This is a genomic window from Verrucomicrobiia bacterium (assembly GCA_036405135.1).
Classification (GTDB): domain Bacteria; phylum Verrucomicrobiota; class Verrucomicrobiia; order Limisphaerales; family JAEYXS01; genus JAEYXS01.
In genome coordinates this window covers 1-45,661 of the sequence record DASWYF010000051.1, presented here as the reverse complement: position 1 = coordinate 45,661, position 45,661 = coordinate 1, and the positions used below count along the sequence as shown (strand labels likewise).

Below are 45,661 nucleotides of genomic sequence, written 5' to 3'. Positions count from 1 at the left end.
CACCTTCAACGCAAAGTAGCTGGCGGGCAGCAGCAGCTTGGTCTCCTGCATGAACACCATGCCCACATCCACATCTTCCAAGATGATGCCATAGGCTCCATCCGACTCAGGAGTATCATTGGCGTCGATGTCCCCATCATTATCACTGTCCACCCAATACGGTCCGCCGATACCCGCAAACACGTGCACGTTCGATGCGCCGATCGTCATCGTCTCCACTTCCGTCGTGTCCCCGTCATCCAACGTCACGTCGTAAGTCTCACCCTTCGTGAAGGCAAAACTGCCACGCACGAAGATAAAGCTGCCCACTTGCAACAAGGCGTCACCCACGAACACCTGCAGGATCGGCGCGCTGAAATCCAATGTAACTGGGTCACCACCCGTCGGAACATTTAATCCACCACCAGCCATTGCACTGAAGTCGACGCCATCAGCCGGGGTTAAAGGAGTGTCAAACGGGTCATCAACTAAGTTAACACCCACTTCAATGTCATGCAGCTCCAGATCCAAGATGCCATCCATCCCCACGATCTGTGCACTATCCGCCGTCACCTTCAAAGCGAGGTAGTCCGCGAAGTCGATCAAAGACACTGGCTTGAACATCGCAAAACCGACGTCCACATTTTCCAAGGCGATACCTACCGCACCATCAGCCTCCGGAGTGTCATTGGCATCAATGTCCCCGTCATTGTCACTGTCCACCCAGTAAGGCCCACCGATACCAACGAATACATACACATCAGCCGCGCCACCCATGAAGGCGAATGTATTCTTCGTGGCACCATCCTCCATCGTGACCGTCTTCGTACCGACACTCAAAGCGAAGCTACCACTCACAAAAACGAACTGGGAAATCTGGAGCGTTCCATCGAACTCGATGGTCGCCACATCAAAGTATTCGTGATTGAGGATTTGACCTACTGCATCCGCCGCAGTTCCACTCGCCGGAGTAATAGCCGCCAAGGCACCAGAAACCTCCTTTACCACTAACTGTATTTTGCCATTCGCCTGAACGACCTCGAAGTAGAGATTCCCATCACCGAAACCAAACAACCCTGTACCCGCCGCGAACTCACCACTGACCGAGCCGTAGGTCATGATATCGAAGGTGTCGCCAACCTGCGGAGTGAAGCCGTTGATAAGGTCAATGTCCAACTTACCGTCCAACTGAGCCAATCCCGAAACACGCACCTGGTCATAACCAGTGCCCGGCATCTTTCCACCAATCTCGATCTGCAAAGTCCCGCCAGCACCTTGATTGAAAGCAGCAACATCCAAGAAGCCAGGAGAGTGACCCGGGCTAACCGTTCCGTTATTCTCAACCGCATAGTTACCAACCCAGTTTCCACCCAACGTTTCACCTTCAGAAACCGCAATAACCTCCTGGCCATCAGCATTTTGCGTCGATTCCGTGGACGCAAAAACCTCCCCTGCATCAGATTCATCATCCTGTTGCATTTGGGAGGTATTTTCGCTAACTGATTGCAAACCAAAGCGTTGCGAAGGCGGTCCCTGAGCACTTACCAGCGTTTCAACTAGCTGATCAGCGAAATTTTCTCCTTCATTCGTTCCCACTGCCGATATTACCGCCTCAACAGCAGGAGTAGGAGCAGCGACTTCTACGCTTTCAGTTTCTTGGACTGTTTGCACCTCAGAAACCGCCTCAGCAGAATCATCAGCCACCAGTTCTTCCACTTTACCCAACACCACTTCGTTTTGGGATTCCATTCCAGCAAACAGATCAGAGCCGGAAGTTATGGAAGAAGTTTCCAAGGAACCATCGAAGTTCTCCTGGATACCAGTGAACAGAGAATCATCGATTTGAGGAGCCAAGGCCGCAGCAGGCAGCAACCCGTCACCAGAAAGCAGCACGCGCTGCTCGAGGCTTTCGAGCTGATAAGAAGCTATGTTCTCTTGTTTTGCCACTGGGGTCTTAACACCAACTTGCGTCGGTGAGACAATGATTTATCACTTCTGCAAGACCTGAGACTAGGATATTTGATGAACATTTTTTGCTATTTTCAGTGAGACTAAAAATTATCCGAGAGCGACATGTTATCAGGCAAACGCCCGCAAATCCGATGGATTATGATTCCTTCCCGTGAACGAATTTTGCGACCATCCAAGCCCGACGCAAAAATGTAACAAGTAAATCTTCCGAAAAGATCGGACTTTTTAGTTTCCTGAACCCGGACGACTCCTTTCCTTAAATGCTCTCTTTTTTATGATCGAAACAGCAGGGTTATTTGCCGCACCAAACCGAGTATTTCTTTCACCCGTAGTTGCACCATTTTCCCGATACCACCCCCTCTTCCGATTGATCAAACAGCACACCTCATGCGAGCCCGATTTCCGACCGTTACCCCACGCCTGAATAGGTAGCCCTCCGCACCTAGTTTCATCTTCAAGCACGCCTTCCCATGTTCAGCCGAATCCCCCTCATTTGATCTTCCATAACACCCCCCTCACGCCCTCTATTCTGGCACCATCAAGATCCGATAATAAGCCGTAACTTTATCCCTTGAAATCTGCATCTACTAAAACAAATATTTTTAACTTAGTTAAAAATTACACATTTAACGTTACTACGTGAAAACACCATTCTTCATCCTCAGAACTCCACCTATACCAGGAGCAAAATCGCACTTCCTCAGGCAATGTGAATTCCAACTCAACCTGCTCCGTTAAGTTCTGAAATCTGAATCAATTTCCCCTCCTTTCGTTCTCCCAAAAAGTCGCTTCAAAAGCTCCAGTCCGTTACTAGCTTTCCTCACCCAAACACACCCTAAGAAAACCATCACACCACCGCCCAATATCAGGACACTATCGAAGCTACCCATTTAAATCATCCTCTAGCTTCAACCCTCTCACCATCACATTTTCACCCTCCCAAGAGCATTCGTTATTGGCATCTGGATCACATGCATTAGACTCTCCTCGTGGCGCAATCTGATCTGTTTTCGGCAGTGCAAAATACGGATGCCAAGGAAGGCTCGGCACCCCTTTCCGGCCCTGCTTCTAACCCTCACCGTTCGGCCCCTTTGGCCGCCCGGATGCGCCCTCGGACCTTGGATGAATACATCGGTCAACGGCACATCCTTGCCCCCGGAATGCTCCTCCGCCGGGCCATCAAAGCGGACCGGATTCAGTCCCTGATTTTTTACGGCCCACCGGGCACCGGAAAGACCTCTTTGGCCCAACTTATAGCTCTCCATACCAAGAACCGTTTCGAACGCTTGAGCGGTGTGGAATCCAACGTCGCGGACATGCGCCGGGTCCTTTCCGGAGCTACTAACCGTCTCCATAATACCGGTCAATCGACCATCCTGTTCATCGACGAGATCCATCGCTTCAACAAGTCCCAGCAAGACGTCCTTTTGCCTGATGTCGAGAGCGGGGTGATCCGCCTCATTGGAGCCACCACTCACAACCCCTTTTTTTTTGTCAATTCACCCCTCGTTTCCAGATCCCAAATCTTCGAATTACGCTCCCTGACGGACGAGGATATCTTAGGACTTTACCAGCGTGCTTTAAAGGATACTGATCGTGGCCTTGGCCATCTCAAGATCCGCGCCGACGAAGACGCCCTAAAACACCTTGCCAAGACCTCCGATGGTGATGCCCGCAAGGCCCTGAACTCCCTCGAGATCGCTGTCCTGACCACCGAACCGGGCAGCGATGGCTTCATCCATGTCACCCTCGCCGTCGCGGAGCAAAGCATCCAGAAGAAGGCCATCGTCTATGATGGCGATGGTGACGCCCATTACGACACCATCTCAGCCTTCATCAAATCCATGCGTGGGAGCGATCCCGATGCCACTCTTTACTGGCTGGCCAAGATGATCCATGCCGGGGAAGACCCTCGCTTCATCGCCCGTCGCATCGTCATCCACGCTGCCGAAGACGTCGGTTTGGCTGATCCCATGGCTCTTGTTCTGGCCGTTTCCGCCCACCACGCCGCCGAGTTCATCGGTTGGCCCGAGGCTAGGATACCTATTGCCGAAGCTGCTCTCTATATAGCTACCGCGAATAAGAGTAATACTGTCGTGACTTCCATTGATGCGGCTTTGGAAGATGTTCGCAATGGCCGCACTTTGCCCGTTCCAGAACACCTACGGGATGGCCATTACAAGGGCGCCAAACAACTCGGCCACGGCGTCGGCTACAAATACGCCCACGATCACCCGGAGAATTTTGTGGCCCAAGACTACCTTGGTGAAACCCGCCACTACTATAAGCCCACGGAGCAAGGCGTGGAAAAGAAGATCAAAGAACGCGTCGAACGCTGGCGTGCTGAACTGGACGCCACGCGGAGGAAATCCTCATGATCCCCTCCATCGCCGAGCAAAAAATCTCACTGCGCCAGCAATACAAAGTGCTGATCCGCTCCATCCTGCCAGAACAGATTGCCGCCGCCTCGGAAGACCTCCGGAAACACCTTGTCGGCTCTCCTTACTGGCAGCAGGCGCGCAGTATCCTCATGTTTTATCCCTTGGCCGATGAGCCAGACATCGCGCCGTTGCTGGATTACGCTTTGAAGGAAGGCAAGACGCTTGCCTTGCCCCGATATAATTCCAGCACTGGTATTTACGAAGCCGCTCTCATCAAAAATCTCACTGAAGATCTGATGCCTGGTCGCTTCGGTATCCGTGAGCCTTCCTTAAATTGTTCCGCTTTTCCATTAAACCAACTGGACTTGACCTTAGTACCTGGCATAGCTTTTGACTCAAGCGGACGGCGGCTGGGGAGAGGCAAGGGCTTCTATGACCGGTTGCTGCCAGGGACGACAGGGGTGACGTTAGGACTGGCCTTCGACTGGCAGGAGAGCGACGCGCTCCCCGTAGAGCCGCACGATGTCGGATTAAGTGCTATCCTGACACCGACACGCTGGCTAAAAGTCGCTTAGCCACGTAGGTGCTGAAATGTTTTTGTTGGGCAACATCATCGTATTTTTGGAGGGACTCGCGCTGTTTGGCGCGGGAGCCGGAGTTTTCTATTTCCTGCAACGCAAAAGGGAAAAAGCCCAGCAGCAGGCATTGAAGGAACAGCAGGACATCACCCTTGCTAACGCCAAAAAGGAAGCCGAAACCCTCCTTCGCGAAGCCAAGCTCTCTGCCAACGAAGAAGCCCTCAAGATCCGCGAACAAACCGACAAATCCTTCTCCCAACGCCGCCAAGAACTCGCTGATCTGGAGAATCGTCAGGCCGAGCGCGAACGCCTTCTGAACAACCAACTGGAGAAGATTGTTACTCAGGAGAAAACCCTGAAGCAGACCGATGCCCAGCTCCAAAAGCAGCTCGAAGACCTCGAAACCCAACGCGTGGAACTCCATCGCCTAGTCGAGTTGGAGAAGGAAAAGCTGCAAAGCATCGCCGGCATCACCGAACTGGATGCCCGCGCTCAGTTACTCAAGCAAGTAGAGACGGACGCTCTCAAGGACGCCAACAGCCTCACCCGTCATATACTAGATAACGCCAAGGCCCAAGCCGAGGACAAGGCCCGTTACATCCTCAGCGTTGCCATCCAGCGTTACGCTGGCGACCATACTTTCGAGACCACTACGGCTACCATCGCCCTACCCGGAGACGAGATCAAAGGCCGCATCATCGGTCGTGAAGGCCGTAACATCCGCGCCTTCGAAGCAGCCACTGGTGTCACCGTTTTGATCGACGATACACCAAACGCCGTCGTCCTTTCCGGCTTCGATCCCGTCCGCCGCGAGATCGCTCGTGAGGCCATGCAACGCCTCATCTTGGATGGCCGTATCCACCCAACGCGCATTGAAGAAGTCGTCCAAAAGGTGAATGAGGAGATGGACGAAACCATCGTGAAAAACGGTGAAGAAGCCGTCTTCAAAGTCGGCCTGCCGCAGTTGCATCCGGAGATCGTAAAACTCCTTGGCCGCCTCCGTTTCCGTCACAGCTTTTCCCAGAATGTCTTGGATCACTCCATCGAGGTCGCCCACCTCATGAGCCTTATGGCTTCCGAGATGGGAATTGACATTCAAGACGCCAAACGTGCCGGTCTTTTGCACGACATCGGCAAGGCCATCGACCACGAAGTGGAAGGCTCCCACGCCATCATCGGTGCTGACTTCATCAAGCGCCATGGCGAAGCAGAGAATATCGTGAACGGTGTCGCTTCCCACCACGGCGAAGTCCCGCATACGAACCCCTTGGGTGTCCTCGTCAGCGCTGCCGATGCCATCAGCGCCTCCCGTCCCGGAGCCCGTTCCGAGACGATGACCACTTACATCAAGCGTCTCGAAGACTTGGAACGCATCGGTGCTTCCTTCCCCGGCGTGGAGAAGTGCTACGCCGTACAAGCCGGTCGCGAACTCCGCGTCCTCGTCCAGCCCGAGAAAGTCACCGACGAAGAAGCCTACGCCCTCGCCAAATCCGTCACGCGCAAGATCGAGGAAGAACTCCAATACCCCGGCCAGATTCGAGTGACCGTCGTCCGCGAAACTCGCGTGGTTGAATTCGCGAAGTAACCTATCCTCCTTCCCAGAACACCGAAGGTGTTCCATCTATCAGCCCAGCGTTGCCATGCGACGCAGGAGCATGGCTACGCTGGGTAAGTCGCTAAAGCACGCACAACCCTGAAAGGGTTGCATCACTCTGACCAACTGCTTTCCCACAACCAAAACCTCTCAATTTCACCACCGCAGACTTGAATCTTCCGTTTCTTGGAGTAACCATTGGCCCACAACCTGTTGATACCAACTACCTTCTAATTTCATGCCTACCATCAAATTCGGCACCTCCGGCTGGCGCGGTCTGATCGCACGCGATTTCACCTTTGATGCAGTCCGCCTCGCCACTCAGGCTATCGCGGAATATTGGAAAGGCGAACTCGCCAATCCCAAGTCTGCCATCTACGGCCGCAAGCCCATCGTCATCCTCGGTCACGACACCCGTTTCCTCGGCCACGAGTTCACCCTCGCCGCTGCGGAAGTCCTCGACGCCAATGGCCTCTCGCCCGTCATGTGCGATCGCGATGCACCAACACCCGTCATCGCACATACAATTCGCAACCTGAAAGCCATCGGCGGCATCAACATGACCGCTAGCCATAACCCGGCTGAGTATCAGGGCCTGAAATTCTCCCCGAGCAATGGTGCTGCCGCTCCGCCGGAAGTCACCAAGCAGGTCGAGGCCATCATCGCGAAGTTGCAGGCTGAAAACTGGACCTTCAAGGCAGCCGTCGTCGGCACCTTCAAGTGCAAGACCATCAATCCCCTGCCCGCCTACTTCAAACAGATCAAGAAGCTCATCGATTTCAAGGCCATCGAGAAGGCGAAGATGAAGATCGCCGTGGAGTTGATGTATGGCACAGGTCGCGGTTACCTCGATACCTTGCTTGAAGAAGCCGGTGTCAAAGTCACCCGTTTCCATGATGAACTGAACCCGCTCTTCGGCGGGCATCATCCGGAACCGAATGCCGAAGGCATGCACGCTGTCAGCGATTTCATCCGCAGCGGCAAAGCCAGCATCGGCCTCGGCTTGGACGGCGATGCCGACCGCTTCGGCATCGTGGATAAGGACGGCACTTGGATCACCCCGAACCAAGTCCTCGCCCTCGCCCTCTATCATTTGAAGAAGAATCGTGGCTGGACCGGCGCGGTTGTGCGCACTGTGCCGACGAGCCACCAAGTTGATGGGATTGCCGAAGTCCTCGGCGTGAAAGTTCACGAGACACCCGTCGGTTTTAAATACATCGGCGCCCTCATGGAGAGCGAACCGATCATCGTCGGCGGTGAAGAATCTGGCGGCCTCAGCGTGAAAGGTCACGTGCCGGAGAAGGACGGCATCCTCGCCTGCTTGCTCATGGCGGAACTCGTCGCCTACGAGAAGAAGTCACTCGGTCAGATCATGAAATCGCTGGAGAAACAAACCGGCGAATTTCATACGGACCGCATCAACGTCGCCATCCCGCCGGACAAGAAGGAAGCCCTCCTAAAGATGCTCGCCGGTGGCTTGGAAAAGGTCGGCAACCTGAAGGTCGAGAAGTTCATCACCACGGATGGCTACAAGTTCCTCCTGCCGAACCGCGAATGGGTCGCCTTCCGCGCCAGCGGCACGGAACCCCTCATCCGCTGCTACATCGAAGCCAAGTCCACCGCGCAGTTGGAAAAACTCCGCAAAGCCTGCAAGAAACTCCTGCAAGGCTAAGAGTTTTAGCCACGGATCAACACAGATTCACACAGACAAAAACCCGGCTGATCTCAGCCGGGTTTTCTTTTGAAACTGATCGAAACATGTCCGCTTAGGACCCGAAACTCAAAACCAGAAACTAGAAACCTTTTGGCCCTCTGAAAACTGAACACTGAAAACTTGAAACTTATTTTTTTACCACATCCACAATCCCCACCTCCGCCCTCTGACTCCATCGAAACTCCAGCCCCTTGCTCTTCAACACCTCCTGCAACGCCGCCAGCGGCGTGATCCCTTTCTGCGAGATGGAGATGCTGCTTTGCAACAAAGGCTGTTTGTCCGCTCCTGTCGCCTGTCGCACTGATGTGGAGATAACCAAGTTCACCCCCAATTGCGTCCCGATCAACTGCACGAAATCCTCCAACGCCAGATCTGCCAGCGTGAAATCAGTCTTCTCACCCTGCACCGGTGGCTGGGCGATCGTCTTGTTACCCGATTGCGCAAAACGGCTGGCCGGATAGATCACCCCCACCTGTCCCAACCCGCTCCAATCCACCACCAATCCGCTCGCATCCAATACCGCTTCGAGGGCTTGCTGCGGACTAACATTCCGGATCTTCAATGTAAGTAACGCTTCCTGCCACGCCGCCCCTTGAGCATTCGTCCCTGTCATCAGTTCATGACTCGGAACAAGATTCAACCGGCTTTGTAAAGCCAGCGTCTGCACCACTTGCATCACGGGAATTTCATCGAAGAGCAGCAACGGAATCTTCCGCAAATCCTTGAGCGGATCAGGTAATGTTTTCGGGGCCCGTTTGAACACCAGTTCATCCGCCCTGGCAAAACGCAGTTTGGCCAACTCCGCTCCCCGGCTCTTATCCACCACCAAACCATACGCCCCTGCCATGCTCTCCAACACCTGATCTGCCGCTACCTGCTTGAGTTGAATTTTCAGGGTAGGCGGACCCCATGGCAATTTGTCCGGACGCACCTTGGCCGTCTCCAGAGTCTCATCGATCTGCACTGACAATCCCGCTTGGCGAGCCACCAGATTCAGCGCATCCGTCACCGGCAACTCTGCCAGTTCCACGTCCACCAGAGCCGCCTGCGAGGACACCGGAGCCAAAGCTGCCCCAAGCAGTCCTATCGCCAGAACACATACCTGTCCAAAGTTAGACACCCTCATACGCGTCGCCAAAAGAAGCTGGATTCATGCCTTTCATCCAGTTGTTAAAACGAAAACGCCTCGAAGCTATGCTCCGAGGCGTTTTCAGGGAAGTCCAAATAGCTCTATTCCTTCTTCTTGTCCTTCTCGGCAGCTTTCTTGGCATCATCCGCCTTCTTCTTTGCCTCATCAGCGGCTTTTTTCTCGGCAGCCTTCTTATCGGCCTCTTTCTTTTCCGCCTCAGCCTTGGCCTTTTGCTCCTCAGCCACCTTGGCCAAGACCTGCAGTTCTGCGCCCGTATTGATATCCACACCCGGCAAAGCCGCCTTCAGCGACTTCACACCTGCATCCGTCACCTTGGTCTGGAACACATACACGTTCTTCAGGTTCTTTAGGCCCTTCAACTGTTCCAATCCCTTATCCGTAATGGCCGTGTTGTAGAGATTCAGATAACGCAGATTGCTCATCCCTTTAAGACTCTCCAATCCCTTATCAGTGATCGCCGTGTTCTCCAGATGCAGCTTGCGCAATCCGTTCAACCCTTTGAGATTCGCCAACCCCGCATCCGTTACTTTCGTGCCCGCCAAGTTCAGATCCAAGATCACCGTCGCATCCTTGAGCTGCGCCAGCGTCTGGTCATTCACCTTGTCCTTGCTCAAATGCCAACTCGCGGAACGCCATTGGCTGTTCATCGCGATTTGCCGCACCGCCAAGCCTTGCTCCTCCAGTTTCGCGTAAGCTTTCAATTCATTCGCGTTCGGCTTGATATCCGGCAGCACATCCTCTGCCTTGGCGGAAGCATCGCCGCCACCTTTGAGCGTCAACCCATCCGGCCACGCAGCTCCTTCATCGATCCACGCCTTCAACAAATCTGTCTGCGCCTTGCTGAGCGGCTCGCCCTTAGGCGGCATGATGTCATCATGATCCTTCGGCAAAATAACACGCTTATACAATTCGCTATCTGCACTCTTGCCCACCTTCACCGAGTGCAGCGCACCTTCCTTGTTATCCAGGCGCAGGTCACCCTTGGTTTTCTCCGCGCTGTGACACTCCACGCACGTCTTCACCAAGATGGGCTGGATGTCCTTGACGAAATCCACCTTCGCACTGGCTTCGGGCACACCCGCCAGCAACAAGGCACCGGCTGCTAATCCAAATCCGATTCGCTTCATAGATTTAAAACAGGCTCATCTACTTGGAGCCATTCCCCAGCAGATTATTCAAACTCGATTGGCTGATGAGGGAAATTTAGGGAAGCGACTGAAGGAGTTCAAACACTGAATTCAAAAGCAGCACGATCAAAACAAAGAATCTGGCCCTTGATAAACCGCAGACTTATGGGTCATGAAAGTCACTTGAGCATGCCTTGAAAACCCAGCCTCATCATAGGTTACACCAAGTTGAACATAACCTTGATCAAAGTCCTTTCGCGTTAGCTCATATCCGAGATAAACATGGAAGACTGGGGCAGAAGTCACGGCCAACACCTCAGCACGAGTCATCCCTGGACGAAGTCTTGTCCACTCTTTGGGAACTTCAGGAGGACTCTCTTTTAGCGCAAAGTGCGCGCATGTCAGGCCAAATACCCCGACCAAAACCAGCAAAGCCAGACGAGCTTTCAACTCCTTGCCCGACTTTGCCTTGATGCCATCCGTTTTCAGCATAAGTTTTCTTTGCGTCTTATGCGCTTCTTTGCGGCCATTCCTACACAGTCTCCTTCACATGCACCCACGTATGCACATGTGGATCACCGCGGAAATACCATACCATGGACGGCCCCTCGATCTGCCACACATCCCATAACCCATCTTTGCCCACATCCTCATCCTTGTAGAAAGCCATATGCAGGTTCTCCACCCCCTGCTTCTTCATATACTTCATCGCCTCTTCGCTGTCAGATTTACGGAACGGCATCAGCAAGTCAGACATCACCTTCTGCACCAGCTCCCGTTGATCCTTGCTCATGTCCCCCACGCGGATGCCTGGCAACCCTGACTTCTTGCCCGTGAGTGCTACAGTCCTAGTCCCTCTTTCAGCCCGACTTTCACCGAGCAACGCCACTTCGCGCTGTTTTCCATCTAGAGCCTTGAACACCTCATTCGCCCGCTTCGCCTGATACCAATACACGTTCCCTTCGTGGTTCGGGTCTTCATTGAAACTCTTCGCCGCATGTCCGTAAAAGATCGGCCCACCGAACGCGACACCCGGAACCGAATCATTATCACACCGCCGCGTGCAATGCCGACCCGTCAGTACGAACTGGAATTTACCTTTGCCCGGTTCGCCGAAGATGGCGAGTGAACTCGCGCCAAAACCTGCCGCACCACTGTCATGCGCCACTTGCCCGATCACAGTCTGCGCATACTCCTCACTGTGCAGCCCCAAGAATATTTGTTTCACCATCTCCTGCTGGTCCTTCGTGTAGAAATCCGTTAGCGTCGGCTTCGTGATATGCCAGTTGTTATCCACCTTGGATTGCAGCTCATGCCCGAACGGAAAGCACACCGTCTTCTTTTGCTCCTCGCTTAACGTCCCATAAAGATCCACCACCAACGCCTCCGACTTCGGCAACGCCTTATCCTTCGCCAGCAACTCCGGTGCGGCCGCCAAAGCAGCCACACCTAATGCAGAAGTCTTGATGAAATCACGGCGGCTCAAGGATGAGTCGCAGTCCGGACAGGCAACGGTCTTTTGGGGCATGAGAGAATAGTATCAGAGAATCCATTCCCGGCAAGCCACCCCGTTTGGAATGACGCCCCCTCGTAATCGTTCTCGTCCTCGTCGTCGTCCTCGCACTTTCCCCCTTCTCTCGATGTTCGATGTTTCCCATCTTCCCCCATCTGGACATTCCCATCTCTTTCCTGTTTCCTATCACCCGAATGTCGAAACCGGCCGATTACCACATGCACACGCCGTTGTGCCGCCATGCCGTTGGCGAACCCGTTGACTACGCCGCCCGTGCCCTGGCCGTCGGGCTGGATGAGATCGGCTTCTCCGATCACTCGCCCATGGCACGCGATGACTTCGATGACTGGCGCATGCGCATCGATCAGTTGGATGAGTATGTGGAAAAAGTCCGCAAGGCCCAGCGCGACTACCCGCAACTCACCATTCGCCTCTCCCTCGAGGTAGACTACCTGCCCGGCCACGAAGACTGGATCCGCGACCTCACCGCCCGTCATCCGTGGGACTACCTCATCGGCTCGGTCCACTACGTCTCGGACAGTTGGGACGTGGACAACCCCTACAAGCTTTCTCAGTGGAAGAATCGCGATCCCTTTGAAGTCTGGAGCGTTTACTTCGACCGCCTGACCATGGCCGCCGAATCCAGCCTCTTCGAGATCATCGGCCATCCCGATCTGCCGAAGAAGTTCGGCCATCGTCCACAACAAGACTGCACCCCGCTCTTTAAACGCTTTCTTGCCGCCGCCAAGAAAACCGGCACCGCCTTTGAACTGAACACCGCCGGTCTCCGCAAAGACTGCCGCGAGATCTACCCCAGCCGTTCTTTCCTCGAACTCGCCATCGCTGAAGGTGTCCCTATCACCTTCGGTGCCGACGCGCACAAGCCCGAGGAAGTCGGTGCTGATTTCGAAGCCGCCATCTCCCTCGCTCGTTCCGTCGGCTACACCCAGACCCTGCGTTTTGAAAAGCGCCAGAAACGTTCAGTTAATTTCTAAGCACGGCCTCGTTTAGATTTCATCCTCGCCGCCCCCTTGCCCAACACTTTACCGAGCCAGCCCAAGAACGTCAGTTTCTCCGGCGCGACATACCGTGACATCGCGATTGCTCGGAACTCTGCGTGCAGACGCTTCCTGGCCGTTTTGTAAGCATAAATGTCGAAGCCAAGGCTGATGAGCAACCAGGAGAACACAATGAACAAATCAGGAACAACCCGGACCATGAAAAGATAATAAGTGATCGCCGAAACGATTCCTCTCCAGAAGTGCGTCGCGATCCATGGCCCGTACATTATGAACAGCGCCGCTTGCACCCCGGCGTTCTTCGGTATTTTTGAATCCATCGCCATCCACATCGCCCACCATGGCATCACATAGTAGTCAGCCCAAAACACGACATAACCGACGGCGATCAGCACGACCGTTTCCCACTGCATGCTGCCCGGACGCTGTATCCCAACCATCACAAACAACAGCATGCCCAGCCCGAATATCACTATGAAAGGCAGAGTGAACCGTCTGCGCACGGAAAGCAGTTGTCCGCGGATGATATCCTCCACGGATATTTCCGTGCACAACAGCAGCTCCAGTGCTCCGCTTTCCCGATCAGCCGCAAACCGCTTGGTTGACTCAACTGCCATCATGAATTTCGCGATCGTGTTGGTTGCGATCACAAAGAAAAATGCCATCCCCATATTCCACCAGTCTGCCCCGCCTAAAACCATGTAGAACAGAAACCAGGCCCCGGTGATCGCGGCCAGCGCGATCCATAATTGCAACCCCCTGAATCTCTCCCGGCTAGTCAGCCAATGCACGGCATTGATATCCAGCAACCGTGCCCGGTATAGCGCCATCGCTTCACCCGTTCCATAGAGAAACTTGCGCGTCCACTCCCGCCAGCTTGCCTCTCGTTTTGATGCCGCCTTATCCTGCCACGTCCTTGGAGCCAGCCAGCAACTGGAAAGCATAAAAGCCCACCCAAACGCATGAACGATTCCATTTGAGACCCAAAACAATGCCTGCGACCGTCCGTAAAGATAATCCAGTGAAGCGGCGAACGTCATCACCGGACTGCTAATCAAGAATGGGGCCCAATGTGCGATGTTCGCATGGGCACGGGGAAAATCCTGCATGTAACTGTTGAGCAATCCGATGGCCGGTCCAGATGCGATCAACGCCAATATCGTCAACATCGCAGATCCTCTGGCTTTGTCCGCCTCCCTCGACAAGCAAGAGCAGGTGATCCCTACGGCCAGTGAAAGAAACAACACGTTTAAAGAAGAGAACACCAGCCGCAACATCGCTCCACCCGATACTCCGCCGAAAAGAAATATGACCGAGATCAGGGGCAGTATCGAGAATGCAGCATAAACGGCCCCGAAGGAGGAGGATACCATCTTGCCCAAGACGATATCGTATCCCTTCAGATCCGTGAGGAAGAGAAAACCTAACGTACCCTCCCTTTTCTCGCTGCTGAGGGTGTCCGCCGTCAATTGGCTTCCCGCCAGCAGACAGGCTCCAAATAAAGCTCCAAAGCAAAGGTAAAACAGTTGCTGGCCCATCATCTGCACTGCGGGAGCCCCGCGACTCATCAGCACGAACATCAGGAACATGATTCCCCCGATCAGGGGCAACATCAACCGGGACCGGTAGGTTACCGGGTTTCTGGCCGCCACCCGCAGTTCTCTCTCGACTATCGGCAGCAAGGTCATGACTTTGTCTTCCCTCCCGGCGTTACGATGGCATCCAACGTGTCTCCGATCATCTGGAAGAAGGGTGTCTTCTTCACCGGGCTGTACCGTTCCATGGCCCGCGTCCTAAACTCCTCATACAACCTCCTTTTGGAATGCTGTATCCACCACCCCGCAGTGCCCAGCATCGCAGCCGGCCAAAGCAGGAAAAAGGCAAAGCCGCCCAGCACGCACGCCGTCGGAATCAGGGCGAGATAGAAAAAGAGCCAGGGTAACGCGAGCACTGCACTAACTGTCTGCTGTCGCGACTTCTCCACCGGCATCGTCGAGAGCCCTTTCCACATGCCCGCCCAGCCGATCGCCCGGTAATCCGCAAACATCATCGCTACGAATACGCCCATCATGTAGACCGCACCAAAAAACTCATCCAAATCCAGCCTTTCGGTGCTCAGGCAGATCACTGCGAATATAAATTCAACCATTACCGTCGCGATGAACGGTTTCAGGTATAGTTTACGCAACGACACCCATTGCCCCTCCAAGATATCGTCCACACTCATGGATGTCGTCAGCACCAATTCGAGCACCCCGTTCTGCCGGTCACGTGCGATCCATCGGCAAGCCTCTCCGGCCATGGACAGCTTCATCGCCGCATTCAGCACTAGGGTAAAAACTATTGCCATTGATGGATCCAATGCATCTCTCCCTACCAAAGCAACCACCGACACAAACCCCAGCACAATGAGCCCCCACAATCCCCATACCCACCATCCTGCCCAGCGATCCCGGGTCGTCAGCCAGTGGATCGCATTGATATCCAGCTTTGCTGCACGATCTCCCTCCATCTTCGCTCCCTTACCATATACGATGTCCCGCCAAACGGCCTTCAGTTTGGATTCTCGCTTAGTCGTTCCCTTCTCTTGCCAGGTCTTTGGTGCCAACCAGCAAGCCACACCGAGAAACACCCAACCTACCCCATGCACTGCCGCATTGGAGATAATAAATGCCGGCAGCCCTCCTGAAAATGAACCCACAGACGTGGCGAATGTCGCCAAGGGGTTGAGCAATATAAACGGTCCCCAATTCGTCTGGCCCGCCGTCTCCAGCGCTCCCGTTGCCCAAAACCAGAGCAACCCCAAAAGCGGCCCACCCAAAAGCATGATCACCATCAGCACGGAAGCCAAACCCTGCGACTTTCGCTCATTCACGCAAAGCACCGATGCTAGCAAACCCGCGCTCAACGACAGAAACAGCGCATTCACGCAACTCACCACCAGCTTCGCCACCGTCCAAAACTCCACCCCACCCATCAGAAAAATCACACTCACGATCGGCAATATCCCGAACGCCGCATACACCCCGCTGATGGAAGACGATACCAGCTTACCCAGTACGATGTCATATCCCTTCAGATCCGTCAGAAAGAGAAAACCCAATGTCCCTTCCCGCTTCTCCCGGCTGATGGAATCCGCCGTAAGCGAAATCCCGGCGAAGAGACACCCTGCGAAAATCAGCCCGAAGCAGATATACAAGAGCGTCTTTCCCATCATCTGCGCAGGAGCACCTTTGTAGAGACTGTACGCGATAAAGAGAAAAATGATCGCTCCGACCATCGGCGTCATGAAACGGCTCCGGTAAAAGAGCGGATTCCTCGCCCCTACCCTTAACTCCCGTTCCACTATGGGTAACACCGTCATGATTTCTTAAACCTCCGGTAACGCCGCTGCGTTTCAAACTCCTTTGGCTAATCTGGCTGACAACCCCGCAACTTGCAAGTGACACAAACGGGTGAGTCAATGTGCTGCCGGATTCCAGCCGACAGTAAGGGAACATCCATTTGCCAGCAATCGACCATCACTAAAGATGGTAGGGCGAGGTGTCCTCACCGCGCCGCCGCCGAAGTAACTGAACTTCCAAATAACAACAGCAGCTAATAACGACGGTAACGCTACCCTCCATTCTCCAAACAAGGTGAGTGAAACGGTCGAATAAAATATGGCGGAAGGGGTGGGAGTCGAACCCACGGTAGGGTTTAACCTACGCCTGATTTCGAATCAGGTGCCTTAAACCACTCAGCCACCCTTCCAACCAAGGCCCAAAGTCTTTCCAAACTCTGCCCCTCCCCGCAAGCCCGTATTTCACCTTTCTCCCAAAACCATACTTCAGTGAACGACGCCAAATTACGTTCACGGAAACAAATGTTCTCCCTCTCCCTTCAATAGGGAGAGGGCCGGGGTGAGGGTTGAGAGCGCCTACGATTCAATCATATCACCATAGCATCCAACGCCCGCTCGTCCTTCTCACTTCTCCCCTCGCCCCTTCCCTTAGTCTTCCGCCCTCTCCCCCGCCTGCGCCATCTTCACTAGCTTCGGATCGAACTGCCCCAGCACCTCCACCAAGTCCTTCTGCGCCTCCATCACCTGATGGATGTCCTTATACACGCCCGGCACCTCATCGATACCCGCCGAGATCAGATGCACCCCGCGATCCTTCAAGAGGCGATTCACCTTGCTCCACTCGAAGCTCTCCGTCGCCTTCCTCCGGCTCATCACGCGACCCGCCCCATGCGAGGCCGATTGCAGCGATGCCGCATTCCCCTTCCCGCGCACCAAGAATCCCGGCGTCGCCATCGATCCCGGGATAATCCCCAGCACACCCTCACCCGCCGGCGTCGCCCCCTTCCGATGCACGATCACCTCGCGCTCCACGCCCTCGATGACATGCCGCTCCTTCCACGCAAAGTTATGGTGATTCTCCACATCCAATAACACCTCCAGTCCGAGATGCTCCGCGATGTGCTTATGGATCAACTCATGATTCGCCGCTGCATAACGCCCCATCAACTCCATCGCCGCCCAATACTCCTGCCCCTCTGCCGAATCCATGGACAACCACGCCAAATGCTTATGCTCCTTCGGCAAGTCCGCATGCAGATCCATCGCGATGTTGCTATACCGATCACACACCGCCGCCCCCGAGCCTCGGCTCCCGCTATGGCTCAACAAAGCCACATACACCCCCGGCGCCAGCCCCAACGCCGCAGGCGTTCCCCGTAGTGGGACAGGCGCCACCGCCTGTCCAGTCTCCCCCAGCACCGCAGGTGCCTCAGACAATGCATCTCCACCTTCAGGAACAGTAAACACCCCAAACTCCACAAAATGATTCCCGCTCCCGCTCGTCCCCAGCTGCGCCCAGCCACGATCCTTGTTATGCTTCGTAATCGTCGTCACATTCCAGTCCTCATCCATCACTGCATGCTGCCGACGATCCTTGAACGTCGCCCCCACGCCGAACCGCGTCTCCGCCTCGATCGCCTTGATCAACTTCTCCCGCTTCCGATCCAGCTCCCGCAAGGGCAGATCCAGCACCGTCAACTTCATCCGGCACGCGATATCCACTCCCACCGCATACGGGATCACCGCGTTCTCCGTCGCCAGCACCCCCCCGATCGGCAGGCCGTAGCCCACATGCGCATCCGGCATCAATGCCCCGCGCACCGCCACCGGCAGCTGACACGCCCGCGCCATCTGGTTCACCGCCTCCGGCTCCAGCCCCTCGCCCCACTGCTGCCACCCCGCACGCGTCTGCCGCAACGCCCCCGCCGACCGCGTCCGCACAAGTGCCTTTGCAAACTCCCCGCGCAACTCATCCTCCACGAACCGCGCCGGATCCTTCACAATCGCCTCCGCCTCCTCTTGCAGCTTGGCTTTATCCAACCCCTTCAAGATATACCGCGAAATAAAATCCACCCCACGCCGCGTCGCCTCCCCCGGCGGCACCCCCAACCGAATCAAATCTTTCGTGTTCATAAACTTCTCAAACTTTAACACCGTTGTGATTACTTGCCTTGCGATTCAATCTTTTGAGGAAAAAGCTGATTTATCAAATCACAGCAAATCTCCAACACCGTTACCGATCCGCCATGCAACATCGGATTACCATGCGCTACTACATTTCGCAGCGAAGGGATTGCTTCGATCAGTTTTTCGAGATACTCAGCAGCATGTTTTTCCTCTTCCCATGCAGGGGTTGAGGTTTGCAATTCGTTATCTTGCTGCAAAACTTCATCGAACAGAGAGGTATGTCTTTTCCGATTTTCAGAACTTCTCTGGTAAACTCGGATTTGATCAGACTTCAACCATCCTTTCTCGAAAGCAAACAGAAGCCGCGGTCCCAAATTTTTAACTTTCTTCGTACACTCAGACTCAATGCGTTTTCCCAACGCAAGCTCAAGCGTCGCGCATGCCTGAAGTTCTGCCACAGTCTGAAATCTGTAGGCAAACCAGGAGTAAAGATAGAGGTTGCGAGCAGTATCAAAGCCAGTGCAAACATCTTCTGGAACGTCAGGATTCAAGTTCAGATCGGACATTTGCTGATGAAAATCTTCCAACTGTAGCCCATGCGTAGACCCATCAGCACGAATTTTCACCCAATATGTTTGCCGCACATCAGACAGCAACACTTCGGCAAGAGGCTTGAACTCATCGCCATTCGTGCCATATCCGAAAGTCGGCAACTTTTCTTTGGTCATATTCATGCTTAATCTCTTTTCCCCTCTACTAGAAATGATATGGCTTCACTAAACGCGCGCTTCTCAAACAGCCTAGACATTACGATCGCCACCTCCCCCTCCTGTTCTTCTGATTTCAGAAAATGCTGGAACTTGTTAAGCAATGCAGCCTTGTACACAAGTGGCGGTGCTTGGTTCAACCCGACAGACCCATTTCGAGTTTCAAGAAAGAGAGACTCCTCTGGAAAGGGATTTCCGTGAAGGAATCGGTTTCTTGCCCCATACAATTTCCAGCACAAATATTGCACAGCATTAACTGATCGCGGTTCCTTTTTAACCTTAATTTCGAACCCTGCCCTCAAAGCTTTCTTGCTGAATCTCGTCGAAGCTAATAATTCCAGAAGATCGCTCGATCCAACATCTTTTGAACCTCCATTATGACAAAGCGTTTCAAAGGCGCTAATCCACAGTGCAATGCTTACACCGAAGTCATAGTGCCACATTAGGTTCTTTTTCGGCAATCCAGCAGCGTGATAAGCCACAGCGAGTGAACGAAATAAAGACTCCCATTTCCCTTCACCTCCTATGAACTGCTCTTTCCATGCTGACACCAGATAATCACATAATACCTCGTCCGGATCTGCTCTTAGGCAGTGTCCGAACGAAGGCAAATCAGCACTTCTTTGAGCACGAAATTCTTTTGCTGAATTCCATGAATTCAATGCTGCTCCTCGGTGTTGAATATGAACACCATCACCTACAGGCCTGAATGGATAGAAATCAAAGTAATCAGAATATAGTGGATAAAAAACATTCAACTGCCCCAAAGAGGATTGCCACCCTTTCAAAACACACGACATTGCAAAGAGGTTCCTAAAACTCATTAAGGCGGTAAAATCAACGCCTGCTGGCGCATCCTTCTGAACCACCAAAGCTGTCACCTCGCACTTTCCACCATCTTGATCATGGAAACCATTTAGCAACCGATGAACTGTTTTGTCCTTCTTAGCAATCGCTTGCATCCGTTCATCAGACCCAGGCAAAAGCGCAACCCATTCACATTCAAATGGCTCACGCAAAACCAAGTTAGGTAAAATTCCAAAGACGTGCATCTGTTCGATTTGGCTTTTACCAGACATAATCATCCTTTCGCATTTCCTGCACCATTGTCAGTTTCATACCTTCTCCTTCTGAAAGCACGCCACTAATTCGTCCCGCACCTTCCACACCATCTCCCCATCCATCCGTTTCCGCGTCTTCTCATCCAGCTCCAGCCACAACTCATGCACCGCCGTCCCTTGCGAGACATATTCCGTGCGACGCTTCAATTCACACGCATACGTCCACAACGTCACCTTCGCTCCGAGTTCCGCCGAAGCGATCATCGCATCCAACTCAGCCACCGTCACCACCGCACCCGCCTCTTCAGCCAAAGCCGAAAGTGCCGCACGCTTCAATTCCAACGCCGCCTCTTTCTGACGCCGCTCCAAATGCTTCTTGTGCCTGCGATCATTGATCTTCTTCGCCCCCGTCACCAAGCCCGTCTCTACCCGCATGCTATCCCGCCGCCCGACTTCACCCACTCGAAACGACGTCGCAAAGAACGACGAAAACAGCCGCGCATACGGCACCAACTCCGCTGGCTCCGGCCAAAACTCCCTCGGCAATGAATTCAGATGATGATTGATCCACTCCGCACAACCCTCTGCCGTGCGTATCTGTTCCACCGACTCCGCTGAGAACATCGCCGGATTGGCACGCGCCGCCTGGTTCACCCACATCAACAAGCCATAAGCCCGCTTCTGCAAACTCATCACCTTTTCCAATTCTTCGCGCTTCATAAATATCCAACCTCGTAATCGTCCTTCGTCCTCGCCCCGTAGTGGGACAGGCGCCACCGCCTGTCCAGTCTCCCCTCCTCCGTAGCAGCCGACGTAAGGAGGCTCTAACTTCTCCCCGGAGCGCGGCTCTCCGAGCCGCTGCAACTCACCTGAGCAAAGCCAGCATCAAATCGCCTACAGCCCGCTCCACACCACCCTATCCCCCTCTTGATGTTCGATGTTTCCCATCATTGCCCGCCGGTGCAACCGGCCATTCGCTTGACCCCATTCGGTTGAAAACCTTTCCCCTTTATAATCGAAGCAGTTCCGCATGCGGGATAAGGAGGCTCTAACCTCTTCACTCCCTCACCTCACAAACCTCACCCGCGTCTGCTCCGGAATCACCACCATTCCATCCCTTCGCACATCCTTCATCGAAAAGACAACTTCCTTATCCACCGGCTTATCCCATTCCTGATCCCAACAACCAAACGCCTCGACTACCTCACAGTTCAGCAGAAGCTCCGAAAGATAATCGATCAGCACCTGAGTGCTCTCGAACGCTTCAGGATCATTCTCTCTGGTCGCATCTTCCAACCCGCAATCCGACCAGAAGAAACCACATGCACACCCGGCTGTGGCGATATAAGCCACATTCGGCTGCGTGAAATGCTGCTTCAAAGTAGGCTTCACATTCTTGACCGGTAACGCCATGAACGCCGGGCTTTTACTATTCACCCCCGGCATTTCCGCGTCTGCAGCCAGATAAAGCACCTTGCACATAACTCAACCTCCGTAAAAATTAGGGTCCGTCCACGCCAGTTCTTCCGGGCTCATTTGCAGGACCAGTTTCAGTTCCGTTTCCCAAGACCGCAGCCAGTTGACACACTCTTCCGGCTCCCAAACTGCGTTGATCTGCTCCCACTCAGAGACGATTTTTCCGTTCTTTATCTCCGAAACCGAATGGATCAGTTCGCCCAGCTCTTTCAAGACCTGCTCGCATACCTCGTTCCCATGCGTCCGCACCCAGTGCTTCATTCCTTCCGCCTTGATCACGAATGCATCCGCCCCGCAGCAGCCCGCCACACAATACCCTTCATGCGCGTGCATGAACTCCCAAAGCAACGGCGTCAAAATCAATTTGGTATCATTTGCATTCATAATCTTTACCCTATCTTGCGTCTTCTGCGCCTCTTTGCGGCCATTTCTCTCTCGATGTTCGATGCTTTCCCCAGTCTCTTCATTCTGCCTTCCTCATTCTACATTCCCTATGTCACCTTCCGTGCCAGCCCATTTTCCACCATGATTACAAACAGGTAACCCATTCCAAATCAGCCTGTTAAGCTTCCGATTTCAAAATTAACACCTCAAACCTCATAATTCATAATTGTATCCCATTAGCTATCTTACTAGCTTATCCGCTATGAGCAAGAGGGACAAAGTTCTCATCGGCATCGTCGGCAGCCATCTCGATTCCGGCTTTCACCAGGAGCGATGGAACAAGTGGCGCCCCACCGTGTCCTTGCACCAACAAGCCGATCTGAAATTCTCCCGCTGCGAACTCATCCATCAGCCCGAGCACAAGGATATCGCCGGCTGCGTCTCTGCCGATATCCGCCGCGTCTCAGAAAACACCAAGACCTATCTGCACGAGCAACCCATCAAAGACCCTTGGGATCTCGAAGAAGTTTACGCCTCTCTTTACGACTTCACGAAAATCTACGGCTTCGAGCCGGATCAGGAAGATTACTACATCCACATCACCACCGGTACGCACATCCAGCAGATCGGTCTCTTCCTCCTCACGGAATCACGCCACTTTCCCGGCCGCCTCATCCAAGCTTCGCCCAAGGACGCGCGCAAATCTCCCGAAGGCACCTATCGCATCATCGACCTCGACCTGTCTCAATACGACAAGCTCGCCTCCCGTTTCGAACGCGAAGTCACCGAAGCCCGCACCTTCCTGAAATCCGGCATTGAGACCCGCAACAAACGCTTCAACGCCCTCATCGAACAGATTGAGCACGTCGCCATCGCCTCCCGCGATCCCATCCTTCTCATGGGTCCGACCGGTGCCGGTAAATCCCAACTCGCCAAGCGCATCTATGAACTGAAGAAACTGCGTCACACGCTCAGCGGCGCGTTCGTAGAAGTGAACTGCGCCACCCTCCGTGGTGATTCCGCCATGAGCACTCTTTTCGGGCACGTGAAAGGCTCCTTCACTGGTGCCTTGAAAGATCGCCCCGGCCTCCTGCGCTCAGCCGATGGTGGCCTCCTCTTCCTCGATGAAATCGGCGAACTCGGCACCGATGAACAAGCCATGCTCCTCCGCGCCCTCGAAGAAAAACGCTTCACCCCCTTTGGCGCGGATAAAGAAGTCACCAGCGATTTCCAACTCATCGCCGGCACCAATCGCGACCTCGCCATCCGCGTCCGTGAAGGCACCTTCCGCGATGACCTCCTCGCCCGCATCAACCTCTGGACCTACCAACTCCCCGGCCTCCGCGACCGCCGCGAAGACATCGAGCCGAACCTCGATTACGAACTCGACCGTTACGCCGCCAAGAACAGCCGCCGTGTGACCATGAGCAAGGAAGTCCGCGAACACTTCCTCGAATTCGCCCGCTCTAGTGAAGCCACCTGGTCTGGCAACTTCCGCGACCTCAACGCCAGCATCACCCGCATGGCCACCCTTGCCCCCAGCGGCCGCATCTCTCTGGAAATCCTCGAAGCCGAACTCACCCGCCTCCGCCACGCCTGGCAAGACCCTATCGAATCCAGCGACGAAACCGCCGCCCTCGCCTCCGTGCTAAGTGAAAAAGAAATCTCGCAGATCGACTCCTTCGACCGCGCGCAACTCAATCACGTCATCACCATCTGCCAAAAATCCCACACCCTCAGCGAAGCCGGTCGCCAACTCTTCAACATCACCCGCACCCAACGCAAAATCACCAACGACGCCGACCGCCTGCGCAAATACCTCGCCCGCTTCCACCTCGACTGGGAAAAAGTGAAACAAGCCTAGCAGCGCGACTCTCCGAGTCGCAGCAACATCCGCAAACCAGCAACTTCACAATAACATCAAATGCGAAAAATGTTCTCCCTCTCCCTTCAATGGGGAGAGGGCCGGGGTGAGGGGTGAGAACAAACCAAACGTAATTAATCTCCTACAACCGCATTCCCCCCATCTGTGTTCCATCCGTGAAAATCCGTGGCTAAGAAAAATCACATCTCCCTCAACACCTGCTCCATCTCTTCCCTAGGCCCCTCATGATTCTGCTCAATCGCCAACTGCAACGCCCGCTCAAACGCCTGCTTCGCCGCCACCCTATCACCCGCCTGCAAATCGCATTTCCCGATCAATATCTGCACCACCATCCAGTCCGGCTTCTTCTGCAACGCCACCACAAGCTGCTCCTTTGCCTCAGCAAACAGCCCTGCATCGAACAACGCTTTGCCCAGACTGAACCGCGCCATCTCATTCCCCGGAAACTTCTCCACCATGGCGCGATGCCGATTGATCACCTCTGACATAATAATAAAACTCTAGTTCGATATGTAGGCCGACGTAGCACGAATCACCGTGCTGCCGGATTCCAGCCGGCAGGACAGACGCTCTCGACGAATCACGCGTCTTCGCTTGTAACGGGTTGAATTTGTCCCTCCGCACGCGCACTATCAAGCGTCGTTGTGAAAAAGCTCCTCTCCATCCAAGTCGGCCCGCCCAAGACACTCGAAAGCCCGAACTTCTCCGGCGGCCTGAAAACCTGGATCACCGGCATCTTCAAAGAAACCGTGAACGCCCCTGTCCACCTGCGCTTCACGAATCTCGACGGCGATGGTCAGGCCGACCTCGTGAACCACGGCGGCGTGGATAAAGCTGTGAACGTCTACCCCATCGAGCACTATCCATACTGGCGCGATAAACTGAACATCCCCGCCCTCACCAACGGCGCTTTCGGTGAAAACTTCACCACTTCTGGCCTGCTCGAAACCGACATCTGCATCGGCGACACCTTCACCCTCGGTGATGCCATCGTCCAAGTCTCCCAACCGCGCCAACCCTGCTGGAAGCTCGCCATTAAGTGGCACATCAAAGACCTCGCCCTGCAAGTAGAGCAAACCGGCAAAACCGGCTGGTACTTCCGCGTGCTACAAGAAGGCCTTGTGAAAGCCGATGACGAGCTCAGACTCATCGAGCACCCCTTCCCCCAGTGGACCATCGAAGCCGCCAACCAGATCATGCACCACCGCCCGGAAGATTTCGAAGCCGCCGCCAAACTCGCCGACTGCCCCCTCCTCTCCGCCAGCTGGCAACGCTCCCTCAGCCACCGCGCCAATTCCGGTAAAGCAGCGGACACAAGCGCCCGCCACGGCAACTAACGGAGCGCCGAGCTCCAGCTCGGCGTTAGCCTCGCAGAATCCTGTTCGCGTAAGATCATAAGCAGGCGCTCAAAAACAAAAACGGCATGCCGTTCCCAGCACGCCGTTTTCCGTGTCTTCCGCTCATTCCGCGGTTTTAAAAACCTCACTTCGGCCGGATCAAAATCTCCTCGATCACCGCTCGTCCCGGCAGATTCGCCACCAGCCAGACCGTATCCGCCAGATCCTCTGGCTGCAGCATGTTCACCCGCGCCTCCATCGGCGGCGGCACCGGACGCCGATCCAGCAACGGCGTATTAATATCACCCGGGAAAATCGAGCACGCACGAATACCATTCTGCCGTTCCTCCACATTGATCGCCTGCGTCAAACCCGACTGACCGAACTTGGAAACGATATACGCCGGACCCGCCTTCGGATTCGCCAAACGGCCTGCCTCGGAAATTACGTTCACGATCGTGCCGGACTTCTGCTCGCGCATCTTCGGCAAGAACGCCTGCGCCACGTAATACGAACCATGCAGATTCGCATTCATGATCATATGATAATCCTCCGTCGCCAGCTCGTTCATGCGCCGCTTCGCCGTATTCGTCCCCGCCGCATTAACGATGACTTCCGCCGCACCCAACGTGTCGAGCACCTTGGACGCCATCTTCTTCACCGCAGCCTCATCACCGATATCGCACGGGCAAGTGAGCATCCGCTTGCGCGCATCGCCCGCCTTCTCCAGCGTTTCCTTCAGCGCATCGGCACGACGACCGATCAACGCCACATTCCAGCCTTCCTTGGCGAACTTGATCGCCACGGCCTGTCCCACGCCGCTTCCGGCACCAGTCACAACTGCTGTTTTAGCCATAAACAAATTTTTAGAGATCAATCCACTGTTTGATTTCCGAAGACTTCACCGCCGCATCCATCACCGTCTGCGCGCGGGCACCGTCATGGAAGCTCACATTACATTGGCGCTGCTCACGGATGGCGTTCACAAACTCCACCGCCTGATCATAACGGAAGCTCACCAGCGGATCACCCACCCCTGGATCACGCGGACTGCCTGGCAACACGAAGAACTCCTTCGGGATGGTGATAGTCTTCAGCCCCGGTCCGCCGACCTTGCCATACTGCAACTCATTCCAAGTGCCCGTCGTAAAGCTGAAGCTCGCCTCGCTGCCGTTCAATTCCACGCGGTCTGGACTGCGCCAGCTCTCATTCACACCGCTCGCCAGCTTGGAGCTTTCCAGCACACCCGATGCGCCATTCTTGAACTCCGAGAGGATGGACACGAAATCATCCGTATCATTCGGCTGACCGCCACGCATCGGCGTCATCGTCATAAGATTCGCCACGAGACGCTTCATCGGCCCGATAAGATGATGCGCGAAATCAATGCGATGACTAAGCATGTCACCGATCTCACCCGTGCCCGCCATGCGCTTCTGCTGACGCCAGCCCACATTGCGCGTGCCCCAATCCTGCAACCGGCAAGAACGATAATGATACGGCGTGCCGAGATCACCCTGCTGAATCAAGTGATGCAAGTAACGCATCGCCGGAACGAAGCGATACGTGAACGCCGTCATGTGCCGCACATTCGCCTTGTCCGCTTCCGCCGCCATGAGCGCTGCATCCGCTGCCGTCAAAGCCAGCGGCTTCTCGCACAGGATATGCTTGCCCGACTTCGCCGCCGCAATGGCCACCGGCGGATGAAACACATTCGGCGTCGCGATGATGATCGCATGGATATCATCCCGCTTCACGATGTCTTCCCAATTGGAAGTCGCCAGAGGCGCCCCTGTCTGTTGCCGCGCCGTCTCCAGCGTGGCCGGATTCGCGTCACACAGCGCCGTGACCTTGACATCCTTGCAAAGCGCGAGACCTGGAAGATGGTTTTGCAGCGTGATGCCGCCCGTGCCGATGATGGCAAAATTCAATGTGCTCATGGATCAATCAAAACGAATGCGGCGCAGTATGGAGCCGCGCACAAAATTGGCAAGCACGCGCATCCCCGCATTCCCCCTGTCGACGAAGCATAAATCTCGTGCTGCCGGATTCCAGCCGGCAGTCCAACGCACCCGACACAACTCAATGGTTTGGCAAATCTTCCTCCTCTTTCCCTCTTGGTCTCTCTTGCCTAACCCGCTAAACCTCTCCCATGCCGGACGCGCCAGTGCTCAATCTGAAATCCTTGGTCAAAGACCTCTGGGGGGTCGGCCGGGAGCGTGCGGCCCAATTGCACCGGCTGGAGATATTCAGCGTCGAGGACCTGCTCTTCCACCGACCGCGCCGTTACGAAGACCGCCGCCACTTCCTCTCCATCTTCGATCTCACGCTCGATAGTGCCGCCACCGTTCGCGGCCAGATCGTCGCCATGGGCTTGAATACCTTTGCGAAAGGCCGCAAATCCGTTTTCGAAATCGTCGTGGATGACGGCTCCGCCCGCCTGCATTGCCGCTGGTGGAATCTCCCTTACATGGAGAATTACTTCCGCACCGGCGATGACGTGATGATCTACGGCAAGCCGAACTCGCTCAAGCCCCGCACCATGGATCATCCCGAGACAGAAGTGATCGAGCCTGGCGAAGAAGTTTCCATTCATCTGAACCGCATCGTCCCCATCTACCCGCTCACCGAAGGCCTGCCGCAACGCTGGCTGCGCTCCCTCGTCTGGCGTACGATGGAGCAGTACGAATCGCTCCTCAAGGAACCCTATCCTGAGGCCGTCTCTGCTGGTTACCCCGAGTTCAGCAACGCCCTGCACATGCTTCATTTCCCTGAAGAACGTGAGGATACTGACATCGCGCGCAAACGGCTCGCACTGAACGAACTCATCGCGCTGCAGCAAGAGATACAGAGTCGCCGTCGCCGTTTGGAACTGAGCGCCACCGCCATGCCCTGCTCCGGCGATAACCGTTTCATCAAACCGTTCCTCGCCAAGCTCGGCTTCAAGCTCACCGACGGCCAGACGAAAGTCCTCCGCGAGATCCGTCACGACCTCGGCGGCGAACACCCCATGCGTCGCCTGCTGCAAGGTGATGTCGGCGCAGGCAAAACCGCCGTGGCCGCCTGCGCCGCGCTGATGACACTTGAGAGCGGCTACACCGTTCTGCTCATGGCACCCACCGAGATTCTTGCCGAGCAACACTACCGCAATTTTAAGCGCTGGTTCGAGCCGTTGGATATCCCGGTAGAGTTCCAATCTGGCAGCCGCAAAACCTATTTCTCCCACGATCGCCCCTGCCTCGTCATCGGCACACACGCACTTGTGCAGGAAGCGTTTCGCTTGAAGATGGTCGGCCTTGTCGTCATCGATGAGCAGCACAAATTCGGCGTCTCCCAGCGCGAATCCCTTGTGCGCAAAGGTGAATACCCTCACCTCCTTGTCATGACCGCCACGCCCATCCCGCGCACCTTGGGCCTCACGCTTTACGGTGATCTGGATGTCTCCGTCATCGATAAGCTGCCCGGCAATCGTGGCCGCATCCGCACCTACGTCCGCACGCCGGATAAGCTCAAACAAGTCCTCGCCTTCATCATGGAGAAACTGGGTGAAGGCCGTCAGGCCTACATCGTCTATCCTCGCGTGGAAGAAGATGACACGGACAAAGATGTCAAAGCTGTGAAAGGCGAGTTCAACAAACTCGCCCTCTCACTAGCCCCTTTCAAAACCGGACTGCTCCACGGACGTGTTTCTTCCGAGGAAAAAGACCGCGTGATGACCGCTTTCCGCGATAACAAGCTACAATGCCTCGTCGCCACCAGCGTGATCGAAGTCGGCGTGGATGTGCCGAACGCGACTGTCATGGTCATTGAAAACGCCGAGCAATTCGGTCTCGCCCAACTGCATCAATTACGCGGCCGCATTGGCCGTGGCGAACATGATTCGCACTGCATCTTGCTCGCCCGCTTGAAAACCGATGAAGCCCGCCAACGCATGAAGGTGATGGAAGAAACCACCGATGGCTTCCGCATCGCCGAAGCCGATCTCGAATTGCGCGGCCCCGGCGATCTCCTTGGCCGCGCCCAAAGCGGCCTGCCCCCCTTCAAATTCGCCAACCTCGTCCAAGACCTACCTTTGGTCGAAGAAGCCCGCCGCCTCGCCACTCAAAGGCTAAACTCCAAGTAACGTAGCAGTCCCGCATGCGGGATGAGGAGGCTCTAACAACTTTTCCATATCTGTGTGATTCTGTGTTCCCTCTGTGGCTAAGAAATCTTATTCCGCCCACAGCTTTTCCTTTTTTTCCCATTCAATGAGAAGCTCCCTAAACCTCTGCGCTGGCGGCGGATCATCATCCACCTGCCACACTAAGACTAATTCCACATGATGCACCGGCGTCAGCGGTATGAACGTCAGCGAAGATTCCGATGTCAGCACCGAATCCGGCACAACGGCTACCCCCGCTCCCGCCTCTGCATAACTCAACACTGTCCCAATCAAACTCGGAGTCTGCGCAAACCTCGGTGTGATCCCAGCCTGCCGACATCCCGCCAGCACCGCATCATGCAGACTCATGCCCTCTCGACGCGCCAACACGATCAAAGGCAACTGTGCCAACGCACTCCATGGCAAACTCTTCTTCTTCGCCAGCGGATGATCCGTCCTCACTACCACACCCATCCGCTCCTTCCGCAGCAATACTGTCCTCAGCCCTAGCGATTCATGCGCCATCACCGGACGCGTCAGCGCCACGGAGAGCCGCCCTTTCGCCACCATCTCCCAAACCCGCTCTGGCGTCCGCTCTTCCAAATGAATTGATACCAGCGGATACCGCTTCCGATATTCCGCCAGCAATCTCCCCAAGAATGGCTGCGTCGGTGGCCCAATGTAGCCTAGCCGCAATTCCCCTTCCTCACCCGCCGCCGTGCGCCTCACGCGACGCAATGAATCCTCCCACCGCTCCAGCAACAAACCCGCCTCGCGCAATAAAACGATCCCCGCCGGTGTGAGCTTCACATAATGCCGCGTCCGCTCAAACAGCAGTGCCCCCAGCTCCGCCTCGATCTCCTTCACCGCCCGGCTGAGCGCTGGTTGCGCCACCCGCAGACGACGCGCCGCCCGGGAGTAATTCAACTCCTCCGCCACTGCCTGAAAATATCGCAGATGCCGCAGGTCCATAGATTTACCAGTGATAACAGCCCGTTATAACGATGATAGCGAGCTTTTATTTCCGTTACCACGAAAATCAACTATTGTGTAACCACTCATTAAGCGCACACGTATGTCAAACAACGCTGAACAATTTGATGCCATCATCATCGGTGGCGGTCCTGCCGGTTCCAGTTCTGCTGCCATCCTTGCGGAATACGGCCACAAAGTCCTCGTGCTCGAGCGCGAGAAATTCCCCCGCTATCACATCGGCGAATCGCTCATCCCTTTCACCTTCCAGCCGCTGGAACGTCTCGGGCTCATCCCGACCATGAAGAACTCGCACTTCGTGAAGAAGTACAGCGTCACCTTCGTGCAACCGGAAGGCAAACGCTCCCTGCCCTTCTATTTCCACACGCGTTACGATAAAGAGACTATCGCCCAGACTTGGCAGGTGCTGCGCTCCGAGTTCGATGAATTGCTGCTCAACAACGCACGCGCGAAAGGCGCCGTGGTCCGCGAAGAAACTTCGGTAAAGCAATTGCTCATGGATGGCGAACGCGTCATCGGCGTGGAGGCCACCACGAAGGATGGCAAGACCTACCAAGTCCACGCTCCCATCACTTTAGATTGCACAGGCAAGGAAGCCTTCACCTCGAACCGTCGCGGGTGGCGCATGAACGATCCTTACCTGAACAAGATTGCTGTGTGGACCTATTACAAAGGTTCACAGCGTGGCGAAGGCATGGATGAGGGCGCTACGACCGTTGCCTATGTGCCGGACAAGGGCTGGTTCTGGCACATTCCTCAACACAATGACATGGTCAGCATCGGCATCGTGGCGGAAGGCAAGTATCTCACGCGCGATGGCGTGCGCGACCCCAAGAGTATCTTCGATCGCGAGATCAATGAGAATCAATGGGTGAAGAACCACCTCGCCGTCGGCCAGCAAGTGGGCGATTATTTCGTCACCAGCGAATACTCCCGCCACTCGAAATATTGCGCTGCTCCTGGCCTTCTGCTTGTCGGTGATGCTTTCGCCTTCCTCGATCCCGTATTCAGCAGTGGCGTCATGCTTGCCTTGAAGAGTGGCGTGATGTCCGGCGAGATCGTGCACAAATGCATCGTGGATAAAGATTTCTCCCCGGAACGCTTCACCGAATACGGCACCACCATGCGCATCGGCGTGGAGAACATGCGCAAGCTCGTTTACGCCTTCTATGATCCGAAGTTCAGTTTCCGCGAAGTCATCAAGAAATATCCCGAGGCCGCCGGCCAGATCACTGACTGCCTTTCCGGCGATGTGAATAAAGACTTCACCGAACTCTGGAATCACATCCGTGAGTTCATCCCGCTGCCCGATGATTTGCCCTATGGCGAGCCGTTGAAAGCTGCCGAACCGGTCAGCGCCTGATTTTCAAATCCCTCTTGCCACATGGTGAGAGGGATTTTCCATGCACTCTAACGATTCCCCGTGAGTCGGTTGCGGCTTGCCTACACCCGGGTGCCTGCTAGCCTCCCCTCATGAAGAAATCCGTATTAGTTCTGTTGCTGGGAGCGAGCATCATTGCTGGCTGTGACAAGCCAGCCTCTGAATCAGCGCCTGCAGCCAAACCACCGGAAAAGGTCGGCGAAAACCCGCTCAATGCCCCGACGGATTATCTCAGCACCGTGGCCAAAGGTAAAAAGAGCGCCGAAGCCGGTGTCGATACCGCTTCCCTCAGCTCCGCTATCTCCATGTTCCAGGTGGAAAAAGGCCGTAACCCCAAGGATTTGGAAGAACTCGTCTCCAGCGGCACCATGAAGGCTCTGCCCACTCCGCCATATAACATGAAGTTCAGCTATGACGCGGCTACCGGCGCAGTGAAGGTCGTTCCCAAATAGCGGCTGAACCTCTCGGCAGGCAGCAGAATTTCCTTTCATTTTTCACTCGCCAAACGCTTCGGCGGAAGGCAAACACTTGTCCTTTGTTCTCATGAACGAGCAGATAGTCATCCTTGATTTCGGGTCGCAATACACACAAGTCATTGCCCGTCGCATCCGCGAGTGCAATGTGTATTCCGTCATCCTGCCGTACAACACTCCGGCGGCAGAGATCGCCAAGCTGAATCCCTCCGGCCTTATTCTGTCCGGCGGTCCCTCCAGCGTGTATGCCCCCAAGGCACCGCTGCCGGACAAGGAGATCTTCAAGCTCGGCATCCCCGTGCTCGGCATCTGCTTCGGCGTGCAGCTCTTCGGCCATTACCTCGGCGGCAAGGTCGAGCGCAGTGACAAACGCGAATACGGCAAAGGCACCCTGACCATCAAGGACAAGTCCTGCGCCCTCTTCAAGAAGCTGCCCAAGTTGCTCCAAGTGTGGAACTCCCATGGCGACAAGCTCACGAAGTTGCCCGCTGGCTTCAAGCCCGTCGCCACCACAGAGAACTCTGACTACGCCGCCATCGAAGATCGCAGCCGCAATTTCTACGGATTGCAATTCCACCCTGAGGTCGTTCACACACCTCGCGGCAAGGAGATCATCGGCAACTTCGTCCACGGCATCTGCAAGTGCGGCAAGAACTGGACGATGCGCAGCTACGTCGATCAGGCCGTGGAAGAGATTCGCGCACAAGTCGGCAAAGAACATGTCATCCTCGGTCTGTCCGGTGGTGTTGATTCCAGCGTCGCTGCTGCTCTGATCCACAAAGCCATTGGCGACCAGCTCACCTGCATCTTCGTGAATAACGGCGTGCTCCGTGCCAAGGAAGCCAAGGTGGTGCAAGACGTCTTCGGCAAGAGCTTCAAGATCAAGCTGCAATACGAAGACGCTTCTGAGATTTTCATGAAGCGCCTCAAGGGCGTCACTGATCCGGAGAAGAAGCGCAAGATCATCGGCAAGACCTTCATCGAAGTATTCAACGCGGCCACCAAGCGCGCTGGCAAGGCCAAGTTCCTCGCCCAAGGCACGCTGTATCCTGATGTGATCGAGTCCGTCCCCATCGACGGCAACCCGGCCGCGATGATCAAGAGCCATCACAATGTCGGTGGTCTGCCGAAGAACATGAAGTTCAAGCTGGTCGAGCCGCTGAAGTATCTGTTCAAGGATGAAGTCCGCCAGCTCGGCCTCGAACTCGGTGTGCCGAAAGAGATCGTCTTCCGCCAGCCCTTCCCCGGCCCCGGCCTCGCTGTGCGTATCCTCGGTGAAGTCACCGAGAGCCGATGCGAAATCCTCCGCAATGCCGACGCCATCGTCGTTGAAGAGATGAAGAAGAGCGACTGGTATTACAAGATTTGGCAGAGCTTCGCCGTACTGCTCCCCGTGCGCTCCGTCGGCGTCATGGGTGATGAACGCACCTATGATTACACCATCGCCATCCGCGCCGTGGAATCCCAGGACGGCATGACCGCCGACTGGGTGAAGCTCCCGTATGACCTGCTGGAGAAACTTGCCAGCCGCATCATCAACGAGGTAAAAGGCGTGAACCGCTGCGTCTTCGACATCACCAGCAAGCCGCCGGGAACGATCGAGTGGGAATAATGCGTAGTGGGACAAGCGCCATCGCCTGTCCATAGTTTTCAAAGTGCGCCTGAGAATTCAGGCGCACTTTTCATTTATACACACATTCGCCAATGATTGACCTTCCTCCCGCTCCAGCGCAGTCTCATCAAAGTATTTAGTTAGGGATGAAACTGCTCTGTCTTATCATACAACAACTGCTTCGTTGGATCATCCGCATCTACTACCCGCGTATCGAGATCACCGGCCGCGAGCACATTCCCACAATCGGCCCGGTCATCTTCGTCGCCAATCACGCCAATGCCCTCATCGATCCTGTCCTCCTCGGCATTGTAGCCAAACGTCCCGTCGTCTTCCTGACGAAAGCCCCGCTCTTCGATATTCCCGTATTCGGTCGTTTCCTGCAAAGCCTCGGCATGATCCCCGCCTATCGCGCCAGCGATGACGCCAAGCAAGTCCGCCGTAATCTGGATTCCGTCGAAAGAGCTGCCCAAGCCCTCACCTCCGGCATCGCCATCGGCGTATTCCCTGAAGGCATCAGCCACGATGGCCTGCACCTGGAAAAAATCCGTTCCGGCGCGGCGCGCATCGCTCTCAAAGCATTTGAGAACGAAGCCAAAGACCTCGTCATCGTTCCCGTAGGTTTTAATTTCGAACGGAAAGAAAAATTCCGCAGCTCCATCTGGGTTCGCATCGGTGAACCCGTTAATCTCGCCGAATGGTTAAAGACCGAGCCTGAGGTCGAAGCCCAACGCATCCGTCACCTGCGCGAAACCATCAATGCGCGTCTCTGCGAAACCGTCATCCATCTCGAAGAAGCCGAATGGGAACCGCTGCTGGATGATCTCGAAGCCCTGATCCCCAAAAAATTCCATCCCGGCCAAGACCCTGTCATCGGCCTCAAGCGCCGCCAATGGCTGGCCGCTGGAATGAATCATTTCAATCAGACTGAACGCCGCCGCGCCCGCACACTCGCCGTTGCGATTCTCCGCCACCATCGCGAACTCGAAGCCATCGGCCTCACGCCCGCTTCCCCCATCATGCGGTTGAAAGGCCCGGCCTTTGCTACTCTGCTCTTCTGGCGAACCATTACGCTCTGCGCCGGTGTCATCCCTACCGTGCTCGGCACGGTGCAGCACATCGTTCCTTTCTTCCTCACGCGCTGGCTCGCTCACCGTGTCTCGGCGAATAAACGCATCACGCTCGCTCAAGCCCGGCTCGGCTTCGGTCTGCCCATCTACGCCGCGTGGTATTTCTTTGTCTGGTATTGGGGCCAGTCCTACTTCCTCCCATGGGTCGCCACCGTCTGGACCATTCTCATGCCCTTCTGCGGCGTGTATGCGCTCAGCTATTGGCGGCAAGTGGTCGAAGCCGCCTCCCTGTGGTGGCACCAGATACTCACCGTCTTTCATCGAGAGGAACTCAAAACCATCCGCCGCGAACAAACGCGCCTTGGCAATGAACTGCTCGCTCTCGGTGACGATTTCAGCCGCGAACATCCCGTAGAAGAACCGCCGGAGAACACCTTCGCCTGGATGTGGCTCATCCGCCGCACCGTGCGCTGGACGGTAGGCCTCGCCATCGCAGGCTTCCTCATCATCTGGCTCACAGTATTGACGCGTAACGAAGCCTTTCCCGAACTCACCCGACAAGGCCCCAATCTCAGCGCCTACTCTACTGCTTCCTTAACAGAGAAAATCACCGCCGATGAAAAAGCCCTCATCAACATCCTCACCGGCCTGACCGAGCTGGAGAAAAAGACCGTCCTGCTCAATCGCGAATTCCTCGATGGCAAGCGCACCTTCTACAATCAAGATGACGACGACTTGGTCCGCCGTCTCGAGCTATCCCTCATCAGCTATCGCACGGAACTGCTTCGCCTGCTCTGGGATTACCAAGGCCACGCTGAGATCGCGGATGAAAACCTCCGCCTGCGCGCCTTTTTGCTCATGCTCACCAGCGGCTCGGCGCTTTACGAGAATTCCTACAAATTCGTATACATGTTCGCCGATGACCCCGTGGTCATCAAAAAGCTGAACGAAGGCGACCCGCGCTGGAACATCCCCAATGGCCTCTACGATCAAGTCCGCGAAAATCTTCGCCTGCCGCAGCACCAGAAACTGCTCGCGAATGGTTTCGAGCATTATCGACGCTTCACTCCCTTGCTAGAAGCACAAGGACTGACTGGCAAAGAACCTTATCGCTCCTTCGCCACTCAGCTTCGCCAGACCGAGATGATGATGAGCGATGCCAAAGTCGGCGTCCTAAGTGAAAGTTTTCTCGCCGCAGTCAAAGAGGCGAAATTCCTTGGCAAATCCGCTATCTACAAAGGCCAATCCGCTGTTTCCACCTGGGTCGGCGATACCCGCGTGCGCCAACCACGAGCCGGTCAAGCACTTGTCCAACCTCGTCAACTTGCAGAGATGCGTCATCTCGCCCAACCCGGAGATATCCTCATCGAGCGACAGAACTGGTTCCTCTCCCGCGCCTTCATGCCTGGCTACTGGGCACACGCCGCTCTCTACGTCGGCTCGGTGCAAGACCTCGTCGCCATGGGTCTCGATGAAGACCCACGCGTGAAACCGCACTGGCGCAAGTTCACCCAACGCGATGAGGCAGGCCATGAATACGTCATTCTCGAAGCAGTTCCCGCCGGTGTCCGCATGACCACCATGGAGCATTGCCTCGGCGTGGCCGATTCCGCCGCGGTCCTTCGTCCGCGTCTGACTAAAGAGCAGATCCGCGAAGCCATCGCCGTCGCCTTCAGCCATCTCGATAAACCCTACGATTTCGAATTCGATTTCTTCAGCACAGACAAACTCGTCTGCACTGAGCTAGTCTATCGCGCCTACGATACCGATATGAATTTCCCGCTCGTCGAAGTCATGGGCCGCCGCACGCTGCCACCCACTGAAATGGTCCGTTACTTCGCCGACAATTTGAACAAGCCCGATCGCGAACTCGATTTCGTCGCCTTCTACGACGGCAAAGAAAACCTCTCCCACGCCGTAGAAAGCACCGCGGAAGAACTCGCCAAATCAGTCAATCGCCCCGCCCTTACATGGCTGCAGAAGAAATAAAAAAGCCGATGGGATAACCCATCGGCCTTTGATGTAAGTTTTCAACTTACCGCATCACCGCGCCCAGCTTTGCCGTAAGCTGCTTGAGCAAACCTTCGTGCGCGCTGTTCACATCTGTATCCGTCAGCGTTTTGTCCGCGCCACGATACGTGAACGCATAGGCCACGCTCTTCTGCCCCTCAGGCACGTTCTTGCCGCGGAAGATGTCGAACAGCTCCACCGTCTCCAAGTTTGCTGGCTTAGCCTGGCGCACCACTGTGAGCACGGCGTCATGTGTCGTCGCCTCAGGCACCAGCATCGCCACATCGCGACGGCTGCTCGGGAATTGCGGCAACGATTTAAACGAACGTCCCGTATTCCGACGCGCCAGCAACTGGTCCAAGTTCAACTCCGCGACGAACACCGCATCACGCAAGTCATACTTCTTCGCCAGCATCGGGATCACTTGTCCCATCTCGCCCAGTGGCAACTTGCCCAACTGGATCGTGGCCGATTCGATGAACAAGCTGGTCGTGTTATCACGACGCGTGTAGCTCAGCCCCTTCAATCCGAACGCTTCCAAGAAGCTCTCCAGCACGCCCTTCAGATCATACGCATCAAACTTCGCGTCACGATCTTCACCGCTCCAGAAGTTCTGATTACGCTGACCAGTAAGTGCGATGGCCACACGACGCTCCTCCTTGGTCGCACCACCGTTCTGCACGAACACGCGACCGACCTCGAACATCGCCACATCGTAATTCTTATGGCTGATATTGTGCCGCAGCGAATCCAACAACCCAGGCAACAAACTCGGACGCAGCACGTTCATGTCATTGCTCAAAGGATTGGCCAACGCCACGAGCGAATCACCCACCGTCACCAGTTTCGCCGCACTGTCCGCGATGAGCGTCTGCCCCAGCGCCTCATTCAAGCCCAAGCCCGTCAGGATGCGACGCGCCTCAGCCAGTTGATCATGCACCACGTCATACGGATGCGCGCCATTCGCGCCCCGCGGAGCCGTGGACGGAATCTTATCCACGCCATACATGCGCGCGATCTCCTCGATCAGATCGATCTCGCGCTTCAGATCAACCCGGAACGTCGGGATGCGGAAGCTCGTCGAATCACCCGCGCTGGAAACCACTTCTACCCCCAAGTTCTTGAGATAACTCACGTGCTGCTCCACCGCGATATCGATGCCCAGCACCGTCTTTACTTGCGCATGGCGCAATGAAATCTCCTTCGCCGCGATCACCTGCGAATACGCATCCACCACGCCCTCGGCCAATTGACCGCCAGCCGTTTCGAGGATGAGTTGCGCCGCCCGGCGGCTCGCCCAATCGCAAATGCCCACATCACCGCCGCGCTCGAAGCGATAGGAAGAATCCGTGCGCAGTTCCAATTTCTTGGACGTCGCCCGGATATTCTGCGGCTTGAAATAAGCGCTCTCGATCAACACATCCACCGTCTGATCATTGATCTCCGTGTTCAGACCGCCCATCACACCCGCGAGCGCGATGCCCTTCTGTTCATCCGCGATGAGCAGATTCTCCGTCGTCAACGTGCGCTCGTTGTTATCGAGCGTTTTGAACTTCTCACCTTCCGTGGCGCGACGCACCACGATGGTCGGCTTGCCCTCCGCACTCTTCGCGATGAGATGATAATCGAACGCGTGCAAAGGTTGGCCGATCTCCAGCATCACATAGTTCGTCACATCGACGACGTTGCTGATGCTGCGCAGACCAACCTTCTCCAGGGTGGAGCGCAACCAATCCGGGCTCGGCCCGATCTTCACGCCCTTAATAACGCGCGCCGTATAGCGCGGATTCAATTCCGCATCTTCCACCCGCACAGCGACAAGGTCACTGGCCTTCCCTCCCGCCGCTTCTTTCAAGCCGGATACATCCGGCACCTTCAATGGATTCCCCGTCAAAGCACTGATTTCGCGCGCGATACCGATGACACTGTTCCAGTCCGGACGATTCGGCGTCGTCTCCAAGTCATAGACCACATCACTGCCCGCGCGTCCGAGATATTCCGCGAACGGCTGTCCGACTTTTGCATCCGCCTTCAAGATGAGCAGGCCATCCACCTGATCCGGCAAGCCCAACTCCTGCGGCGAGCACATCATGCCGTGCGACTCCACACTGCGGATCTTTCCCACTTTGATAGTGAAAGGCTCCTTGTCACCCGGCTTCATGGGCAGCGAGGCGCCCGGCAGGATGAGCGGCACTTTGTCGCCCGCCTGAAAATTCTGCGCACCGCACACGATCTGGCGCTCACCCTTGCCGTCATTCACTCGGCAGACGGACAGTTTGTCGGCATTCGGATGCTTGTCGCGCGTGATGACCTGCGCCACGACGATGCCCTCAAACTCACCGCCGAGCTTCTGCACGCCTTCCACTTCCAGACCGATCATGGTCAGCCGTTCCACCATCTCATCCGGCGACCAGTCAAAATCCACGTATTGTTTAAGCCAGTTGTAAGTAACTTTCATGACTCAGGTCGGAAACAATGTGAAGGTTCAGGCAAAAGGGAAAGTGTAAATTTGAATCTCATTCGAGTCACAGTTTCGCAGCTATTTGGAGAATTTTCTCAAAATGCCGGTCACAATGCTCCAACTCCACATCATACGTCTTGGCACAAGCGGCGATGACAATATCCGCCATAGGCGCGGTCAATCCCGCATCCCGGCAAGCTACCGCCAATTGCTTTGCCTGTTGCCAGACCTCAGAATCGACGCTTAAAAGTGTAATTTCTTTCTCCAACTCGGCTAAATCACGTTTCTCTTTGGCTCCCCGAACCCCATTCCATAGCTCCACTAAGGTCACGTCACACCAAGCCGCTTCCTCTTCCAAAATCAGCTTCTCCACCCGTTTGCTTGCCTCGGAATCCAAAGACCGCAAATAGTAGATCCAACTGGACGTATCGATCAGCTTCACTTCCCCGCCTCCCACTTTTTATCTTCCCGCATCTCCTTCAAATCTTCCTGCGTCATGAAGTTCTTGAAACTTCCACGCACCCGCGCATTCAACGCTTCCAACCGTTTCCGTTTGTTAAACCGCTCCACCGCCGTCACAACTGCTTCCCGTTTGGTTTTAGCCCCCGTATGCCGCATCACTTCCTTCAGCACCTCATCAGGAATATCAATCGTCGTCTTCATGCTTCCAATTTATCAGGAATTGGATTCCAGTCAAACCCCGTGTAGAATCCTAACTCCCCGCCTTCAACGTCACCATCCTCAGATCCATCACCGCCGCCTTCGCCTTCGTCAACGGCTGCACGTTCAACGTATAGCGCCCCGGCTTGTCGATCGTGATACTGCCCAACTCCTTCGCCTTGAAATTCTGGAAATGTCCTGTGTCCTCCACCACCAGCTTCAATTTCTGCTCACCCACACGGAACTCCACCTCGCTCCCGCCATTGCCCGTGCCGCACCCTTGCAACGCCTCCACCGTGAACTTGCCCGGCTTCGTCACCGTGAAATCCCAGCTCACGCTATCCTCCGCCCGCACCCAAAAGCCCAACGTGTTCTTATGCGGTAGCGGCTCATACCGCACCATCGTGCCATGGATATTCGCCGACTTCGCATGTAGCACGATGTCTCCATTCGACGCCTGTGGATTCGCCACATACGCCGGATTCTCCTCCATCATCTGCGCCTTCAGGTCGCGACGCCACTGATCCAGCTTCCGCTGCAATCGAATCGCCGTCGCCTTCTGCTCCTCCGCCAGATTGCGCGATTCACCCTTATCCTTCCGCACATCGAACAATTCGAGCCGCCCGTCATCATAAAACTCGATCAACTTCAAATCCCCCTCACGAATCGCCCCACCTGGTCGCCCGCCTTGGTTGCTATAATGCGGATAATGCCAGTAAAGCGAATCCCGCTTGGGTGCCGCACCGCCTTTGAGCAATGCCACCAAGCTCACGCCATCCACCTTGCTCTCCTTCGGCATCGGCGTGCCCGTCGCTGCGAGAATGGTCGGGTAAAAATCCACCGAACTCACCGCATTCGTGAACACCGTGCCCGCCTTGATCACACCCGGCCACTGCACCACCCACGGCGTGCGAATCCCGCCCTCATACAGATACCCTTTGCCCTCGCGCAAGGGACTGTTGATCGTTGCCGGCGTATTCGACCCCTCCACCACGCACAGCCCGCCATTATCCGACGTGAACACCACCAGCGTGTTCTCTGTCAGCTTTAGCTCCTCCAATTTCTTCAACACCCGCCCCACGCTATCGTCCATGGATTCCACCATCGCCGCATAGATCGCATTCGTCTGCGTGCCCACCTTGCCATCGCTCTTGTATTTCGCGATGACATCCGCCTTCGCCCGCATCGGCGTATGCACTCCGTAATGCGAGAGATAGAGGAAGAACGGTTTACTCTTGTTAGCCTCAATGAACTTCTCCGCCTCCAGCGCCAATCGATCCGTCAGATATTCACCTGGCTCACTCTTCTCCAAGCCCGGCATCGAGCGCGTCGGTCCACCATTCTTGCCAGCCGCTTCAAATGGTGCGAAATACGTCACCGGCGTTCCCGTATGATCCCCGGCGATATTGATATCAAACCCCTGCTTCTGCGGCTCAAACCCCTCACCGCCCAAGTGCCACTTACCAATGTGCGCCGTCACATACCCACCCGCCTTCAACGCCTCCGCCAGCGTCACCTCTGCTAGCGGCAATTGCTGCTGTATCTTGGGCACCGCCAGTTTCTGATCCGGTTTATCGCCGCGCCCCGGTAACCAATCCGTGATCTGCAACCGCGCCGGATACTTGCCCGTCATGATGCTCGCGCGCGTCGGTGAGCACACCGGACACGCCGCATACCCATCCGTGAATCGCGCCCCCTGCGCCGCCATCTTGTCGATGTTCGGTGTCTTGTAGAACTTGCTCCCATGCACGCCCACATCCGCCCAGCCGTAATCATCGATCAAGATGAATACGACATTCGGTTTGGTAGCCGCTGACACTTCACCAATCGTCAGCACCAGCCCCATCACCATCAGTAAATAATTAAGAGATCTCATATCAATCCACTTTCTTCACCTCGACAAAGAACGCCCCGCGTTCCTCACCTTTCGCCGCATCCTTCAGCCACGTCTGCATCTTCGCCTGCCCTTTTGGTAGATTCATCATCACCTTTACTTCGTTCGCGCCAGCAGGCATCTCAACCTTTGCCTCCACCTCACCCACTTTCACTACCGCTTGAGTCGCTTGCAGATCGAACTTCGCCACCGCCGGTTTATGCCGCAGCGTGATTTCGTATTTCCCGGAAGCTGCCACCGCTACCATCCAGTAACCGTTCGCCACGGGCATTTTGTCGATCATGCCCTGATGCCAAGGAATCTGCGCCTGATCCGCATGCCAATCCATGCAGTTGAGATGCGTCGGATTATCCTGCGGCGCACCGAGCGTGATCCACCCATAGCGTGCCAGACTCGGCTCCAGCGATTTCCACCAAGCCTCATACTCCGCCGTCAACTTCGCCACCACTTCAGGATTTTTCGCTGCCACATCCGCCGTCTGCCCCGCATCAGCCTTGATGTCGTAAAGCTCCTTGCCATTCACCAAACGCCACTGCGATGTCATCACTGCGCTGTTCTTCCACTTCGGCGGAATCTCCTCGCGCTGCGTGTGCACGAAGAATGTGCGCTCCGGCCAACTCTTTCCTTCACCCTTTAACAACGGCGCAACGCTCTTCCCATCCAGCGGATTCTTCGCCGTGAATTTCAATCCGCACAAATCTACTAACGTCGGCAGCACATCCATATGCGCCGCGAGCTGCGCCACATCCTTGCCTCCGCCAATGCCACCCTTCGGCCAGCGAATAAAAAACGGCACCCGATGCCCACCATCATACACTCCGCCCTTCGCCCCGCGCATCCCCGCATTAAATCCCGTCCAGCCACTCGGCTCCGCTGCCTTCTTCCCTTTACCCGCTCCGGCAGATCGGATGATTCCCGCCGAAGTCCCATTATCCGTCAGGTAGATCAGGATCGTATTCTCCTCCAGCCCCCACTCTTTCAGCTTCCCCATTAGCACGCCCATGTTCTCATCGAACTGCTCGATCATTCCGTAAAACTTCGCCATTTCAGGAGGCACTCCCTTGTCTTTGTAATACTTCGAATACTTCTCCGCCACGTTGTAAGGGCTGTGTGGCACATTCGTCGGCAGATACACGAAGAACGGCTTCTCCTTGTTCTTCTCAATGAAACTCAGCGCCCCGTTGAAAAACACATCCGTGCAATACCCCTTGAACTCCTTCGCCACACCGTTCTGCCAATACGTATCATCAAAATAATCATTCCCCCAGAAATCCGGTGTCTGCCCCACACCGCCACCGCCATGGATCAACACCTCCTGAAACCCGCGATCCTGCGGTCGCATCGGATAACTGTCCCCCAGGTGCCACTTCCCGAAGATACCCGTCTGATATTTGTTCTCCTTAAAGACATCCGCCAGCGTCACCTCATCGTGATACATCAGCGAGCGCCCCATGATCGTGTGCCAAACGCCGCTGCGTGTGGAGTAACGTCCCGTGAGCAACGCCGCCCGCGTCGGTGAACACGTCGGGTCCACGTGAAAATCCGTTAGCCTTACCGATTGCCCGTGCAGCCTGTCCAGATTCGGCGTGCGGATCATCGTATTGCCATGCGCCCCGATGTCTCCGTAGCCCTGGTCATCCGTGATCACCACGATGACATTCGGCTGCCGCTGTTGCTGCGCTGCGTAAACAATGCTGCCCATCACCATCCACCAGCCCAGCACTGTCAGCAGCAACCTTCTCATAACTTCAACGCCTCCACCACTTCACCCTTCGTATTGATGTAGCCGTAACCCTCCTTGATGATCCGCACCCGCGCGCGCCCATCCTTGAATGGCTCCGCTTCATCAAACTTCGGCTCCACGATATACTTCCCCGTCTTGTCGATGTAACCCAACTGCCCCTTCGCCTTCTCCGTCACACCCATACGTACCGCCGCAATCCCTTCGGAGAATGCATACGCCTCATCAAATTTCGGCTCGATCACCATCTTCCCCGTCAGATCGATATAACCCCACTTCGTTTTCGGATAAGCGCCCACTCCCACCGCTGCGAATCCTTCCGAAAACTCATTGGCGAAATCATACTTCGGCTCGATCACCACCTCGCGTTTGCGACCTTGGTAACCGAACTTCCCATCCTTCGAGAACGGCAACGGCGGACGCTCCGCCGCCCACACCACCGTCAGCGACAGCAACAACGCACCCGCCACCATCCCGATCTTCTTCCGCTCAATTCGTTTCATAAACAACTCAGATTTCTTAACTCCTTCCCCGCAGGCGCCCTCGCCTGCCACACCACCGTAGTGGGACAGCCGCCACCGCCTGTCCAGTCTCCCCATGCCGCAGGCATTTATTTCACACCGGTCCGACAGGCAAAAGCACCTGTCGAACCGGCAAAACACCTCACCCTCTACTTCTTCCCCAACTTCGCCGCGGCTTCATCCAGCATCTTGATCCACGGCCCCACGAAGTGACCACTGTCATGATACGTGCGACCGCTCACCATGTTCCCATCGATCACGCACGGCTCATTCACATACGTGCCGCCGCAGATCTCCAAGTCGAACTTGCACTTCGCCACCGTCGCCATGCGCTTGCCCTTCACGCAACCCGCCCGCGCCGGAATCTCCACGCCGTGGCACACACTCGCCACCGGCTTGTTCTTCGCAAAGAAATCGCGTGTGATACTCAGAAGTGCCTCATCCTCACGGATATACTCCGGCGCGCGACCGCCACTGAAAAAGATGCCTAGATAATCATCCGGATTGATGTCCTTGAAGGCGACTTCTGCCTCGATGGAATACCCCTCCCACTCCTTCGTGATCGTCCACCCTGGCTTGATCTCGTGCAGCACCATCTGATAGCGCCGCTTCTCCGGAGCCGCCACCACCGGCTGATAACCGCCCTCGATCAAGCGATAGTATGGATACAACGTGTCCACGGTTTCCGTGGCATCACCGATAATGACTAAAACTTTGTGCTTCATGTGAATCAATGTTGAACGCTTTTGTTATCCTCGTTTAAGCCCGCTGCTGCAAGCCTTTGCTCCACCTCAACCCGGTAGGGCGAGAGTCCTCTCGAGCCCAAACCAGACCTTATGGTCTTCAAACCATAAAAAATGAAACTCTGGCAATTTGCGTCGCTCGCGATGAATTTTCCCCTGCTTTTTGGTCATTCAACCCGCCTCCTTTCTTGCTACCTACATAGACGCCGCAGACGTGAAAAAGTTTCAAAATAATCTGAAATCTTTTCCAGAATTTAAGTGCGCCATTTTGTCCCACCAAACTGTGTCAACCAGCCCAAATCCGCGTCTCACCAATATGGCCTGCCCGCGTGCGCCAAAATGTCCCACTGCCATGAATAGCCCTCCCCCAGTCACAAGACACCTCCTTCCTTTGAGTTTTGAACTTTGAGCTTAAGAGCGTGTAACAAAAAGAGATCAAGTGCTTGAAAGAGAGCGGAGGCAGATGAGGGAGCAGCCGAGCGTGAGGAAGGCCAGATGGATGTCCGGGCGGCGTTCGTAGCGGATGCGCAGACGGCGGAACTGGTGGAGCCAGCT

General features: G+C 55.4%; 37 protein-coding genes and 1 tRNA gene. 12 read left to right on the top strand and 26 right to left on the bottom strand.

Going from position 1 to position 45,661, the window contains the following annotated elements:
- Nucleotides 1–1,926, bottom strand: a 1,926-nt coding sequence (locus tag VGH19_24015) for an LEPR-XLL domain-containing protein (GenBank protein ID HEY1174452.1), incomplete at its 3' end; no start/stop codon positions are given.
- Between the two features lie 1,127 nt (nucleotides 1,927–3,053).
- Between VGH19_24015 and VGH19_24010 the strand changes: the two genes are divergently transcribed.
- The 4 genes from VGH19_24010 to VGH19_23995 all read left to right on the top strand — a co-directional run bounded on the left by VGH19_24010 (nucleotide 3,054) and on the right by VGH19_23995 (nucleotide 8,175).
- The gene (locus tag VGH19_24010) at nucleotides 3,054–4,328 is read left to right on the top strand and encodes a replication-associated recombination protein A (protein ID HEY1174451.1); all 1,275 of its coding nucleotides are present in this window, start codon (nucleotides 3,054–3,056) and stop codon (nucleotides 4,326–4,328) included.
- Nucleotides 4,325–4,906: a 5-formyltetrahydrofolate cyclo-ligase gene (locus VGH19_24005; protein ID HEY1174450.1), complete on the top strand. Its 582-nt coding sequence runs from the start codon at nucleotides 4,325–4,327 to the stop codon at nucleotides 4,904–4,906. Before VGH19_24010 ends, VGH19_24005 begins: the two co-directional genes overlap by 4 nt.
- A gap of 16 nt (nucleotides 4,907–4,922) precedes the next feature.
- Nucleotides 4,923–6,494 carry a ribonuclease Y gene (rny, locus tag VGH19_24000; GenBank protein HEY1174449.1) on the top strand — a complete coding sequence of 524 codons (1,572 nt, stop codon included), beginning with the start codon at nucleotides 4,923–4,925 and terminating at the stop codon, nucleotides 6,492–6,494.
- Between the two features lie 247 nt (nucleotides 6,495–6,741).
- A complete protein-coding gene (locus VGH19_23995; GenBank protein HEY1174448.1) occupies nucleotides 6,742–8,175 on the top strand; it encodes a phosphoglucomutase/phosphomannomutase family protein in 1,434 nt (477 codons plus the stop codon).
- A 169-nt stretch (nucleotides 8,176–8,344) separates the two neighbouring features.
- Here VGH19_23995 and VGH19_23990 read toward each other — a convergent pair whose 3' ends face one another.
- The 4 genes from VGH19_23990 to VGH19_23975 all read right to left on the bottom strand — a co-directional run bounded on the left by VGH19_23990 (nucleotide 8,345) and on the right by VGH19_23975 (nucleotide 12,022).
- Entirely contained in the window at nucleotides 8,345–9,343 is a 999-nt protein-coding gene (locus tag VGH19_23990) for a hypothetical protein (protein ID HEY1174447.1), read from the bottom strand.
- Nucleotides 9,344–9,447: 104 nt separating this feature from the next.
- Complete coding sequence (locus VGH19_23985; GenBank protein ID HEY1174446.1) at nucleotides 9,448–10,494, bottom strand: c-type cytochrome domain-containing protein; 1,047 nt, start codon at nucleotides 10,492–10,494, stop codon at nucleotides 9,448–9,450.
- A gap of 126 nt (nucleotides 10,495–10,620) precedes the next feature.
- Nucleotides 10,621–10,986 (bottom strand): hypothetical protein, encoded by a 366-nt coding sequence (locus VGH19_23980; GenBank protein HEY1174445.1) that lies wholly within the window; start codon nucleotides 10,984–10,986, stop codon nucleotides 10,621–10,623.
- A 40-nt stretch (nucleotides 10,987–11,026) separates the two neighbouring features.
- The gene (locus tag VGH19_23975) at nucleotides 11,027–12,022 is read right to left on the bottom strand and encodes a DUF3500 domain-containing protein (GenBank protein ID HEY1174444.1); all 996 of its coding nucleotides are present in this window, start codon (nucleotides 12,020–12,022) and stop codon (nucleotides 11,027–11,029) included.
- A gap of 179 nt (nucleotides 12,023–12,201) precedes the next feature.
- Between VGH19_23975 and VGH19_23970 the strand changes: the two genes are divergently transcribed.
- On the top strand, nucleotides 12,202–13,002 hold the full coding sequence (locus tag VGH19_23970; protein HEY1174443.1) for a histidinol-phosphatase HisJ family protein: 801 nt from the start codon (nucleotides 12,202–12,204) through the stop codon (nucleotides 13,000–13,002).
- On the opposite strand, the gene VGH19_23965 is transcribed toward VGH19_23970, so the two are convergent.
- The 9 genes from VGH19_23965 to VGH19_23925 all read right to left on the bottom strand — a co-directional run bounded on the left by VGH19_23965 (nucleotide 12,999) and on the right by VGH19_23925 (nucleotide 22,184).
- Nucleotides 12,999–14,714 carry a hypothetical protein gene (locus tag VGH19_23965; protein HEY1174442.1) on the bottom strand — a complete coding sequence of 572 codons (1,716 nt, stop codon included), beginning with the start codon at nucleotides 14,712–14,714 and terminating at the stop codon, nucleotides 12,999–13,001. The two genes, VGH19_23970 and VGH19_23965, sit on opposite strands and share 4 nt — an antisense overlap.
- Complete coding sequence (locus tag VGH19_23960) at nucleotides 14,711–16,390, bottom strand: ABC transporter permease subunit (protein HEY1174441.1); 1,680 nt, start codon at nucleotides 16,388–16,390, stop codon at nucleotides 14,711–14,713. Before VGH19_23960 ends, VGH19_23965 begins: the two co-directional genes overlap by 4 nt.
- Nucleotides 16,391–16,689: 299 nt before the next feature.
- A tRNA-Ser gene (locus VGH19_23955) sits at nucleotides 16,690–16,779 on the bottom strand.
- Nucleotides 16,780–17,017: 238 nt separating this feature from the next.
- Nucleotides 17,018–18,502, bottom strand: coding sequence for an RtcB family protein (locus VGH19_23950; GenBank protein ID HEY1174440.1), 1,485 nt, complete (start codon nucleotides 18,500–18,502; stop codon nucleotides 17,018–17,020).
- 29 nt (nucleotides 18,503–18,531) lie between these two features.
- Nucleotides 18,532–19,230 (bottom strand): hypothetical protein, encoded by a 699-nt coding sequence (locus VGH19_23945; protein HEY1174439.1) that lies wholly within the window; start codon nucleotides 19,228–19,230, stop codon nucleotides 18,532–18,534.
- A 2-nt stretch (nucleotides 19,231–19,232) separates the two neighbouring features.
- Nucleotides 19,233–20,342: a hypothetical protein gene (locus tag VGH19_23940; GenBank protein ID HEY1174438.1), complete on the bottom strand. Its 1,110-nt coding sequence runs from the start codon at nucleotides 20,340–20,342 to the stop codon at nucleotides 19,233–19,235.
- A 36-nt stretch (nucleotides 20,343–20,378) separates the two neighbouring features.
- Nucleotides 20,379–21,044, bottom strand: coding sequence for a hypothetical protein (locus VGH19_23935; GenBank protein ID HEY1174437.1), 666 nt, complete (start codon nucleotides 21,042–21,044; stop codon nucleotides 20,379–20,381).
- A 345-nt stretch (nucleotides 21,045–21,389) separates the two neighbouring features.
- A complete protein-coding gene (locus tag VGH19_23930; GenBank protein ID HEY1174436.1) occupies nucleotides 21,390–21,806 on the bottom strand; it encodes a hypothetical protein in 417 nt (138 codons plus the stop codon).
- A 3-nt stretch (nucleotides 21,807–21,809) separates the two neighbouring features.
- A complete protein-coding gene (locus VGH19_23925; protein HEY1174435.1) occupies nucleotides 21,810–22,184 on the bottom strand; it encodes a DUF6331 family protein in 375 nt (124 codons plus the stop codon).
- A gap of 262 nt (nucleotides 22,185–22,446) precedes the next feature.
- Here VGH19_23925 and rtcR point away from each other — a divergent pair, with 262 nt between their 5' ends.
- A complete protein-coding gene (gene rtcR, locus VGH19_23920; GenBank protein ID HEY1174434.1) occupies nucleotides 22,447–24,048 on the top strand; it encodes an RNA repair transcriptional activator RtcR in 1,602 nt (533 codons plus the stop codon).
- A gap of 200 nt (nucleotides 24,049–24,248) precedes the next feature.
- On the opposite strand, the gene VGH19_23915 is transcribed toward rtcR, so the two are convergent.
- The gene (locus tag VGH19_23915; GenBank protein HEY1174433.1) at nucleotides 24,249–24,557 is read right to left on the bottom strand and encodes a molecular chaperone DnaJ; all 309 of its coding nucleotides are present in this window, start codon (nucleotides 24,555–24,557) and stop codon (nucleotides 24,249–24,251) included.
- A gap of 156 nt (nucleotides 24,558–24,713) precedes the next feature.
- On the opposite strand from VGH19_23915, the gene VGH19_23910 reads away from it, so the two are divergent.
- A complete protein-coding gene (locus VGH19_23910) occupies nucleotides 24,714–25,406 on the top strand; it encodes an MOSC domain-containing protein (GenBank protein ID HEY1174432.1) in 693 nt (230 codons plus the stop codon).
- A gap of 145 nt (nucleotides 25,407–25,551) precedes the next feature.
- On the opposite strand, the gene VGH19_23905 is transcribed toward VGH19_23910, so the two are convergent.
- Together VGH19_23905 and VGH19_23900 are read right to left on the bottom strand one after the other, a co-directional pair.
- Nucleotides 25,552–26,262 carry an SDR family NAD(P)-dependent oxidoreductase gene (locus VGH19_23905; GenBank protein HEY1174431.1) on the bottom strand — a complete coding sequence of 237 codons (711 nt, stop codon included), beginning with the start codon at nucleotides 26,260–26,262 and terminating at the stop codon, nucleotides 25,552–25,554.
- A gap of 10 nt (nucleotides 26,263–26,272) precedes the next feature.
- Entirely contained in the window at nucleotides 26,273–27,346 is a 1,074-nt protein-coding gene (locus tag VGH19_23900; GenBank protein ID HEY1174430.1) for a Gfo/Idh/MocA family oxidoreductase, read from the bottom strand.
- Between the two features lie 212 nt (nucleotides 27,347–27,558).
- Here VGH19_23900 and recG point away from each other — a divergent pair, with 212 nt between their 5' ends.
- Nucleotides 27,559–29,529: an ATP-dependent DNA helicase RecG gene (gene recG, locus VGH19_23895; GenBank protein ID HEY1174429.1), complete on the top strand. Its 1,971-nt coding sequence runs from the start codon at nucleotides 27,559–27,561 to the stop codon at nucleotides 29,527–29,529.
- 87 nt (nucleotides 29,530–29,616) lie between these two features.
- On the opposite strand, the gene VGH19_23890 is transcribed toward recG, so the two are convergent.
- The gene (locus tag VGH19_23890) at nucleotides 29,617–30,519 is read right to left on the bottom strand and encodes a LysR substrate-binding domain-containing protein (GenBank protein ID HEY1174428.1); all 903 of its coding nucleotides are present in this window, start codon (nucleotides 30,517–30,519) and stop codon (nucleotides 29,617–29,619) included.
- A 103-nt stretch (nucleotides 30,520–30,622) separates the two neighbouring features.
- Between VGH19_23890 and VGH19_23885 the strand changes: the two genes are divergently transcribed.
- The 4 genes from VGH19_23885 to VGH19_23870 all read left to right on the top strand — a co-directional run bounded on the left by VGH19_23885 (nucleotide 30,623) and on the right by VGH19_23870 (nucleotide 37,065).
- Nucleotides 30,623–31,903 carry an NAD(P)/FAD-dependent oxidoreductase gene (locus tag VGH19_23885; protein HEY1174427.1) on the top strand — a complete coding sequence of 427 codons (1,281 nt, stop codon included), beginning with the start codon at nucleotides 30,623–30,625 and terminating at the stop codon, nucleotides 31,901–31,903.
- A gap of 110 nt (nucleotides 31,904–32,013) precedes the next feature.
- The gene (locus tag VGH19_23880; GenBank protein HEY1174426.1) at nucleotides 32,014–32,373 is read left to right on the top strand and encodes a hypothetical protein; all 360 of its coding nucleotides are present in this window, start codon (nucleotides 32,014–32,016) and stop codon (nucleotides 32,371–32,373) included.
- Nucleotides 32,374–32,464: 91 nt separating this feature from the next.
- Complete coding sequence (gene guaA / locus VGH19_23875; GenBank protein HEY1174425.1) at nucleotides 32,465–34,006, top strand: glutamine-hydrolyzing GMP synthase; 1,542 nt, start codon at nucleotides 32,465–32,467, stop codon at nucleotides 34,004–34,006.
- Nucleotides 34,007–34,152: 146 nt separating this feature from the next.
- On the top strand, nucleotides 34,153–37,065 hold the full coding sequence (locus tag VGH19_23870; protein HEY1174424.1) for a 1-acyl-sn-glycerol-3-phosphate acyltransferase: 2,913 nt from the start codon (nucleotides 34,153–34,155) through the stop codon (nucleotides 37,063–37,065).
- Between the two features lie 46 nt (nucleotides 37,066–37,111).
- On the opposite strand, the gene pheT is transcribed toward VGH19_23870, so the two are convergent.
- The 8 genes from pheT to VGH19_23830 all read right to left on the bottom strand — a co-directional run.
- A complete protein-coding gene (pheT, locus tag VGH19_23865; GenBank protein ID HEY1174423.1) occupies nucleotides 37,112–39,544 on the bottom strand; it encodes a phenylalanine--tRNA ligase subunit beta in 2,433 nt (810 codons plus the stop codon).
- A 67-nt stretch (nucleotides 39,545–39,611) separates the two neighbouring features.
- A complete protein-coding gene (locus VGH19_23860; GenBank protein HEY1174422.1) occupies nucleotides 39,612–39,989 on the bottom strand; it encodes a PIN domain-containing protein in 378 nt (125 codons plus the stop codon).
- Complete coding sequence (locus tag VGH19_23855) at nucleotides 39,986–40,210, bottom strand: type II toxin-antitoxin system VapB family antitoxin (protein ID HEY1174421.1); 225 nt, start codon at nucleotides 40,208–40,210, stop codon at nucleotides 39,986–39,988. Before VGH19_23855 ends, VGH19_23860 begins: the two co-directional genes overlap by 4 nt.
- A gap of 49 nt (nucleotides 40,211–40,259) precedes the next feature.
- Nucleotides 40,260–42,083 (bottom strand): sulfatase, encoded by a 1,824-nt coding sequence (locus VGH19_23850; protein ID HEY1174420.1) that lies wholly within the window; start codon nucleotides 42,081–42,083, stop codon nucleotides 40,260–40,262.
- 1 nt (nucleotide 42,084) lies between these two features.
- Nucleotides 42,085–43,845 carry an arylsulfatase gene (locus VGH19_23845; GenBank protein HEY1174419.1) on the bottom strand — a complete coding sequence of 587 codons (1,761 nt, stop codon included), beginning with the start codon at nucleotides 43,843–43,845 and terminating at the stop codon, nucleotides 42,085–42,087.
- Entirely contained in the window at nucleotides 43,842–44,345 is a 504-nt protein-coding gene (locus VGH19_23840; protein HEY1174418.1) for a WG repeat-containing protein, read from the bottom strand. The genes VGH19_23845 and VGH19_23840 overlap by 4 nt, the downstream gene beginning before the upstream one ends.
- Before the next feature lie 167 nt (nucleotides 44,346–44,512).
- Nucleotides 44,513–45,088 carry a DJ-1/PfpI family protein gene (locus VGH19_23835; GenBank protein ID HEY1174417.1) on the bottom strand — a complete coding sequence of 192 codons (576 nt, stop codon included), beginning with the start codon at nucleotides 45,086–45,088 and terminating at the stop codon, nucleotides 44,513–44,515.
- 453 nt (nucleotides 45,089–45,541) lie between these two features.
- Nucleotides 45,542–45,661, bottom strand: a 120-nt coding sequence (locus tag VGH19_23830; protein HEY1174416.1) for an IS5/IS1182 family transposase, incomplete at its 5' end; no start/stop codon positions are given.

What these genes read in the sequence shown, in the direction of transcription:
- VGH19_24010 (HEY1174451.1), top strand. Translation starts at nt 3,054, where the DNA reads ATGCGCCCTCGGACCTTGGATGAATACATCGGTCAACGGCACATCCTT.
- VGH19_24005 (HEY1174450.1), top strand. Translation starts at nt 4,325, where the DNA reads ATGATCCCCTCCATCGCCGAGCAAAAAATCTCACTGCGCCAGCAATAC.
- rny (HEY1174449.1), top strand. Translation starts at nt 4,923, where the DNA reads ATGTTTTTGTTGGGCAACATCATCGTATTTTTGGAGGGACTCGCGCTG.
- VGH19_23995 (HEY1174448.1), top strand. Translation starts at nt 6,742, where the DNA reads ATGCCTACCATCAAATTCGGCACCTCCGGCTGGCGCGGTCTGATCGCA.
- VGH19_23990 (HEY1174447.1), bottom strand. Translation starts at nt 9,343, where the DNA reads ATGAGGGTGTCTAACTTTGGACAGGTATGTGTTCTGGCGATAGGACTG.
- VGH19_23985 (HEY1174446.1), bottom strand. Translation starts at nt 10,494, where the DNA reads ATGAAGCGAATCGGATTTGGATTAGCAGCCGGTGCCTTGTTGCTGGCG.
- VGH19_23980 (HEY1174445.1), bottom strand. Translation starts at nt 10,986, where the DNA reads ATGCTGAAAACGGATGGCATCAAGGCAAAGTCGGGCAAGGAGTTGAAA.
- VGH19_23975 (HEY1174444.1), bottom strand. Translation starts at nt 12,022, where the DNA reads ATGCCCCAAAAGACCGTTGCCTGTCCGGACTGCGACTCATCCTTGAGC.
- VGH19_23970 (HEY1174443.1), top strand. Translation starts at nt 12,202, where the DNA reads ATGTCGAAACCGGCCGATTACCACATGCACACGCCGTTGTGCCGCCAT.
- VGH19_23965 (HEY1174442.1), bottom strand. Translation starts at nt 14,714, where the DNA reads ATGACCTTGCTGCCGATAGTCGAGAGAGAACTGCGGGTGGCGGCCAGA.
- VGH19_23960 (HEY1174441.1), bottom strand. Translation starts at nt 16,390, where the DNA reads ATGACGGTGTTACCCATAGTGGAACGGGAGTTAAGGGTAGGGGCGAGG.
- VGH19_23950 (HEY1174440.1), bottom strand. Translation starts at nt 18,502, where the DNA reads ATGAACACGAAAGATTTGATTCGGTTGGGGGTGCCGCCGGGGGAGGCG.
- VGH19_23945 (HEY1174439.1), bottom strand. Translation starts at nt 19,230, where the DNA reads ATGAATATGACCAAAGAAAAGTTGCCGACTTTCGGATATGGCACGAAT.
- VGH19_23940 (HEY1174438.1), bottom strand. Translation starts at nt 20,342, where the DNA reads ATGTCTGGTAAAAGCCAAATCGAACAGATGCACGTCTTTGGAATTTTA.
- VGH19_23935 (HEY1174437.1), bottom strand. Translation starts at nt 21,044, where the DNA reads ATGAAGCGCGAAGAATTGGAAAAGGTGATGAGTTTGCAGAAGCGGGCT.
- VGH19_23930 (HEY1174436.1), bottom strand. Translation starts at nt 21,806, where the DNA reads ATGTGCAAGGTGCTTTATCTGGCTGCAGACGCGGAAATGCCGGGGGTG.
- VGH19_23925 (HEY1174435.1), bottom strand. Translation starts at nt 22,184, where the DNA reads ATGAATGCAAATGATACCAAATTGATTTTGACGCCGTTGCTTTGGGAG.
- rtcR (HEY1174434.1), top strand. Translation starts at nt 22,447, where the DNA reads ATGAGCAAGAGGGACAAAGTTCTCATCGGCATCGTCGGCAGCCATCTC.
- VGH19_23915 (HEY1174433.1), bottom strand. Translation starts at nt 24,557, where the DNA reads ATGTCAGAGGTGATCAATCGGCATCGCGCCATGGTGGAGAAGTTTCCG.
- VGH19_23905 (HEY1174431.1), bottom strand. Translation starts at nt 26,262, where the DNA reads ATGGCTAAAACAGCAGTTGTGACTGGTGCCGGAAGCGGCGTGGGACAG.
- VGH19_23900 (HEY1174430.1), bottom strand. Translation starts at nt 27,346, where the DNA reads ATGAGCACATTGAATTTTGCCATCATCGGCACGGGCGGCATCACGCTG.
- recG (HEY1174429.1), top strand. Translation starts at nt 27,559, where the DNA reads ATGCCGGACGCGCCAGTGCTCAATCTGAAATCCTTGGTCAAAGACCTC.
- VGH19_23890 (HEY1174428.1), bottom strand. Translation starts at nt 30,519, where the DNA reads ATGGACCTGCGGCATCTGCGATATTTTCAGGCAGTGGCGGAGGAGTTG.
- VGH19_23885 (HEY1174427.1), top strand. Translation starts at nt 30,623, where the DNA reads ATGTCAAACAACGCTGAACAATTTGATGCCATCATCATCGGTGGCGGT.
- VGH19_23880 (HEY1174426.1), top strand. Translation starts at nt 32,014, where the DNA reads ATGAAGAAATCCGTATTAGTTCTGTTGCTGGGAGCGAGCATCATTGCT.
- guaA (HEY1174425.1), top strand. Translation starts at nt 32,465, where the DNA reads ATGAACGAGCAGATAGTCATCCTTGATTTCGGGTCGCAATACACACAA.
- VGH19_23870 (HEY1174424.1), top strand. Translation starts at nt 34,153, where the DNA reads ATGAAACTGCTCTGTCTTATCATACAACAACTGCTTCGTTGGATCATC.
- pheT (HEY1174423.1), bottom strand. Translation starts at nt 39,544, where the DNA reads ATGAAAGTTACTTACAACTGGCTTAAACAATACGTGGATTTTGACTGG.
- VGH19_23855 (HEY1174421.1), bottom strand. Translation starts at nt 40,210, where the DNA reads ATGAAGACGACGATTGATATTCCTGATGAGGTGCTGAAGGAAGTGATG.
- VGH19_23850 (HEY1174420.1), bottom strand. Translation starts at nt 42,083, where the DNA reads ATGAGATCTCTTAATTATTTACTGATGGTGATGGGGCTGGTGCTGACG.
- VGH19_23845 (HEY1174419.1), bottom strand. Translation starts at nt 43,845, where the DNA reads ATGAGAAGGTTGCTGCTGACAGTGCTGGGCTGGTGGATGGTGATGGGC.
- VGH19_23840 (HEY1174418.1), bottom strand. Translation starts at nt 44,345, where the DNA reads ATGAAACGAATTGAGCGGAAGAAGATCGGGATGGTGGCGGGTGCGTTG.
- VGH19_23835 (HEY1174417.1), bottom strand. Translation starts at nt 45,088, where the DNA reads ATGAAGCACAAAGTTTTAGTCATTATCGGTGATGCCACGGAAACCGTG.